The sequence below is a fragment of the Actinomycetospora sp. genome, from assembly GCF_036497585.1.
GTDB lineage: Bacteria > Actinomycetota > Actinomycetes > Mycobacteriales > Pseudonocardiaceae > Actinomycetospora.
The window spans coordinates 1-53,643 of the sequence record NZ_DASXJD010000092.1 but is presented as its reverse complement, the minus strand read 5'-3'; the positions used below and the strand labels follow the sequence as shown (position 1 = coordinate 53,643).

Here is a 53,643-nt window from a genome sequence, read left to right as displayed (position 1 = left end):
AACACGCGGCCGCTGGAGAGCGGGATCGTCCGGGACTTCACCGGAAACCTCTCGTACGGCCGCTACCTGCACCTCGACGAGCTGCTCACGGCCCAGCACCCGCTCTCACGTCCGGAGCACCACGACGAACTGCTGTTCGTCATCCAGCACCAGACCTCGGAGCTCTGGCTCAAGCTCGCGCTCCACGAGCTCACCACCGCCTGCGAGGACCTCGCCCGGGACGACCTCGCCCTCGCGCTCAAGCGGCTGGCGCGCGTGAAGCACGTCCAGCGCCAGCTCATCGAGCAGTGGTCGGTCCTCGCGACGCTCACCCCGAGCGAGTACGGCCAGTTCCGTGGGTTCCTCGGGACGTCGTCGGGCTTCCAGAGCTACCAGTACCGCGCGGTCGAGTTCCTGCTCGGGAACAAGAACGAGGCGATGCTCGAGCTGTTCGCCGACGACGAGCAGGCGACGGCGATCCTCACCGCGGCGCTCGACCGCCCGAGCCTCTACGACGAGTTCCTCCGCCTGCTCGCCCGCCGCGGCCACCCGGTGCCCGCGGAGACCCTCCACCGCGAGGTGCGGGCGGCCCACGTCGAGGACCCCGCGCTCGTCGAGGTGTTCCGGCAGATCTACGCCGACCCCGAGCGGTACTGGGACGTCTACGAGACCTGCGAGGAGCTCGTGGACATCGAGGAGAACGTCCAGCTCTGGCGGTTCCGGCATCTCAAGACCGTCGAGCGCACGATCGGGTTCCGCACCGGGACCGGCGGCTCGAGCGGTGCGGCGTTCCTGCGCCACGCCCTCGAGCTGACCTTCTTCCCGGAGCTCTATGCGGTGCGCACGGCGCTCTGACGCCGGCCCTCCTCGCGGTCCGACGCGCCCGGTGCGGGGAGTTCCTGACGGCGCCCGGCGGCGCTAGCGTCCGTTCTGACCAGCACGTTGACCCACACAGCGGGGAGGCAGGCACATGTCTGGCAAGTTCGAGGTCTACGAGGACCGCTCCGGGAAGTACCGGTTCCGGCTCAAGGCCAGCAACGGGCAGATCGTGGCCTCGGGGGAGGCCTACGAGACGAAGGCCGCGGCCAAGAAGGGCTGCGAGTCGGTCCAGAAGGCCGCCGAGGGCGCGCCGGTCGTCGACGCCTGAGTCGCGGGCCGACCCGGCGGGCCGGAGCGCCCGCCGGGTCGAGGCCCTTCCCGACGGGCGCCGATCGGAATCCCCGGCAGCCGTCCCGGGTTGTGCCCGGCAGCACACCCGACACCCGGGAGGACGCCCGATGACCGTCACCGAGGACCGCACCCTGCAGGCGGACTGGCAGCGCTGGCACGACGAGCGCGAGGCGACGCTGCGCGAGCCCCACGGCTGGCTCTCGCTGACCGCGCTCGAGTGGCTCGACGCCGGCGGGCGCACCATCGCCGACCTGCCGGGCACCTGGCGCGCCCCGGGCGACGGCACCGTCCAGATCACCGCGACCGTCGACGACGACGTCTCGGTCGACGGCGAGCCCGTCGACGGGACCCGCACGGTGACCCCGGTCGACGGCGCGCCCGGCGTCTTCGTCGCGGTGGGGGAGCGGAGGGTCGAGCTCGCCCGCCGCACCGATTCCTACGCGCTGCGCATCCGCGACCCGCACGCGGCGACCCGGGCCGCGTTCGACGGCGTGCCCCACTTCCCCGTCGATCCGCGCTGGGTGGTCACCGGCCGGTTCCAGGCCTACGACGCGCCGCGACGGATCACCGTCGGGGCCGTCGTCGACGGGTTGGCGCACTTCCCGACGGCGGTCGGCACCGTGACGTTCGAGCTCGACGGCCGCGAGCACCGCCTGGTCGCCCTCGCCGGGAAGGCCGGCGGGCTCTCGCTGCACTTCCGCGACGCCACCAGCGGCGGCACGACCTACGGCGGCGGCCGCATCCTGCGCACCGACGACCCCGCGCGCGACGGGTCGCTCGTCGTCGACCTCAACCGGACCGTCAACCTGCCGTGCGCCCTCACCGCGTACGCGACCTGCCCGCTCCCGCCGGCCGAGAACGTCCTCGACGTCGCGGTCGAGGCGGGCGAGCAGGTCCCCGGCGAACGCTGAGGGTCGGATGAGAGAACTCGGCGCGTGGTTGCGGCCCGGCGGCGCGCGTGCTGCGTGAGATCTCCCGTATCGGGTAAGAACTCCGGGACTCGTGATCGGAACGAGATTCGGAACGAGATACGGGGAGGACACATGACGCGAGGGACCGTGACCCGCACCGGGATGGTGATCGCCGCGGCGGCCCTGTCGGTCGGCGCGCTGTCGGCGTGTTCCAGCGCTGCGCAGGCGCCACCGCCGCCGCCGCCCTACGCGAGCACCGCCGGCACCAGCACGGCGGGCGCCAGTACCGCCGGCGCCAGCACCGCGGGCGCCAGCACCGCAGGGGCCAGCACCGCGGGGGCCAGCACTGCCGACACCAGCACGGCGGGCGCCAGCACCGCCGGCGGCGCGACGGCCGGCGGCAGCACCGCCGGTGGCAGCACGGCCGGTGGCAGCACGGCCGGTGGCAGCACGGCCGGCGGCGCGACGGCCGGCGGGAGCACCGCCGGTGGCAGCACCTCCGGCACGGGCAGCACGTCCGGCTCCACCGGCACCGGCGGCGCGCCCAGCCAGACCCCCTCGGGCGGCGTGCAGACCGGTGCGGGCAGCACGGCGGGTGTCGAGCACGGCGAGCTCCTCGGCCTCGGCGGCGCTGCGCTCGTGGCGGCCGGCGGCGTCGCGTTCGCCGCGACCCGTCGTCGTCGCACCCAGGACTGAGGACTGGGAACGCCCCCGGACGGCGCCGAGGCCCCGGCCCCGGCGCCGTCCGATCCTCCCCCCTCCGAGCATCCCCCCACCCTCCGACGGCGCCTGCTGCTCCTGGTCGCGGGCGTGCTGGCGCTCGCCGGCGTCGTCGCGATCGTGGTCGCCCTGCTCGGTCAGCAGCAGGCCCCCGACGAGCACGATGCCGGGGCCCTCCCCGCGCCACCGCCCGTCGCGAGCAGCGCGCGCCCGACGACCCCGCCCGGCCCGCCGCCCTCGCCCCCGGCGCGCATCGTCATCCCGAAGATCGGCGTGGACTCGCGGGTGGGTTCGGTCGGCCTGAACCCCGACCGCACCATGGAGGTCCCGGCGAAGGGCCCGCTCTACGACCTCGCCGCCTGGTACCGCTACTCGGTCACCCCCGGGCAGCAGGGCCCGTCGGTGATCATCGGGCACATCGACTCGGTCGAGCACGGGCCGTCCGTCTTCTTCCGGCTCGGCGCGCTCGCCCCCGGCGACACCGTCACCGTCACCCGCGACGACGGGCGCACGCTGCCTTTCACCGTCTACGCCACGCGCTCGTTCTCCAAGGACGCGTTCCCGACGGACGAGGTCTACACCGGCACCGCCGGCCCGGAGCTGCGCCTGATCACCTGCAGCGGATCGTTCGACGCGAGCGCGCGCTCCTACCGCGACAACACCGTCGTCTTCCTCCACGAGAGCGGCCCGCCCACGTGACGCCGGTTCACCGGTCGAGCGCGGCCAGCGCCCCGAGCGCGTCGCCGTCGACGCGGTGCGTGGTCCAGCCGTCCTGCGGACGCGAGGACAGCGTGGCGTAGAAGTCCAGCGCGGGGGTGTTCCAGTCGAGCACCGCCCACTCGAGGCGCGCCCAGCCGCGCTCGACGCACGTCGTGGCGAGCCGGGCCAGCAGCGCCCGGGCGAGCCCGAGCCTGCGGTGCGACGGCGAGACGTAGAGGTCCTCGAGGTGCATCCCGTGCACCCCGGTCCACGTGGAGAACGTGACGAACCACAGGGCGGTGCCCGCGACGGTTCCGTCGACCTCGGCGACGTGTCCGAACACCGCCGGGTGCTCGCCGAACAGCGCGGTGTGCAGCTGCTCCCCGGTGAGCAGGCAGGACTCGGGTTCGCGCTCGTAGTCGGCGAGCTCGTGGACGAAGCGGACGACGGTGGGGACGTCCTCGGGCCGGATGTCCCGGAGGGTCACGGTCTGGGTCGCGGCGGGTCGGGCAGGCACGGGACCATCATCGTCGTCGGGTCGACGACGGCGCGGAGGACCTCATGACGGCGCTGGTGACGGGCGGCGGGACGGGCATCGGGCGGGCGATCGCGGAGGCGCTCGCGGGGCTGGGTCACCCGGTGGCCCTCGTGTACAGCCGGTCGGCCGATGACGCGGACGCCACCGTCGAGGCCATCCGCGCCGCGGGCGGGACCGCGGAGGCGTTCCGGGCCGACGTCACCGACGACGACGCCGTCCGCGGCCTGGTCGGCGCCGTCCGCGCCGCCCTCGGACCGGTGTCGGTGCTGGTCAACAACGCCGGCGGCACCGAGCACATCGCGCTGGACGACCTCGAGGGCGCGACCGACGAGGTCTTCGAGCGGCTGTTCCGTCTCAACACGCTCTCGGCCTGGCACTGCGCCCGGGCGGCCGCGGCCGACCTGCGCGCCGCCGACGACGGGTGCGTGGTCAACGTGGGCAGCGCCTCGGTGGCGTCCGGGCGGGGCTCGTCGGTGCCCTACGTGGTCTCGAAGGCGGCGCTGTCCGGGCTCACCCGGGCGCTCGCGAACGCCCTCGCGCCCGCGCGGGTCAACGAGGTCTGGCCGGGCCTCGTCCTGACCCGCTGGTGGGCCGGCAAGGAGGAGCAGGGGCGCACGCTCGCCGCGCAGGCGATCGTGGGGCGGGAGACGACCGTCGAGGACGTGGCCGCGGCCGTCGTCGGGCTGGTGACCTCCCGGGCGATCACCGGGCAGACGATCACGATCGACGGTGGTCAGACGCTGTAGCGGCGGGGTCGAACGCGGGAGCGGGAAGATCACGCCTTCGGGTGGGGTCGACCGGGCGAGGGCTCGTCGCGCAGCGCGGTGGCCACGCGGCAGCGCTCGACCGTTCGGGGATGCAACGGCGGGCGCGACGGCGCGGCGGTGCGCAGCACCGGATCTGTCCGACCTGCGCGTCCTGACCGAGTCCCTCAGATCCAGGTCCTTCGGGAACGCGTGCTCCTCGATCGCGATGATCCGCACCCGATCACCCTGGACCCGTGTCAGACGAGCGGCATCCCGAGGAGGCGCCGGGCGCGGACGTCGGCGAGGAAAGCGTTGTAGGGGAAGCGGCGGACCGCGCCGGGCGTGCGGTTCAGCACCGCGCCGAGCCGGCGCATCGTCCTCTCGAAGCGCTCCTGGTCGGCGTCGGACCAGGCGAAGCCCATGAGCGAGCGGAACGGCTCGCGCAGGAACCCGGCGGTGAGGAACCGGCTCGACGGGGCGAGCAGGGGCCGTAGCGGGGCCGGGAGGAACTCCTGCTCGACGAGGCCCCACAGGTAGCCGCGCACGGTGTCGTCGAGGTGCACGTGCTCGAGCTGGGCGTCCCACCAGCGCTCGAACGCCGCGCGGTCGGCCGGCCACTGATGCGGTCGGACCTGCAGTCCGGTGCCCAGCGCGGCGCACTCGTGGTACACCTCGTCGGGCAGCCACGCGCCGGGTCGGCCGGCCAGCAGCGCCCAGGTGTCCTCGAAGGCGCGCACGAGGCAGCCGGCGACCCACATCTGCAGCTCGCGGTCGAACGCGTCGTAGGCGACCGGGCTGTCGTCGGTCGAGTGCACCTGCGCGTGCGAGCGGCCGACGGCGCGGCGGTAGCTCCGGACGTCGCGCTCGTCGCCGAGCATCGTCACCGACAGGTAGGTGCTCGTGGTCCGGAGCCGGTGCAGCGGGTGGAGCATCAGATTGCCGCGGTCGACGCGGCTCTCGACCACGCCGTACCCGACCGCCGGCCGGGCCAGCTGCATGATCACGTTCGCCGTGGCGCCGAGCACGACGGCCGCGCTGACGGTGTCGGCGGCCCGGCGGGGCCTCGCATCGGTCGACGGTTCGCTGAGCACGCACCGATCCTATATTCGATAGGATACGGTGGCGCCATGGTTGCCGGGACGGAACACGGAGCGCCGCCGCTCGGTGGAGGCCCGGCGCTCCCGGACCGGGTCGCCCTCCTGCTGCGCGACCGGATCCTCTCCGGCGAGCTCGCGCCGGGGACCTTCCTGCGGGTCGACCGGCTGGGCGAGGAGTTCGGCGTCAGCCAGACCCCGGTGCGCGAGGCGCTGCAGTCGCTGCGCGCCGACGACATGGTGCGCGCGCTGCCGCGCCGCGGCTACGTCGTCGCCGAGATGACCCGGGGCGACGTCGCGGACCTCTTCGCCGCGCAGGCGCACCTCACCGGCGAGCTCGCGGCGCGGGCCGCGGTCGCGGCGGGACCGGAGCAGCTGGACGCGCTGCGCGACCACGACGCCGAGGTCGCCCGGCTCGTCGCCGCGTGCGACGAGGGCCGCGACGGCGCGCCCGGGGCGGGCGGTCTCGAGGTGGGTCTCGCCCTCGCGCACGCCGAGCACGACTTCCACGTCGCGGTGAACCGCGCGGCCGGCTCCCGCAAGCTCGCCTGGCTCGCCGGGTGCGCCGAGCGCTACCTGCCGCCGCGCTTCTACACCGCCAGCGCCGCGTGGCGCTCGGCCACCCGGCGCTCCCACGCCGCCCTGCTCGTCGCCGTAGCGGCCGGGGACGGCGACGCCGCGCGCGAGGCCATGTCCCGCCACGTCCTCGACGGCCGGGACCTGCTGCTCGCCCACCTCGACAGCATCGGTTTCTTCGTCCCCACCAAGGAGTCCTGACATGCCCGTCACGCTCACCGAGGAGCAGGACGCCCTCGCCCTCGCCATCGCCGAGTTCGCCCGCCGCGAGATCCCGGACAAGGCCGCGCGCGACCGCCTCACCGCGAACGGCCCGCACAGTAACGAGATCTACCGCAAGATGGCCGGCCTCGGCTGGCTGGGCATCGCGCTGCCCGAGGCCTACGGCGGCGCCGACGGGTCCATGACCGACCTGCTGGTCTTCCTCGAGGAGACCGCCTACCAGCAGGCGCCGATCGGCGGCTCAGGCACGACGATCATCACGGCCGAGGCGATCAAGAAGTTCGGCTCCGAGGAGCAGAAGCAGGAGCTGCTCGGCGGGGTGGTCCGCGGCGACGTGCTGTCGATCTCGATGTCCGAGCCGGGCGCCGGCTCCGACGTCGGGGGTCTGACCTGCAAGGCGAGCAAGACCGAGGACGGCTGGGTGGTCGACGGCCAGAAGACGTGGTGCTCCAACGCCCACATCGCCTCCCACATCCTGCTGGTGGCGCGCACCTCCACCGCGGGTGGCAAGCACGACGGGCTGACGATGTTCGTCGTCCCCACCGACGTCGAGGGCCTCGCGATCCGCGGCATCGAGACGATGGGCGGCAAGGAGGTCAACGACCTCTACTTCACGAACTGCCATCTGCCCGCGGACGCCGTCGTCGGCACCGACGGCCAGGGCTGGCGCCAGCTCATGGCCGGGCTGAACCTGGAGCGGATGATCCTCGCCGGGCTGATGCTCGGCCTCGGGCGGCGCGCGTTCGACGACACGCTCGCCTACGTCAAGGAGCGCGAGCAGTTCGGGCGCCCGGTCGGGAGCTTCCAGGCGATGCGCCACCGGCTCGCCGACAACGCCACCGAGCTCGCGGCCACGAAGCTCCTCGTGCACGACACCGCGCACACCATCGACGCGAACCCGACGGCGCTGTTCCCGAAGGAGGCGTCGATGGCGAAGCTCAAGGCCACCGAGCTCGCCAAGCACCTCTCGCTGGAGGGCATGCAGATGCTCGGCGGCTACGGCTACGCCACCGAGTACGGGATGGAGCGGCTGCTGCGCCAGTCGGTCGTCTCGACGGTGTACGGCGGCACGAGCGAGATCCAGCGCGACATCATCGGGAAGACGTTGGGCCTGTAGGCCCTGTGCGTGTCCTATCGGCGTGCTGTGTCTCTGTCGTGCCCAGGCACGGAAACACACGCACAAGGGCGTCAGCCCGACGTCACGCCGTGGCGCCAGGCCCACGCCACCAGCGCGGGCCTGCCGTCCACGCCGAGCTTGGAGATCAGGTGGTTGACGTGGGTCTTCACGGTCGCCTCGCTGACGTAGAGCTTCGAGGCGACCTGCTGGTTGGACAGCCCCTCGGCGACCAGCCGCAAGGTGTCGACCTCGCGCGCGGTGAGCCCCTCGGGGACCTCGGGCTCGGCCGCCGGGGCGACGGCCGGTGACGGGGCCCCGACGAGGTCGACCAGGCGCCGCTGCACGGCGGCGTCGAGCACCGACCCGCCGGCCGCGACGGTCCGGATGGCGGACACCAGCGCCTCCCCGGTGGTGTCCTTGGTGAGGTAGCCCGCGGCGCCCGCGCGCAGGGCGGGCAGGACGGCGTCGTCGTCGGCGTAGGTGGTGAGGACGAGGACGCGGACCTCGGGAGCGTCCCGCCGGACCGCCGCGGTGACCTGGGCGCCGTCGAACCCGGGCATGCGCAGGTCGACCAGGGCCACGTCGGGGCGCTGCGCGAGGACGACCTCGACCGCGGCGATCCCGTCCGCGGCGGTGCCCACGACCTCGAGGTCGTCGGCCGCGGAGAGCAGCATCCCGAGGCCGTCGCGCACCACGGCCTGGTCGTCGGCGAGCACGAGGCGCACGGGCGCGGGCCCGGACCGGGAGGTCACGGCGCCACCCTGCCCGAGCTCCCGGCGCCGGCGGGCAGCGGGACGTGCAGGGACACGCGCCACCCCGCGTCGCACGGCCCGGTCTCGAGTGTGCCGCCGACGAGCGCCGCCCGTTCGCGCAGCCCGACGAGGCCCTGACCGCCGCCGACGTCGCCGCGGGCACCGGCCGGCTCGGCGTCCGGGCCGGGCCCGTCGTCGGTCACCCGGACGTCCACGGCGTCGGCGACGGTCACCGCGACGACGACCGCGGCCCCGGGCGCGTGCCGTCCGACGTTGGTCAGAGCCTCGCGCACCGTCGCGAAGACCGTCTCCCGGACCGTCGCGGGCAGCCCGTCGACGTCGCCCGCGACCGCGAGCTCGGCGCCGTGCTCCTCGGCGAGCGCGGTGAGCTCGGCGCCGCGGGGCGCGGGGTCCTCGCGCAGCGCGGCCACCGCCTGCTTGGCCTCGGCGAGCCCGGCGCGGGCGAGGTCGGCGGCGCGGTCGACCGAGGCGATCACCGGGTCGTCGGCGCCCAGCCGCTTCGCCGTGACGGCGCGGATGCCCTGCAGGTGCAGCGAGAGGCCCGAGAGGGTGTGGGCGAGCACGTCGTGCAGGTCGCGTGCGATGCGGGCGCGCTCCGCCCCGGCTGCCGCCGCGAGCTCGACCTCGCGCAGGGCGTCCCGCTCGGTGAGCAGCGCGAGGACGCGGGCGTGCTCGCGGTGCAGCCGGGCCCGGTCGAGCGAGCGGGAGGCCAGGGCGGGGACGCCGAGGCCGGTGAGCAGTGCCCAGGGCGACCCGGTGGCGGCGCTGAACGTCACCCCGACCGCGACCCCGGCCACCACGGAGAACCCCCAGATGAGGCGGGGGTCGATGACGATGCGGCCGATCAGGGCCCCGCCGACCAGCGCGGTGACGTAGCCGGAGCCCTGCGGCACCAGCACGGTCGCGACCAGCCCGGCCAGCGTGCAGATCGACAGCATGAGGGTCCGCCACCGCTCGCCCTCGCCGGTGACCGACGGGATGCGCGGGTCCCGCGCCGCGGCCACGGCGAACCCCGCCCCGACGAGGACGACCACGGCCGCGACGATCGCCCGGCCCGTCAGCGGCCAGACCGTGCCGGCAGCCACGAGGACCCAGAGGACGGGCCGGGCCGTGCGTCCGAGGCGGGCCAGGGGTGACGCCCCGCGGGGCGGCGGCCGCACCCCGGCGGTCTGGAAGGCGGGTCGGGGGGCCGGTTCGCGACGCCGGGTGCCGGGCCCGCCGGCGCCCGCACCCGCCGTCGGGACCCCGAGCTCCGTCGTGCCCGTCCCCGGGCCGGTCCGCACCGTCACGGGAGACGAGTCTGGACCCCCGCCCGCCGTCGCACACCCGTTCTCCACCCCACCTCCACCCGCGGGTGGACGCCCACCGGCCTGGCTCGCCGCGAACCTGATCACCACGTCCGGGCCGTACGGGCCCGGCGACGCGGGGAGGGCGAGATCGGATGAGCGGGCCGCTGCAGGTGATCATCGGCGTCGCGGTGCTGGGGTGGGTCGTCTGGAACCAGCTGCGGGTCCGGCAGTTCTCGCCGCGCCGGCTGCGGGTCGCGGCGGTCCTCGGGATCGTCGGCCTCGTCGAGGTCCTGTCCGCCGCCGGGCCGCACCCGGAGTCGGTCCTCGGGGTGACGCTGCTGGTGACCGGCCTGGTGATCGGCGCGGCGCTCGGCCTGCTGCGGGCCGCGACCGTGCAGCTGTGGGTGTGCGACGGCGTCCTCTACACCCAGGGCCACGCGATGACGGCGACGCTGTGGGCCGTCGGGATCGGGATCCACGTCGGCCTCGACCTGCTCGCCCGGGTGGTCGCGCCCTCCGCCGCGTCGCTGAACTCCTCGAGCATGCTGTTGTTCGTCGCGGTCAGCCTGGGCGTCCAGGGTCTGGTGACGCTCCGGCGGGCGCGGTCGCTGCCCGGGGCGCCGGTCCTCGCCATGGTGGCCCAGTGAGCGCTGGGGGAGTGGCGCTCGTCGCGCTCGCGGTGGTGTGGGTGCTCGGCGAGGTGGGGCTGCAGACGTGGCAGTGGAGCCGGGGCCGCGGCGGGGGCCGGTCGGAGCGGGCGAGTCTGGTGGTGCTGGTCGTCGCCGGGCTCGTGGGCGGGCTCGCGGCGACCCCGTTCCGCGGGCTGCTGGTCGTGCCGCCGGCGGTGGCGCTGTGGAGTGGGTTCGGGGTCGCGGCCGTCGGGGTGGCGTTCCGCTTCTGGTCGATCATGGTGCTGGGCCGGTTCTTCCGCGGGGTCGTGACGGTGCAGTCCGACCACGAGGTCGTCCGGCGCGGGCCGTACCGGTGGATCCGGCACCCGTCCTACCTCGGTGCCCTGCTCGGGGTGGTCGGCTTCGGGCTGACCGGGGGAGGCGTGGCGGCGGCGCTGGTGACGACCGCCGTGATCGGCATGGCGCTGGCCTACCGCATCGCGGTGGAGGAGCGGGCGCTGAGGGCCGGGCTCGGGGCCGCCTACGAGGAGTACGCGGCGACGACGGGCCGGCTGCTGCCGCGGTTGCGGAACCGGTCGGATTCGTCCAAGCCGGCCACTCCCTCCTGCAAGTGGCCGAACCCGCCGTCGACACCCCGTTCTGGACCGGCCTGCTCGGGCTGGAGACGGCGATGGACCAGGGCTGGGTGGTGAACCACCGGGCGGTCGGGGTGAGCATGCCGGTCCAGGTCCAGCTGATCTCCCGCGACGCGACCGCGCCCGTCGACGCCGCGGTGTCGGTGGAGGTCGACGCGTCGGACCGGGTCGACGAGCTGCACGCGCGGGCGGTCGGGGAGGGCCTGCGCGTCGAGCACCCGCCGACCGACGAGCCCTGGGGCGTGCGGCGGTTCCTCGTGCGGACGCCGGGCGGGGTCGTCGTGAACGTCCTGGCGCACCGGTGATCCGACCGTCGGTGATCTGATGGCCCGATGCGGACACTGATCACGGGGGCCAGCTCGGGGCTCGGCGCCGGCATGGCGCGGGAGCTCGCCGCGCGGGGGCACGACCTCGCGCTCGTCGCCCGGCGCACCGACCGCCTCGAGGCCCTCGCCGTGGAGCTGACCGCCCGCCCCGGAGCGCCCGTGGTGCACACGGCCGCCCTCGACGTCACCGACGACGAGGCCGTCGCCCGGGTGGTCCCCGCGATGCGCGACGAGCTCGGCGGGCTGGACCGCGTGGTCGTCAACGCGGGGATCGGCGGCGGGCGGCCGGTGGGCAGCGGACGACCGGGGGCGAACCTGCGGACCGCGCGGACCAACTTCGTCGCCGCGATCGCCCAGTGCGAGGCCGCCATGGAGATCTTCCGGGAGCAGGGGTCGGGGCACCTCGTGGTCGTGACCTCGGTGGCCGCCGACCGCGGCCTGCGCGGGGCCACGACCGTGTACGCCGCGACGAAGGCGGGCCTGCACACGTTCGTCGAGGGCCTGCGCGCCGACGTGGTGGGCCGCGGCATCGCCGTCACCGAGCTCGCGCCGGGCTTCATCCGGACCGACCTCAACGAGGGCATGCGGATGCCGTTCGCGGTCGACGCGGCCACGGGGACGCGGGCGATGGTGGCGGCGATGGAGCGCCGGCCCGCGCACGCCTACGTGCCGCGGTGGCCGTGGTCGGTGCTCGGCCCGGCGCTGCGGGTCATGCCGATGCCGCTGGTCCGCCGCCTGACCTAGGCTGGACGGCGTGCTCAAGGAGAGGCTGCGCAGCGACCTGACCGCCGCCATGAAGGCCCGCGACGAGGTCCGGGTCGCGACGCTGCGGATGGCGCTGACCGCGGTGTCCACGGCCGAGACCGCGGGCGAGTCCCACCAGGACCTCTCCGACGACGACGTCCTGGGCGTCCTCTCGCGCGAGACCAAGAAGCGCCGGGAGTCGGCCGAGGCGTTCGACGGGGCCGGGCGCACCGAGCTGGCCGAGCGGGAGCGGGCCGAGGAGCAGGTCCTCGCCGAGTACCTCCCGCAGCCGCTGACCGACGATGAGCTCACCGCGCTGGTGTCCGCGGCGATCGCCGAGACGGGGGCGGACTCGCCGCGCCAGATGGGGCAGGTCATGAAGGTGGTGCAGCCGCAGGTCGGCTCGCGCGCCGACGGCAAGCGGGTGTCGACCGAGGTGCGCCGGCAGCTGTCGGGGGCGTAGGCGTCGTCGCCGCGTCGGGTCCGGACCTCAGCCCCGGACGGCGTCGACGAACAGCACCACCGCGAGCACCAGCCCGGCCACGGCGATGCCGACGCGCAGCACGACCGGCGGGAGGCGCCGGGCGATCGCGGGCCCGGTGTAGTTCCCGACGAGCAGCCCGGCGGCCAGCGGGAGCGCCGCGCTCCACACCACGTGCCCGAGCACGATGAAGCCGATCGCGGCGACGGCGTTCGAGGCGCCGAGCAGCACGTTCTTCACCGCGTTGACCCGCACCAGGGTGTCGGCGAGCAGCCGCGAGAGCAGCGCCAGCATGAGCACCCCCGCGGCGGCGCCGAAGTAGCCGGAGTAGACGCCGATCGCGACGGCGCCGAGGGCGGTCGCGGGGCCCGGCCTCCCGTCGGCCGCGGCGGCGCCCGGCGGCACGGGACGCGGCGGGCGGAGCAGGACGAGCGAGGCGCCGCCGACGAGGAACGGCACGATGAGCGCGAACGTCTCCGACGGGGTCACCAGGACCAGGGCGCCCCCGATCACCCCGCCGAGCACGGTCAGCGGGAGCAGCCGCCGGACGCGGGCGCCCTGGCCGCGCAGCTCCGGGCGGGATCCGACGATCGAGCCGATGCTGGAGCTCGCGAGTGCGATCGTGTTGGTCTGATTCGCGACCGTCGGGGGCAGCCCGACCGCGAGCAGGGCGGGGTAGGAGAAGAGCGACGCGAGGCCGGCCATCGAGCCCGTGAGCCCGGCGCCGACGCCGGCGAGGACGAGCAGCAGGGGCGCCGGGAGCACGAGGCTCATCCGAGCAGACCGGACGGGGAGGATGCAGCGGTGGGTGCAGGGACGCCGATCCGGACGTCGACGTGGCCGGGACGATCCGGCTCGGCCAGTTCCTCAAGCTGTCGGGCCTGGTGGAGCACGGCGCCGACGCCAAGGACGTGGTCGCTGCGGGGGAGGTGGCCGTGAACGGGCGGGCCGAGACGCGGCGCGGCCGCCAGCTCGCGCCCGGCGACGTCGTGGCCCTCGGCGGGGAACGCGCGCGGGTGGTCGGCCCGTACGGCCCGAAACGGGCGACTCGTGAGCAGAAGCAACGAAACCCGGGGCGCCGTCCCGGCGGACCGGGTGGAACGACGACGACCCCGGGTTCCGCGGAGATGAGCCCTGCCGAGAGGTCAGAGGCAGAGCCACCATCAGCCTAGTCCGGCCCCCCGTGCCGCGGTGGCGCGAGCCACTCCGACCACCGGAACGGCGCACTCCCCGCGCCCTCCCCGGGTGGAGGGGCCGCAGAGAGACCCGGCCGCACGAGCAGGGTCGCCCGTTCGGCCCTGAATGATCCGAGAAGACGTGACCCCGCTCCACGGAGGGTGACGCACGCCGCGCCGAACCCGTACCGTGATCGGGCCCGTCTCTCCGGATGTCGGGTTTTCACCCGTAGTACGGAAGGTGAGCACGCGGCGTGACCGACGACCGGGCCGAGAGCGAGCGACGCTCCTGGCTGCGCCGCCGACAGGACGTCGGCCGGAGGGGCGCACGCTTTCCACGGCAGGCCGACGAGACGCATCCGGCCGCGGACGGGCCGGAGACGGCGCCGGAGGTGCCCGCGGCCCCGTCGGCCGATCCGCTCGTCGGGCGGACGGGTGCGCGGTTCGACGCCCGGGCCCGCCGGGCGCTCGCCGCCCCGCTCGCCGTGCCGTCGCGCCCGAGCGCGACGCGCGGCCCCACGGCCGACGTCCCGGCCCCCGACGCCGCGGATCCCGCGGACGCGCTCGTCGGGCGGACCGGTGCCCGGTTCGCCTCCCACGCCCGTCGCGCCCGCCGGGAGGCCGAGCACCAGGCCGTGCAGGACGCCGTCGTGCCCGCGCAGGCCGCCCCGGTGGTGCGACGCGGCCGGCCCGCCGCGGACTCCCGGGAGGCGCCGCGGCCGGCGCCGCACCACGACCCGGACGACGCCCCGACGGCCCCGCTGCACCTCGCCGAGCTGCGCAACCGCGCGGAGGGGATCGAGTCGCGGGTCTCGGTGCGGCCCTACGTGCGCACCCGCGGGCGGACCCACGCGCGAGCGGACCTGCGCATCGAGACGCTGGTGTCCATCCCCTCGCCGCGCCCGCCCCTGGAGGACCCGGAGCACCGCGCGATCAGCGACCTCTGCGACGGGCCCCGCTCGGTCGCCGAGCTCGCCGCGCTCCTGCGGGTGCCCCTCGGCGTCGCCCGCATCTTCATCGGCGACATGGCCGAGGACGGGAGCCTGACGGTCCACCCGACGGCTGACCGGCTCAGCGCGGGACGCGGCCCCGACCCCGCCGTGCTGGCGCGGGTGTTGCGGGGGCTGCACCGGCTGTAGACCGGGCGCAGGATGGTGCCCATGAGCACCGCGACCCCGACGCGTCTGACCGGGTACGCCCACGGCGGAGGATGCGCCTGCAAGATCCCGCCGGGCGAGCTCGAGTCGGTGGTGCGCGGGCTGGCGCCGACGCCGTCGACGCCGCGGACCGGTGAGCTCCTCGTCGGCCTCGAGGACGGCGACGACGCGGCCGCGGTGACGATCCGCGACGGGCTCGCGCTCATCGCCACCACCGACTTCTTCACCCCCGTGGTCGACGACCCCTACGACTGGGGCCGCATCGCCGCCGCCAACGCCCTCTCCGACGTCTACGCGATGGGCGGGCGGCCCGTCGTCGCGCTGAACCTGCTGTGCTGGCCGCGTGACCTGCTGCCCCTCGAGCTCGCCGGCGAGGTGCTCCGCGGCGGCCTCGACGTCGCCGACGCCGCCGGCTGCCACGTCGCGGGCGGGCACTCGGTGGACGACCCGGAGCCCAAGTACGGGATGGCAGTGACCGGGACGGCGGACCCCGAGAAGCTCATCCGCAACGACGCCGGCCGTGCGGGCCTGCCGCTCTCGCTCACCAAGCCGCTGGGCCTCGGCGTCCTCAACAACCGGCACAAGGTCACCGGCGAGGTCTTCGGCCACGCGGTCGAGACCATGGCGTCGCTCAACGCCGAGGCCTCGGTCGCCGCGGTGGCGGCCGGCATCGTCGCCGGCACCGACGTCACCGGGTTCGGGCTGCTCGGGCACGCCTACAAGCTCGCCCGCGCCTCGAGGGTGACCGCGGTGATCGACAGCGCGGCCGTGCCCTACCTCGACGGCGCCCGCGAGGCGGTCCGGGAGGGCTTCGTCTCCGGGGGGACGCGCCGCAACCTGGACTGGGTGGCCGACGCGACCGACTTCGGGTCGGTCGGCGAGGACGACCGGCTGTTGCTCGCCGACGCCCAGACCTCGGGGGGCCTGCTGCTCGTCGGGGAGATCCCCGGGGCGCCCGTGATCGGCGAGCTGGTACCGGCGGAAGGGAAGAGCCTCCGGCTCAGGTGAACGGATGTGGTCGCTCCGGCGACCAGATCCGTTCACATGGGCTGCGCCCAGAGGTCCAGCGCCGCCTCGCGGACGTCCTCGATCGGCACGTCGTGGGTCGCCGACGCCCCGTGCCCGCACCAGCCCTCGAGCACCCGCAGCCCGCACACCTGGCAGCCGCCGTGCCAGGAGACCAGGACCCGGTGCCACACGCGGGTGAGCGGGGCGACGTCGGCGAGGTTGGCATAGGTGAAGACCGCGACGGTCGGGGTGCCCACCGCGCCGGCGACGTGACGCGGCCCGGAGTCGTTGCCGATCACCAGGTCGGCCCGGGCGAGCAGCCCCACCAGCCCGGGCAGCGACAAGGTGCCGACGGCGGTCTCGGGGTCCCGCCCGGTCTCGCCCCGGTAGCCCGAGGCCACGCGGGCCACGCGGTCGGCCTCCGACGCCCCGCCCGCCACGACCACCCGAGCCCCGGGCAGGGCGGCCGCGACCGCCCCGAGCCGCTCCTCGGGGTAGCAGCGGCGGGCGTCGGTGGCCCCCGGGTGCACCACGACGAGCGGGTCGTCGGCGGCGGGTACGACGTCGAGCGAGGCGGCGAGGTCTTCGGCCGTCACCGCGAGCCGCGGCTCCACCCGGTCGGGGCGGGCGCCGACGGCCGCGGCGAGCTCGTTCCAGCGCAGCGTGTCGTGCTGGTACGGGGTGTAGGGGACCCAGCGGTCGGGTCGCGGGGCACCCGGGGCCGCAGTGCCCGCCGTGACCCGCGCGCCGAGCCGGTCGATCAGGCGGTTCGAGTTGCCGCCGCCGCCGTGCATCTGGATCGCGAGGTCGAAGCCGTACGCCCGCAGCGGCGCGACCCACTCCTCGAGCTCGTCCTCGGTGACGTCCGGGACGGAGTGCGGGTAGGCCCGGACCCCGTGCACCGGGGGCACGACGACGACCCGGTCCACCGGCGCCGGGCGACCCGCCAGCAGCGCCTCGTGGTGCGGGGCGCCGAGCAGGGTGATCTCCGCGTCGGGGTAGGCGTCGCGCACCGCCGAGAGCGCCGGCTCGGCGACCACCAGGTCGCCCAGCCCGTTCGCGCGCAGGACCGCCAGCCGCCGGACGTCGGGCACCGTCGGCACCGGATCGGCGGGCACGCCGAGCGCGGGGGCGTGGGTGCCGGGCGTGGGGCCCGGCGTGGAGGTGCCGGTCGCGGTCGTGGGCGGGGCGTTCACGTCGCGTGATGCTGGCAGCTCCTGCTCCGCCCCGCCGCACGGCGCCCTCCCGGCCGCACGGCGCCCTCCCGGTTGACGGTGCTCTTCCGCCCGGCGGCCCGGCCACCTACGGTCGGCGACCGTGAGTGAACGCGCCGCCATCGTCACCGGCTCCGCCAGCGGCATCGTCCGCGCCGTCGTCGAACGCCTCGTGGGGGACGGCTGGCAGGTGCTGGGCGTGGACCTCGAGGAGCCGGACCTCAAGGGAGCGGAGGGGCTCGGTGCCGACCTCACCACCCGCGAGGGCAACCGCGCCGCCGTCGACACCGCGCTCGAGCGCTTCGGGCGCATCGACCTGGTCGTCCCCAATGCCGGGTTCCAGTACGTCGCGCCCATCGACGAGTTCCCCGAGGACCGGTGGGACGCGCTGCTCGCGATCCTGCTGACCAGCCCGTTCCTGCTCGCGAAGTACTCCTGGGAGGCGCTGTGCGCGGCGCCCGAGGGTGGGCGGTTCATCCCGATCGCCTCCGCGCACGCGCTGGCCGCGAGCCCCTTCAAGGCCGGGTACGTCTCGGCCAAGCACGGCGTGCTGGGCCTGGTGAAGACCCTCGCCCTCGAGGGCGCGACCTACGGCGTCACGGCCGCGGCCGTCTGCCCGGGCTACGTGCGCACCCCGCTGGTGGAGAAGCAGATCGCCGACCAGGCCAAGGCGCACGGCATCAGCGAGGACCGGGTCATCGAGGAGGTCATCCTCACCCCGCACGCCCTCAAGCGGCTCATCGAGCCGAGCGACGTCGCCGACGTCGTCGCGTTCCTCACCACCCCGGCGGGCGGGACCTTCACCGGCGGTCCCGTGACGATGGACATGGGCTGGACCGCGCGCTGAGCGGGTGAGACGCGGCGCGGGGGTGCCACACTCCCCGCCGTGACGATCCGCGAGATCGCCGCCGAGCGGTGGCTGACGGTGCCCAACCTGCTGTCGGTGATCCGGCTGGCGGGCGTGCCGGTCTTCCTGTGGCTGCTGCTCGGCCCCCGGGCCGACGGGTGGGCGCTGATCGTGCTCGTGATCTCGGGGATCACCGACTGGCTCGACGGCAAGCTCGCCCGCTGGCTCGACCAGTACAGCAAGCTGGGCGAGGCGCTCGACCCCCTCGCCGACCGGCTCTACACGCTCGCCGCGCTGGTGGCCTTCGTCATCCGCGACATCGTGCCGTGGTGGGTGGTGGTGCTGATCGTGGGGCGCGACGTCGTGGTGTCCGCGGCGCTGCCGCTGCTGCGGCGCAAGGGCTACCTCGCCTTCCCGGTGCTCTACATCGGCAAGGCGGCCACGCTGTGCCTGCTCTACGCGTTCCCGCTGCTCCTGCTCGCCCAGATGGACTGGGCCGGCGCCGACGCGGCCCGGCCGTTCGCCTACGCGTTCACCGTCTGGGGCATCGCGCTGCACCTCTGGTCGGGCGCGCTGTACATCACCCAGCTCGTCCGCACGCCGGCGCGGGCACTCGATTGCCCCTCCTGAGCGGTCCCCTCTACGCTCGCCGCCGCCGTCGACGATGATCGTCCTCGGCGCATCCGACACAGGACGAGTGGAGTCGAGCGTGGTCCCCGAGGGTCTGCACTACACCGCCGAGCACGAGTGGGTCGCGACGGCGGAGGACGAGGGGACGGTGCGGGTCGGCATCACCGACTTCGCCCAGGAGCAGCTCGGCGACGTGGTGTTCGTCCAGCTGCCGACGGTCGGCGACCCGGTCTCGGCGGGCGACTCGATCGCCGAGGTGGAGTCCACCAAGTCGGTCTCGGAGATCTACGCGCCGCTGGCGGGGGAGATCACCGCGGTGAACGACTCGCTCGGCGACACCCCCGAGCAGCTCAACTCCGACCCGTACGGCTCGGGCTGGATGTTCGAGCTCCGCCTGTCCGACCCGGGCGCGCGCTCCGAGCTCCTCGACGCCTCGGCGTACCAGGCGATCATCGACGGCGAATGAACGCTCGACGGTCGGTGACCGGATCGGTCACGGGGCGTCGAGCAGGGCCCCGGCCTGGGCGGGAGCGGTGAGTCGGGACCGAGACACGGGCCGACGGTGACGCACGGTACCGTGACCACCACCTCGTCGCGGCGCCCCGAGCGGGCGTATCACGGGACGTGGGACCCACCCCCCGGGGCGTGGTGGGGCCCGAACGGCAGTGGCAGCAGGCGAGCATCGACGGAGGAGCACGGTGAGCACAGGCGGTCCGGTCCCCCCCGAGCGTCAGGGTGAGACGACGTCGGTCTTCCGGGCCGACTTCCTCGCCGAGTCCGATGCGGACACCCGTGGCGGCGGCGTCTCCGGCGTCGACTCGCTGCCCTCCGGGTCCGCGCTGCTGGTGGTCAAGCGTGGGCCGAACGCGGGATCGCGCTTCCTGCTCGACCGCGACACCACGAGCGCCGGGCGGCACCCCGACAGCGACATCTTCCTCGACGACGTGACCGTGTCGCGTCGCCACGCCGAGTTCCGGCGCGACGGAGCGGAGTTCGTCGTCGTCGACGTCGGTAGCCTCAACGGCACCTACGTCAACCGGGAGCCGGTGGACACCGCCGTGCTCGCCAACGGCGACGAGGTGCAGATCGGCAAGTTCCGCCTGGTCTTCCTGACCGGGCCGCGCGACGCCGGCTCCGCCGGTCAGGGGGCCGGACTGGAGTACTCGTGACGACGGCGGGGCTCCAGCACGGCGACCGTGCGGGTCGCGGTGCGCTGTCCATCGGCTCGGTCCTCGACGCGCTGCGCGAGGACTTCCCCGAGATCACGATCTCCAAGATCCGCTTCCTCGAGTCCGAGGGGCTGATCTCCCCGGCGCGGACGCCGTCGGGTTACCGGCAGTTCTCGCACGCCGACATCCGGCGGCTGCGGTTCGTGCTCTCGGCGCAGCGGGACCACTACCTCCCGCTCAAGGTCATCCGCGCGAAGCTCGACGCGTTCGACCGTGATCCCACCCCGGACGGCCCGGTGCTCACCGCGTCCGCCGAGCCGGTCACCCCGGCCGAGGCGCTCGTCGGTGCCGGGGAGACCGGCGGACCCGGCGGCGACGGCCCCGGCGGTGGGCGACCCGCCGAGCTCCGGGCGTCCCGGCCGCGCGGCCTCAGCGCCGTGGGCCCGGTCCCCGATCCGGCCGACGCCGCCGACGAGGACCCGGAGCGGGCCGTGCCGGCGGACGCCGGCGCCGGCCCGGACGACGTCGAGAGCGTCACTCGCGAGACGGTGCTCGCCGAGGACGGCGTCGACGAGGCGCTGCTGACCTCGCTGGAGCTCCACGGGATCCTGCGGCCCGACGTCACCGGGCGCTACGAGCCGGAGGCCCCGGTGATCGCGCGCACCGCCGCGGCGCTGGCCGTGCTCGGCGTCGAGCCCCGGCTGCTGCGCGGGCTGCGGGCGGGCGCCGACCGTGAGGTCGGGCTGCTCACCCAGCTCGTCACCCCGGTCGCGCGCGGCCGCGCGCCCGAGGCCTCGCGGCGGGCCCGCGAGCTCTCCGGGGAGCTGGCGAGCCTCTCGGGCCGGCTGCACGCCCTGCTCGTCGGAGCCGGGCTGCGACACGGTCTGCGCCGCTGAGAGTCCGGCTCGTCTCACCGCCCCTGGGCCCCGCCGACCGTGTAGCGTTCGCGGGGTCGACGGGGTCGCCCGATCCACCTCGTGGGGGCCGCCGGGCGCGACCGTCGTCCGACCGGTATCCGACGGCGCGATCACGCGCCACGTGGGAAACAGGGAGGCGACGCATGAGCGAGATGCGTGTCGTGGGGGTCCGGGTCGAACTGCCCGCGAACCAGCCGATCCTCCTGCTGCGGGAGTCCGACGGCGACCGCTACCTGCCGATCTGGATCGGGTCGGTCGAGGCGACCGCGATAGCGCTCGAGCAGCAGGGCGTGAAGCCGGCGCGGCCGCTCACCCACGACCTCCTCAAGGACGTCCTCGGCGCCCTCGACCGGCGTCTCGAGCAGGTGCGGATCACCGACCTGCAGGAGGGGACGTTCTACGCGGAGCTCGTCTTCGACGGCGACGTCCGGGTCTCCGCCCGCCCCAGCGACTCGGTGGCGCTCGCGCTGCGCGTCGGGGTGCCGATCCACGCCGAGGAGGGCGTCCTCTCCGAGGCCGGTCTGGTCATCCCGGACGAGCAGGAGGACGAGGTCGAGAAGTTCCGCGAGTTCCTCGACACGGTCTCCCCGGAGGACTTCGCGGGGACGTGAGGGGCGCCCCCTACGGTCCAACCCTGAAGTCAAGGTGCAGAGTTGGCCGCGCGTCGCGTTGACCCCCGTGGACACCCCTCGTACGGTCGTCTGACCAGGGCCCGAGCCGGGCCCTGACGGTGCGAGGAGGCAGGTGTGGCGGGAGCCGGAGAGCGGCCCGGGGCCGGGAGGACGCCCGGCGCCGAGGTTCCGTCGAGCCAGGCTCCGTCGGTACCGGCGTCCCCGGGGCTCCAGCCGCTCGGGCCGGCGGGGGAGCAGGGGTCGCTGTTCCCCGACGAGCTGTTCGGGGAGAGCCCCAACGACGAGGTCCTGGGCTACCGCGGGCCGGCGGCCTGCCAGATCGTCGGGATCACCTACCGCCAGCTGGACTACTGGGCCCGGACCAAGCTCGTCGTCCCCAGCATCCGGACGGCCACCGGGTCGGGCTCACAGCGGCTGTACTCGTTCAAGGACCTCGCGGTGCTCAAGGTGGTGAAGAACCTCCTCGACACCGGGGTGTCGCTGAACAACATCCGCACCGCGGTGGAGCAGCTGCGCCGTCACGGGGTGCGTGACCTCGCGAGGATCACGCTGTTCTCCGACGGCGTGACGGTCTACGAGTGCACGTCGCCGGAGGAGGTCGTCGACCTGCTCCAGGGCGGGCAGGGCGTCTTCGGCATCGCGGTCGGCGGCGCGATGCGCGAGCTGTCGGGCTCCATCGCGCACTTCCCGGCCGAGCGGGCCGGGGCGGGCGCCGCGGTGCTGGAGCACGCCCCCGAGGACGAGCTCGCCACCCGCCGGCACCGCGGAGCGCGCTCCGCGGGATGACACGCGGTGATCGTCCCGGTATCGTGCGCGGTGTCGGTCAACGACTCCACGCGGGAGAGACCTGCAGTCAGAAGCCTCTGGACGCAGGCGCCGAAGGAGCAACTCCTCCCCGGAATCTCTCAGGCATCGGGTACCGCGTGGGCGAGACGACCTCTGGAAAGCGGTGCGATCCCTCCGGGGTGACCACCCGCCGATGGTGCAAGCCGGACCGAGCAGTCGGGGTTGAGGTCCGGTGAAGCTCTCAGGCGCCCGTGCGAGCGGCGGGCAGCGGCAGAGGGGGAGGGACCCGGCGCGTCCGTCGAGGAACGCGTCGGGGTGACCCTGACCGAGTCCGGTCGCGCCGGCGTACCCCGGCCCACCGGCAGCCACCGGGAGGCCCCGCGTGAGCTCCACAGACCGTCATTCGCTGGCCGCGCTCGAGCACGGCACGCCCTTCACCGAGCGCCACATCGGCCCGGACGCCGGTGAGTTGGCCCGGATGCTGGAGACGATCGGCGTCGGCTCGCTCGACGAGCTCGCCGACCGGGCGATGCCGACCTCGATCCGCTCCGACCCCGCCGACTGGGAGACTGACTCGGATCCCTGCCGGGCTGGCCACCGCGACCAGGCGCCGCCGCCAGCGGCGACCGAGACGCAGGTCCTCGACGAGCTCCGCGCCCTCGCCGGGGCCAACACCGTGCTCACCCCGATGCTGGGGCTGGGCTACCACGGCACGGTCACCCCGCCGGTGATCCGGCGCAACGTGCTCGAGGACCCGGCCTGGTACACCGCCTACACGCCCTACCAGCCCGAGATCTCCCAGGGCCGGCTCGAGGCGCTGCTGAACTTCCAGACGGTGATCACCGACCTCACCGGCCTCGACATCGCCGGTGCCTCCATGCTCGACGAGTCGACCGCGGCCGCCGAGGCCATGCTGCTGCTGCGCCGGGTCGACAAGTCGAAGTCCGACACGTTCCTCGTCGACGAGGACACCCTCCCGCAGACCATCGCGGTGCTGCGCACCCGGGCGGAGTCGCTGAACATCCGCGTCGAGCTGATCGACGTCACTGCCGGGGCGAGCGGAGCGACGGGGGAAGGTGGGGCGCTGCCCGAGGAGGACTTCTTCGGGCTCCTGCTCGCTGCGCCCGGCGCCTCCGGGGCGTTGCGCGACCACACCGCGCTCATCGCCGCCGCGCACGAGCGCGGGTCGAAGGTCGTCGTCGCGTGCGACCTGCTCGCGGCCGCCGTCGTCACCCCGCCCGGGGAGCAGGGCGCCGACGTCGCCGTCGGGTCCACCCAGCGCTTCGGCGTCCCGCTGGGCTTCGGCGGGCCGCACGCGGGGTTCCTCGCGGTACGTCAGCCGCTCGCCCGCCAACTGCCGGGGCGCCTGGTCGGCACCTCGGTCGACGCCGACGGCGACCCCGCCCACCGGCTCGCGCTGCAGACCCGCGAGCAGCACATCCGCCGCGACAAGGCCACCAGCAACATCTGCACCGCGCAGGTGCTGCTCGCCGTCATCGCCTCGATGTACGCCGTGTACCACGGCCCGGCGGGTCTGGCCGTGATCGCGCAGCGCACCCACCGGATGGCCGCCGTGCTCGCCGCCGGACTGGTCAAGGGTGGCGTCGAGGTCGTCCACGGCGAGTTCTTCGACACCGTGCTCGCCCGCGTGCCGGACGGTGCGGCCGACGTCGTCGCGCGGTGCCGCGAGGAGGGCCTGCTCGCCCGCGAGGTCGACGGCGACCACGTCGGCCTGTCGTGCTCCGAGGTCACCACCCGCGAGCACCTCTCCGCGGTCTGGCGCGCGTTCGGCATCGAGGGGCTCGGCATCGAGGACCTCGACGCGGCCACCGAGGACGCCGTCCCCGCCGGGCTGGCCCGCACCTCGCGCTACCTGACCAACCCGGTCTTCCACCGGCACCGCAGCGAGACCGGGCTGCTGCGCTACCTGCGCACGCTCTCCGACAAGGACGTGGCGCTGGACCGGAGCATGATCCCGCTGGGGTCCTGCACGATGAAGCTCAACGCCACCGCCGAGATGGAGCCGATCACCTACCCCGGCTTCGCGGAGCTGCACCCGTTCGCGCCGGAGTCCGACGCGCCCGGGATGCTGCGGGTGATCCGGGACCTCGAGGCCTGGCTGGTCCACCTCACCGGCTACCACGCGGTGTCGCTGCAGCCCAACGCCGGCTCGCAGGGGGAGCTGGCCGGGCTGCTCGCGATCCGGGCCTACCACCGCTCGCGCGGGGACACCCACCGCGACGTCTGCGTCATCCCGTCCTCGGCGCACGGCACCAACGCCGCGTCGGCGATCTCGGCGGGCATGCGGGTCAAGGTCGTGAAGACGACCGAGCGCGGCGACGTCGACCTCGAGGACCTGCAGCGCGTCATCGGCGACGTCGGCGACGCGCTCTCGGCCATCATGATCACCTACCCGTCCACGCACGGGGTGTACGAGCCGAACGTGCGCAAGGTGCTCGCCGCGGTCCACGACGCCGGCGGGCAGGTGTACGTCGACGGCGCCAACCTCAACGCGCTCGTCGGGCTCGCCCGCCCGGGCCGGTTCGGCGCCGACGTCAGCCACCTGAACCTGCACAAGACTTTCTGCATCCCGCACGGCGGCGGCGGGCCCGGCGTCGGGCCGATCGGCGTCGCCGAGCACCTCGCGCCGTTCCTGCCCAACCACCCCGCGCAGCCCTCGGCCGGGCCGTCGACGGGGGTCGGGCCGGTGGCCGGCGCCCCGTGGGGCTCGGCGTCGATCCTGCCGATCTCGTGGGCCTACGTCCGGCTCATGGGCGTCGACGGGTTGCGGCGGGCGACGCTGACCGCGGTCGCGGCGGCGAACTACGTGGCGGCGCGGCTGCGCTCGTCGTACCCGGTGCTCTACACCGGCGCGAGCGGGCTCGTCGCCCACGAGTGCATCCTCGATCTGCGGCCGCTGACGAAGACCTCGGGCATCACCGTCGATGACGTCGCCAAGCGCCTGGCCGACTACGGCTTCCACGCGCCGACGATGTCGTTCCCGGTGGCCGGGACGCTCATGGTCGAGCCGACCGAGTCCGAGGGCCTCGCCGAGATCGACCGCTTCTGCGACGCGATGATCGCCATCCGCGCCGAGGCGGCGAAGGTCGAGGCGGGGGAGTGGCCCGCCGACGACAACCCGCTGGTGCACGCCCCGTTCACGGCGCGCTCGGTGATGGTGGGGCAGTGGGACCACGCCTACTCCCGCGAGGAGGCGGCGTTCCCCGCGGCCGGGCGCCCGGAGAAGATCTGGGTGCCGGTGCGGCGCATCGACTCCGCGCACGGCGACCGCCACCTGGTCTGCTCCTGCCCGCCGTTGGAGGAGCTGGCCGAGGCGTAGCCGTGCTACCCGGCCCGTACTGAGCGAAGGGCACCTTCGGTCGATATAGTCGACCGAAGGTGCCCTTCGCCGGTGCGGGCCGTTCCGGCGGTGGGCGCCCCTGGCCGATCTAGTCGACCGAAGGTGCCCTTCGCTCGGAATCCCCGACCGCGCGGAACCGCCGGGGTCACGCCTGCACGATCACCGCCGGGACCGGGGCCGCCTGCAGGATCGCCCCGACCCGATCGCCGAGGAAGAAGCGGGTCGCCGCTCCGGGCGAGCCACCGACGACGAGCAGGTCACCCGGGCCCCAGCCGGCGGCGTGCACCGCCTCGTCCCACGTCGCGCCCGCATGGACACCGGTCTCGGCCTCCCGCCCCGTCCCGGTGGGCCCCCGCGCCGCGAGCTCCTCGGCCTGCGCCGCGGCGATCTGCTCCGACCAGCTCGCCACCATCGAGGCCCCGGCCTCCGGGGGCCCGGGCCGCCGGACCGCGAACGAGGCGACCCGCAGCGTCGCCGACGAGCGGTCCGCCAGCGACGCGGCCGCGGCCAGCACGCCCGCCGAGGCGGCGGTCCCGTCGAACGCGCAGGTCACCCGGGTCACCGGCTGGCCCGGCATCGACCCGGCGCCGCGGGCGAGCACCACCGGCACCGGGGAGCTGCGGGCCACCCGCACCGCGATCCGCCCCGAGCGGTCCGCGTCGGTGCCCAGCACGACCGCGGTGATCCCGGCAGCCCCCGCGGCCTCCAGCAGCGCCTCCGCGACCGACCGGCCCCCGACGGTCTCCCAGTGCGCGGTCAGCCCGGCCTCGGACAGCACGCCCTCGACGGCCGCCCGCGCGGCGGCCCCGTCGGGATCCCGGGATCCGGGGGTCACGACGACCGCGACCCGCACGTCCTCGCCCCAGGCCACCGCCAGGCGGGCCGCGAGCCCGACGGCGCCGCCCGCGTCGTCCCGGGCGTCGGGCGAGAGCCCCACGAGCAGCGTCACGGCCGCACCCTAACGGGGCACCGGCCCTGCGCTCAGCAGCTGACGCGCGCCGCGAGGGCGCGGCCGAGCAGGGTCCCCGAGCGCCAGGCCGTCTCCACCTTCGGGCTGCCCCAGGCGTCGCCGACGACGGCGAGCAGGTCGTCGTCGAGGTGGTAGGGCGTGTCGTGGGGATGTGCCGGGCTCGCGTAGGTCCAGCGGTGCGCATGGGTCCACGTCGGTCGGCGGTCGAGCTCGAGGAGGGCGGTGACGGCGTCGACGACCGTCGGGACGGCGCGCTCGGGATCGTGGAGGTGGCGGCGGGCGAGCTCGCCGGTGGTGTGTGCGACGAGGACCGGCGCGCCGTCGCCGCGACGCGCCCCGTCGTCGGCGATGAGGGACAGGTCGGGGTGGTCGTTGACGAAGGCGGCGGTGAGGTCGTCGGACCAGCGGCGCTCGTCGTAGCCCAGCGCCACCGCGATCACCGGCTGCCACTCCTGGTCCGCGAGCACCTCCGCCGCGCGCAGCGGCGGGCCCACCAGCCGCGCGGCCTGGGGCTCGGGCATCGCGAGCACCACCGCGCACGCCGCCTCGCCGTCCACGGCCGGACCGGGGGTGACCTCGGCGACGGTCCGGTGGGTCTCCACCCGCAGGCCCCGCGCGAGGTCGGTCACCAGGGAGCGCAGGCCACCCGGCGCCGCCCAGCGCTGCGGGCCCGGCTTCGGCTCCCAGGTGCCGCCCCCGTCGCGGGCGGCGAGCGTGTCGGTCCAGGGCGCCGCGAGGCCGCGCTCGTCCCACTCGGCGACGAGCGCCGCGAAGTCGGCCGCGCCCGGCTCGTCGGAGCCCGAGACGGTGAAGTAGGCGGCGCCGAGGTCGACCGGGCGGGCGGGCCCGGCCCCCTCACCGCGCGGCAGGTCGGGGCTGGCGAGCCGCCCGCCCACGTGGCCGGCCCGTTCGAGGACGCGGACGGGCACACCGGCCCCGTCGAGCGCCCGGGCGCAGGCGATACCGCTGATCCCGGCGCCCACCACGAGGACGTCGGTGCGGGGAGGAGCAGCGGACCTGCCCGAGTCGGCCATGTCCGACAGGTCCCCCCGGCCGGTGGATTCCATGCCGCGCCCCGGGGTCCGGTGACGTCAGACCGCGCCCCGCGAGCGCGCCACGTGGGTGCTGTCGCGGACCGTCCCGACGTACTCCTCGACGACGTCCTCCAGCGCGACGACGCCGACCGTGGCGCCGTCCCCGTCGACCGCCCGGGCGAGGTGGGAGCCCTCGCGGCGCATGGTCGCGAGGGCCTCGTCGACCGGAGCGTCCACCGAGAGCTGCGGCAGCGCCCGCACCCGCTCGGCGGGCACCACCTCGTCCGGGTCGCCGTCGAGGTCGAGGACGTCCTTGATGTGCAGGTAGCCGTCGAGCTCGACGCTGGGCGCGACCCCGGTGCGGTGCGGCAGGAGGGGGTCGGTGCCCGGCTCCAGCGGGTCGGTGTCGAGGCGGGGGTGGGCGTCCGGGGCCTCGGGCGCCTGCACCGGGTAGCGGGAGAACCCGGTGCGGGCCACCGCCTCCTCGAGCGCGCCCACGGTGGGGTGCGCGGGCAGCACCGTCAGCCGCTCGCGCGGGATGAGCACGTCGGCCACGGTGCGCTCCGCGGTGTGCAGGGCCTGGGTGAGACGGCGGGTCTGGGAGGCGTCGAGCAGGCCCTCGCGCCGGGACTCCGAGAGCATCTCGGCGAGCTCGGAGGGGGTGTAGGCCGACTCCTTCTCGTCCTTGGGCTCGACGCCGAGGAGCTTGAGCACGTGGTTCGCGATCCAGTTGAGCATCGCGATCACCGGGCGGGCGATCTTGGCGAACCACACCAGCGGCGGGACGAGCCACACCGCGGTGCGCTCGGGCCCGGCGATCGCGATGTTCTTCGGGACCATCTCGCCGATGACGATGTGCAGGACGGTGACGGCGAGCAGCGCGACGACGAAGGCGATCGGGTGCACGACGGCGTCCGGGACGCCCAGCGGGTCGAGCACCTCCGCGAGCAGGTGGGCCACGGCAGGCTCGCCCAGCGCGCCGAGCGCCAGCGAGCAGATGGTGATCCCCAGTTGCGCGGCCGCGAGCATCATCGAGAGGTGCTCGCTGGCCCGCAGCACCGTGCCCGCCCCGGAGGTGCCGGCATCGACCATCGTCTCCAGCCGGTCGCGCCGCGCGGAGATCAGCGCGAACTCGCCGCCGACGAAGAACGCGTTGAGCAGCAGCAGCCCGACCATCGCGAGCAGGGCGACCCCGTCGTTCACGGCGTCACCCCGGTGGGCTCGGCTGCCGGCGCGTCCGCCGGGTCTGGCGCGGTGATCCGCACGTCGGCGATCCGGCGCCGGTCCATCCGGGAGACGACCAGGGTGCGGCCGTCGTGGGTCACGCGGTCGCCGACCGAGGGGATCCGCCCCAGCTCGGCGAGCAGGAACCCGGCGAGGGTCTCGTAGACCTCGGAGTCGGGGAACGACCAGCCGACCAGCTCGTCGAGCTCGTCGGGGCGCAGTGTCCCGGAGACCACCCAGCTGTCCGGCCCGGCGTCGCGGAACGGCTCGGCCTCGCCGCGGTCGTGCTCGTCGCGGACGTCGCCGACGATCTCCTCGACGAGGTCCTCGAGCGTGACGATCCCGGCCGTGCCGCCGTACTCGTCGACGACGACGGCCATCTGGAAGCCGGCGCCGCGCAGCCGGTCGAGCAGTTCGTCGCCGTCGAGGGAGTCCGGCACGGTGGTGGGGGTGCGCATGAGGTTGCGCACGAGCGTGCTCCCGCGCCGCGACCGCGGCTCGGCGAACGCCTGCTTGACGTGGACCACGCCCCGGACGTCGTCGAGGTCGCCCTCCACCACCGGGAACCGGGAGTGCCCGGTGCGCACGGCGGCGGCGAGCAGGTCGTCCACCGTGTCGTCGATGGCGAGGGTCTCCACCCGCACCCGCGGGGTCATGAGCTCGTCGGCGGTGCGCTCGCCGACGCGCAGCGAGCGGGTGAGGACGGCGGCGGTGCCCTCGTCGATCGTGCCCTGCTCGGCGCTGGTGGCCACCAGCGAGCCCAGCTCCTGCGGGGAGCGCGCGGAGCGCAGCTCCTCGGCGGGCTCCACCCCGAGCCGGCGCACGATCCAGTTCGCGGCGCCGTTGAGCCCGGAGATGAACCAGGCCAGCACGCGGGAGAACCCCGCCTGGAACCCGGCGACGGCGCGCGCGGTGCGCAGCGGCACGGCGATCGCCAGGTTCTTCGGCACCAGCTCGCCGAACACCATCGACAGCGCCGTCGCGAGGACCAGCGCGATCACCGCCGCCGTTCCGGCGGCGGCGCCCTCGGAGAGGCCCAGGTCGGCCAGGACCGGCGAGATCAGCGTCGCGATCGCGGGCTGCGCCAGGTACCCGGTGACCAGCGTGGTGATGGTGATGCCGAGCTGGGCCCCGGAGAGCTCGAAGGAGAGGTTGCGGTGGGCCTTCGCGACGGCCCGGGCCCGGCGGTCGCCGACCTCGGCGACGTGGTGGTCGACCTGGCTGCGCTCGAGCGTGGTCAGCGAGAACTCGGCCGCGACGAACACCGCCGTGCCGAGCGTGACCGCGACGACCCCGACGAGGCCGAGCACGGAGAGCAGGACGTCCACCTCGCGCTACCCGCGCCCCTCAGTCGCGCTGCAGGCGCGCCGGGAAGCCGCCGGTCGCGATCGGCCCCCAGCGCTCGATGCTCAGCCGGACGAGGCTCTTGCCCTGCTTCGCCATCGCCTCCTTGTACTCGTCCCAGTCCGGGTGCTCGCCGGAGATGGAGCGGAAGTACTCGCACAGCGGGTCCAGCGCCTCGGGGAGGTCGAGGACCTCGGCGGTGCCCTCGACGTGCACCCACGGACCGTCGAAGTCGTCGGAGAGCACGCACATCGCGACCGCGGGATCGCGCCGGATGTTGTGGACCTTGGCGCGCTCGGGGTAGGTGGAGACCAGCAGCCGGCCCTGCGCGTCGATCCCCAGCGTCACCGGGGAGGTCTGCTCGCCGCCGTCCTTGCGCCGGGTCACCACGATCGCGTGGTGCCGGGTCCGTAGGAACTCCGTGAGCTCCTCGCGCCCGACCCGGTCGTTCGTCGCCGTCTTCGCCACGCGCCCCAGGGTACGGGGCGGGTACGACGGTCCTCGCGATGATCACTTCGGTTGTGATCACTACGGTGGTGGGGTGACCAGCGAGGGAGCCGGTGGTGTGCTCGCGGGGCGGGCGGTGCTCGTCGTCGGAGCCTCGTCGGGAATCGGCGCCGCCACCGCGCACGCGGCCGCGGCGGCCGGGGCCCGCGTCGGGGTGATCGCCCGGCGCGCCGACCGGCTCGACGACCTCGTCGGCGCCCTGCCCGGCACCGGGCACGCCGCCGCGCCGGCCGACGTCACCGACCCCGCCGCGCTCGGCGGCGCGGTGGAGTCCCTGGTCGTCCGGCTCGGCGTCCCGCTCGCCGGCGTGGTCGCCGCGGCGGGGGTGATGTCCCTGGGGTCGGTGGCCGACACCGACCCGGCCCGCTGGCGGGAGATCCTCGAGGTCAACGTGACCGGCCTCCTGACGACCGCCCGCGCCGCGCTGCCCCACCTGCATGCGGGCGCGACGCTCGTCGTCGTGTCCTCGATGTCGGGACGGCGGGTCGCCTCCGCGGCCGGCGGGGTCTACGCCGCGAGCAAGCACGCCGCGCACGCCGTCGCCGAGACGCTGCGGCTGGAGGCCGGACCGCGCGGGGTCCGGGTCACGACGCTGTCCCCGGGCTTCGTCGCGACCGACCTGGTCGCCGGGGACGCCGCCGCCGACGACGACACCGCCGCGTTCGCCGAGCGCATGCACGACCAGGGCCTGGACCCCTCCGACGTCGCCGCCGCCGTGGTGCACGTCCTGGGGCTGCCCCCGCACGTGCTCGTCGTGGAATACGCCGTGCAATCGGTTCGACAGCTCGGGCACCGGTGACCTGTGCGCCTCGTGGACGTGACCCCGCAGACAGCCGGTGGCGGGCCCCGGGGTGGGCGTGACCAGAATGGCACCTCATGAGCGGGTCCCCGTTCGTCGACTTCGACCGTTCCTCGTGGGCAGCGCTGCGGGACGCGTCCGGCGACCTCCCCCTGACCGCGGGTGAGCTGGAGGAGCTGCGCTCCCTCGGCGACCCGGTGGACCTCGACGAGGTCCGCGACGTCTACCTGCCGCTCTCGCGGCTGCTGGACCTGCACGTCCGCGCGAACCACGGGCTGCTCGAGGCCTATCGCACCTTCCTGCGCCAGGACGAGGAGCGCACGCCGTTCGTCGTCGGGATCGCCGGGTCGGTGTCGGTGGGCAAGTCGACCACCGCCCGGCTGCTGCGCCTGCTGCTCGCGCGCTGGCAGGACCACCCGAACGTCGCGCTGGTGACCACCGACGGCTTCCTCTACCCCAACGCCGAGCTCGAGCGGCGGGGGATCATGACGCGGAAGGGGTTCCCGGAGTCCTACGACCGCCGGGCGCTGCTGCGGTTCGTCTCCGACGTCAAGGCGGGCAAGCCCGAGGTCCCGGCGCCGGTGTACTCCCACCTGGTCTACGACGTCCTCGACGAGCAGCGCTCGGTCGCGCGGCCGGACATCCTCGTGCTCGAGGGGCTCAACGTGCTCCAGCCGGCCCCCCAGACCGGGGAGCGGGCGAGCGCGCTCGCGGTCAGCGACCTCATCGACTTCTCGATCTACGTCGACGCGCACCCGGCCGACGTGCGCCGCTGGTACATCGAGCGGTTCCTGGCGCTGCGCGAGACCGCGTTCCGCGACCCGGCGTCGTACTTCCGCCGCTACGCCGAGATGGACACCGAGGCGGCCCGCGCCCGGGCCGCACAGCTGTGGGACGAGATCAACGGGCCGAACCTGCGGGAGAACATCGCGCCCACCCGGTCCCGCGCCGGGCTCGTGCTCACCAAGGGTCCCGATCACTCCGTGCGACGGATCCGGCTCCGCAAGCTCTGAGTCTGCCCCGGACGGCGGTATCGGAGACCGGGAATCGGGACGAAAGCGGCGCGGAACACCTGCCCGGTGGTATGTGCGAAGCCTAAGTAGTGCGACGATGAGGTATGGCTGCCTCATCGCCCGCCGCCACGTCCGTGTCCGACCCCGTCGGGGCGGGCCCGCCGGCCATCGACGACCCGATGCTCCCGGCCCGCCTGCGCCTGGCGGTCGGCCGGCTCAACCGCCGCATCCGCGTGGACGCCGCCGCCGTGCTGCCCCCGCTGCAGACCTCGGTGCTGGTCACCCTCGAGGAGCACGAGCCGCTCCGCCTCTCGGAGCTGGCGCGCCGCGAGGCCGTCACGCCCCCCACCATGAGCCGGGTGCTGGCCGCGCTCGACGACGCCGGACTCCTGGTGCGCACCCCCGACCCGCAGGACGCCCGGTCGGCGCTGGTGGAGCTCTCGGCCGAGGGCCGCAGCATGATCGAGCGGCTGCGCACCGAGCGGACCGCGGTGCTCGCCGAGCGCCTCGAACGGCTCGCCCCGGAGCACCGCGAGGCCCTCGCCGCGGCCGTGCCCGCCCTCGAGGCGCTGGTCGCGATGCCCTCGGACTGACACCGGGCACGACGTCCCACCCCCGCGGTGACTTGTCGCGGGCGGAGCCGGGAAGGCATGCTGCTGCGTTGCCCCCTGGGTCGGGCGCCCCGCGGGGGCGGCGCCGTGGCCCGCCACGCCCGACCCCGGGACGAGAGTGACCTTCGACGAGCAGGACGCCACCGACGCCGCCGCGGGCGGCGTGACCGGTCCCGTGGCCTTCCGCGCCCCCGTCCGGCGCCGCCAGCCCCCAGAGGTCGCGGACGAGCGCGAGGCCCTCGAGGGCTGGCTGGACTACTTCCGCACCCAGGTGATCCTGGCGCTCGACGGGCTGCCGCCCGACGCGCTGCGCCGCCGCATCCCCGAGACCGGAGCCAGCCTGACCGGCATCGTCCGGCACCTCACCGACCTCGAGCGGACCTGGCTGGTCGAGCGCTGGGGTGAGCGCGGCGGCCGGGCGGTGTACGCGATCAGCTACGTCGACGACTCCGACGAGGCCTTCCGCGTCAGCGACCTCGACGACCCGGACACCCTCGTGGGCGACTACCAGGAGGTCTGTGAGAAGGGCCGCGACGCGCTGGCGGGCGCGGAGTCGCTCGACGACGCCGTCCGCGACGACCGCCGCGGCCACATCGAGCTGCGCTGGATCCTGCTGAACCTCATCACGGAGACGGCACGGCGTGCGGGTCAGGCGCAGGCGCTGCGCGAGGTGCTGCTGGCCGCGGCCGAGTGAGCCCGGGGACCCGTTGGAGGGCAGCCAGTGGGCGAGCCCGCCGCCGGCCACCACGAGCACCCGCATGGCCTGCGGGGCGCCCACGGCACCAAGATCATCCCGTTCTCGCTGCACAACGTCGACGAGGTGCTCGGCGACGTCGGGCTGCAGATCCCGGCGCGGGTCCGGGCGCGGCAGTGGCGGAACCCGATCGATCCCGCGGCCTACCGGGACGTCACGCCACGGCTACTCCGCACTCTCGGCTCGCCGTGACGGCACGTGTCAGCTCGCCGTCGCGCACTGGCCGCGGTCGACGACGGTGGGCCCGTCACCGTTCGGCCGGATGTCGAAGTCGAAGATCCCGGTGGGGACGTAGAGCGAGCAGCAGGCGTTGGGAATGTCGACGATTCCGCTCACCCGGCCCTCGATCGGGGACGCGCAGAGGATGAGGTAGGCCTGCTCGCCGGTGTAGCCGAACTGCGTGAGGTAGTCGATCGCGTGCAGGCAGGCCTGCTTGTAGGCGATCGTGGCGTTCATGTAGTGCTGGTCGCCGCCCTCGTCGACCGAGATGCCGATGAAGGAGACGAACTCGTCGTAGCGCGGCTCGTGCCGGCCGGGCTGGAAGATGGGCATCGTCGCCTTGTACTTGTCGACGCCGCCCTTGATGAGGTCGACGTGGACGTCGACGTAGCCGCCCATCTCCACCGCGCCGCAGAAGCTGATCTCGCCGTCGCCCTGGGCGAAGTGCAGGTCCCCGATGGAGAACTTCGCGCCGGGCACGTAGACGGGGTAGAGCACCCGCGACCCGATCGACAGGTTCTTGATGTCGACGTTGCCGCCGTGCTCGCGCGGGGGCACCGTCCGGGCCGCCTCGCGCGCGGCGCTCCGGGCGTCGGACCCGCCCATGGTTCCGAGGAGGGCGTGGTCGGGCAGCGGCGGCAGGGCCAGCGGCGGCACCCGCTGCGGGTCGGTGTCGATGAGGGCCTGCTCGCGGCGGTTCCACACGGCCAGGAGGTCCGCCGACGGGGCGCAACCCGCGAGCCCCGCATGGACGTTGGAGGCGATCCGCACCCCCGGCAGGTGACGCGACGTCGCGTACTTGCCCTGGAAGTCCCAGATCGCCTTGCCGGGGTCGGGGAAGTGGTCGGTGAGGAACCCGCCGCCGTTGTTCTGCGCGAAGATGCCGGTGTAGCCCCAGCCCTGGCCGGCCTCGCTGCCGACGGCGGGCGCTCCGCCGTGCGCGGGACCGAGGTCGAGGTAGTCGACCACCAGCAGGTCGCCCGGCTCGGCCCCCTCGACGTGGATCGGGCCGGAGAGCATGTGGTTGTGGTCGAGGACCATGTCCCGGATGTCGTTCGCCGAGTCGTCGTTGCGGACCTGGCCGTCGGTCCAGTCCTTGCACTCGATGCGGAAGACGTCACCCGGGCGGACCGACGCCGCGGCGGGGATCTCGGGGTGCCACCGGTTGTGCCCGGGGACGTCCTGGTCCCGCATCGACTTGGACTGGTCCACGCGGAACACGACCTCGGGCATGGGTGCCTCCAGGAGTAGCTGTTCTCATATGAGAATACTGCTTCGAGGCCCTGTCAAGGCCCACGCGTCAGAGGCACGCGAGGACGTCGAAGTCCACGCCGTCGGCGACCGCGAGGTGGACGCGCTGGCGGGCCGTCCGCCCGCGGAACTCGACGGTCCCGCGCGGACCTTCGTAGGCGGTGCCGTCGGTGGCGGCGTCCCAGGCTCGGAGCTGGTCCGTCCCGGCCCGGCGGGCCAGCGCGGCCAGGGTGTGCAGACCCTCGTGACAGCTCTCGGCCGCGCTGCTCAGGGCCGGAGCGTGCGTCCCGTGGAGGCGCAGGTACCGGTCGAGCAGGTCCATCGCGGCGCCGGTGGCCATCGAGCGGAAGTAGGACGAGGCCACGAAGAGGTTCGCCGTGCTGTCGGCCCCGCTGGCCAACAGCATGTTCTCCTCCATCAGGGGACTGAAGCGCGCCACGCGCTCCGCCAGCCCGCGCCGGGAGAACGCCCGATTGAACTCCACGGCGTCCTGACCGACGAGCAGCATCAGCACCCCGTCGCAGGACGTGCGCTCGATCCGCGTCACCACCCGGTCGACGTCCGCCGCGCCCAGCTCGACGAAGTCCTGGCCGACCAGGTCGAGGCCGAGGTCGTGGGCGTAGCCGCGGACCGCCCCCGCGGAGGCCCGGGGCCAGACGTAGTCGTCGCCGACGACGAACCACCGGCGCAGCCCGAGCTGGTCGCGCAGCCACCGCAGTGCCGGGGCGATCTGGACGTCGGGCGTCTCGCCGCAGCAGAAGACGCCGGGGCGGGTCTCCCCGCCCTCGTACAGCGAGGGGTAGGCGTAGGGGACGCGGCCGGCCAGGACGGGGACCAGCGCCTCGCGGACCGAGGAGATGTGCCATCCGCTCACCGCGTCGAGCGCCCCGTCAACGAGGCGCGCCCGGACGCGCTCGGCGACCTCGTGGGGCTCCCCGCCCCCGTCGAGGACCTCCGTGACGACTTCCCGCCCCAGGATGCCGCCCCGGGCGTTGATCTCGTCGACGGCGACGTCGATGACCGCTTCGCAGGACGGCGCGAAGAGCCCCGCGGGTCCGCGCAGGGGCACGACCATCGCGACCCGCCACTCCTGGCGACCCGCCCCGCCTGAGGTGTCCGACACCATCGGCGACTCCGGGGAGGATTGACGAGCGGGGCCCCAGACCACACCATGCGGGAAATTCCCACAACCCGGTGTTCGTGTCCAGGGAGGACGCTCGTGGCGGTGCCCGAGACGCGCCCGCTCCGGCCGTCGCTCGTCGTCGCGCTCACCCAGGCCCTGGACGAGGTCACGCGTCGGGTCGGGGAGATCACGGCGACGGAGGGCCTCGGCGTGGAGCAGTGGCTCGTCGTCCGTCGCCTCGCCGAGCACGGTGACCAGGCCATGCGGGACCTCGTCGCCGGCACCCGCCTCAACGATTCGACACTGACCCGCGTGGTGGACCGGCTCGCCGCGGTCGGCGCGCTCTACCGCGAGACCGACCCCACCGATCGACGACGGGTCCGCGTGGCCCTCAGTGCCCGGGGCCGAGCCGTCCACGAGCGACTGGCCGCGCCGGTCGAGGACGCCGAGGGCCGGCTCCTCGACGGGCTCGACGCCCCCGAGGTCGTCGCGGCGCTGGATCGGCTCGGCCGTCCCGTCGCGGGCGGCTGACCACCGTCAGCTCGCCGCGACCGAGACCGTGAAGTCGTCGGTGAAGCAGACCTTGCCCGCGATGCCCCGCGACTCGTCCCGCGGCGCCTCGTAGGACCAGGCGCCGTCGACCACCTCGGTCGAGCCCGCCTGCACCGCCCAGTAGCTCGCGACACCCTTGTAGGGGCACACCGTGGTCGTGCCGCTGGGCCGCAGCTCGGCGTGGACGTCGGCGCGGTCGACGTAGAACCGGACGTCGAGGCCGGTCTCGTCGAGCAGGACCGCGCTCGTCGTCCGCGCGACGACGGTGCCGTCGGGGGCGGTGACGGTGACCTCACGGCTGGTCGGGCGCAGGTCGACGCGGTGGTAGGGGTCGGTGAGGTGGCCGAGCACGTCCTCGTCCTCGTCGAGCCAGCGGTCGGCGGCGCTCATCGGCAGCGCGACGAGGCCGGCCAGCCACGCGGCGTCGGGCTTCGGGTCGGGGTAGGACCAGACGGCGTTCTCGATCGTGCGGTTGCCCACCGTCAGGTGCTGGTAGCTCGCGTCGCCCTTGAACGGGCAGTGCGTCGAGTGCTCGCTGGGGGACAGCAGCTCGGGCCGCACGTCCTCGGCCGGCAGGTAGAACTGCGGGCCGAGGCCGGTCTCGTGGAGCAGGGCGCCGCGGACGGTGTCGAGGACGACGACCTCGTGGCCCTCGCCATCCTCCACCAGCGCCCGCACCCGACGCCGGAACGGCTCGAGGAGCAGCGAATGCGCCGGGCCCTCGACCGTGAACGTCCGGGTCTCGGGCAGGGATCGGGACAGCGGGCCGCCGAAGCGCGTCAGTGCCATATCGGCGGAGCGCTCCCCGGACGGGCGCTATTCCGCCCTCGCGGCGCTGACCCCGAACACCGGGTCCCCGGCGGAGGGGCGGATCTCGATCACGGGCTCCTCGAACGCCCCGGACGCCCGGAAGTACGCGGCGACGATCTCCTGGTGGCCGGCGTCGTCGGCGGCGAGCCAACCGCGCACGGCCTTCGTCGGGAAGCAGCGGTTCGAGAACGTCACCGCGAACCGGCCGCCCGGGCGGAGCACCCGCCCGATGTCGCGGAAGACGGCGACCGGGCTCGTCAGGTAGTCCACCGACACGGTGCAGACCACGGTGTCGAAGGAGGCGTCGGCGAAGGGCAGGCGGGGGTCGGCGTTGAGGTCGTGGACGACGCGCTCGTGCGCCCAGGTGTTCGCGCCCAGCTCGGCGGCGTTCATCCCGAGCACCGTGAGGTGGCGCGGTGGGGTCGAGAGGTGGGAGACCCAGGACGACATGAGGTCGAGGACGTCGCCGTCGACGCCGACCTCGTCGTAGTAGGCGGACACGGTCGCGACGGCCGCGTCGTCGATGTGCTGCACGAGCCGGGGCGGGCCGTAGAAGGCGGCGTCGTCGCGCTCGTCCGAACGGTCGAAGAAGCCGGGCGGGAAGGTCACGGCCGCGTCGGGGCCGGCGATGTCGGACACGCGACGGGGTTCCCGCGCGTGCGGTCGCGCACGCGGGGGCACGCCCCCGGGGTGAGCACCGCAGCGCCGGCCGTCGAGCCCGTCACCGTCCACGCGCCCGAGTACTCCGGGCCGACGATGATGACGCAGTCGTGGCGGGACGCCGGGTTCCTGCACTGGGCGGTCGACCCCGACGAGGTGGCGCCGATGCTGCCGCGCGGGGTGCACCCCGACGTCGTCGGCGGCGTGACCTACGTGGGGCTCGTGCCGTTCCGCATGGTCGGGGCGGGGGTGGCCCGCGGGCCGGCCGTGCCGTGGTTCGGCACGTTCCTGGAGACCAACGTCCGGCTCTACACCGTCGACGACACCGGCCGGCGCGGCATCGTCTTCCGCAGCCTGGACGCCTCGCGGCTGGCGGTGGTCCTCGGGGCGCAGGCCGCGTTCGGGCTGCCCTACCGGTGGGCGCGGATGGCGTTCCGCCACGTCGACGGCGAGGCCGTCTACCGGACGGTGACCCGCACCGGAGGGCACCGCAGCGTCGTCGCGGTGCGGCCGGGGGAGCCGGTCGAGGGGGACCCGCTGGCGGACTTCCTCACCGCCCGGTGGGGGCTGCACGAGGACCACGCGGGCGTGACCTGGTACGTCCCGAACGCCCACGGGCCCTGGCCGCTGCGCCGCGCCGAGCTCCTGACCTGCGACGACGAGCTGGTGGCGGCGGCGGGCTTCCCGGCGCTCGCCGGGCGGCCGCCGGACCTCGTGCACTTCTCGACGGGCGTGACGGTGCGGTTCGGGTTCCCGCGCCCGGCGCTGCGCTGACGCGGGTCCGCGCTCAGGCCTGCGCGAGCCAGGACGACCACTGCGCCGCCATCCGCTCCGCGATCGGGCCGGCGTCGTCGCCGTGGAGGACCGCGCGGACCTCGTGGACGGGGTCGGCGCCGGTCGTGGCGAGGGTGGCGACGCCGGGGGCGGGCCCGTCGAGCAGGAGCAGGCCGGCGCTGTGGTGGTGGCCGGCCCGCCGCTCCAGGCACGTGCCCGCAAGCGGCGGGACGCCCCGGAAGATCGTGACCGGTTGGCGCGGCACGAGGACCCCGACCTGGGCGAGGAACCGGGCGTGGGCCCGCTCGTGCCCGCTGTCGGCGGAGCGCCCGCGCGAGGGGCCCCAGGCGTGGACCGCGGCGCCCGTCCCGGCGAGGTCGGGGAAGTGCTCCAGGTGCACCGCGAGCGCGGCGAGCGCGGTCGCCGCGCGTTCCCGCGCCGCGGTGCCCGGCTCCGCGGCGGCCGCGGCGCCGAGACCCGTCGTCGTCACCCGGACCGCGGTGGCGCCGGCTCCGTGCGGCGCGATCGTCCAGGTGGTGGTGAGCACGGCGTCCTCGCCGGCGACGACCGCGTCGGCCTCGGTGACGAGCAGGTGCGGGCGCTCCTGCGCGACGGTCCGCGCGGTGTCGGCGGCACCGGTGGCGACGGCGATCGTGCCGTCGGCCCGCGACTCGACGTGCGCGGGCTCCAGCCAGGCCCGGACGTCGGGGAGCCCGACGACGGCGTCCCACGCCTGCTCGACCGACGCCTCGACCGCGACGCCGAGCTCGATGGCGTCCTGGTCGGTGCCGGTCATCACCCGACGGCCGTGCCGACGAGGTGGCCGATGCCGTAGGTGACCGCGAGGCCGAGGGCGCCGCCGACGACCACGCGCAGCACGGCCTTGCGCACCGAGCTGCCGCCGAGGTTCGCCGAGATCCACCCGGCGAGCCCGAGGGCGATGAGCACGGCCACGAACGTCACCGGGACCCGCCAGGCCGCGGGCGGGAGCAGGATCGCGAGCATCGGGAGGATGCCGCCCAGGGAGAAGGCGAGCGCCGAGGCCCCGGCCGCCTGCCCGGGGCTCGAGAGCTCCTCGGGGTCGAGGCCGAGCTCGGCCTCGACGTGGGCGGCGAACGCGTCGTGCTCGGTGAGCTCGCGGGCGACCTGGTCGGCGGTCTCGCGGGAGAGGCCCTTGCCCTCGTAGATCGCGGCCAGCTCGGCGAGCTCGTCCTCGGGGTCCTCGGCGAGCTCCCGGCGCTCCTTCGCGAGCATCGAGCGCTGCGAGTCCCGCTGGCTGGACACCGAGACGTACTCACCGAGCGCCATCGAGACGGCACCGGCGACGAGCCCGGCGACGCCGGCGGTGAGGATCGGGGCGCGCTCGGCGGTCGCGCCGGCCACGCCGAGCACGATGCCCGCGACGGACACGATGCCGTCGTTGGCGCCGAGCACGCCCGCACGCAGCCAGTTGAGTCGGGCGTCGCTGGCCTCGGCGTGCGGCTCGTCCTCGTGGGTCGGCAGCACCGCGCTGTCGTCGGTCACGATCGGCAAGCAGACCACGACCCGGGCCCGACGACCACCCGCGGCCAGGCGGGCATCACCGTCGCCGTCGCGAGGCCAGGCTGTCCTCTCCGGGCGGGTGGGCGCGTGGCGCGACCTGGTCGGACGCCGTCGGGACCGCGTCGTGACGGCGCAGTGAGGTTCGCCTGCCCTGGCCACGGCGACGGCCCGCCGAGACGGACACCACTCCCTCGGAGCAGGCCGACCGGAGGGCAGGCTCAGTCGCGACGGAAGCTGATCGCGAGCAGCGTGGTGCGCTCGGCCGGCGACGACGCGCCGCAGCCGGGACGGTCGCCGTCCCCCGAGGAGCAGGAGCCGCAGCCGCCGCCGGGACAGGCGGTCCCGAGGTCGTCGACCGCGAGCCGGCCCTTGCGGACCCAGTGGTCGACCATCGCCGAGGCCTCGTCGCGCGAGACGCCGACGTGCTCGGCGAGCTGCGTGAGGCTCGTGGCGGTGCCGGCCCGGACCTCGGCGAGCACCTGGCGCAGCGGGCTCGCGGTCACAGCAGCAGCGCCCCGATCTGGAACACGGCCACCGCGAGCACCCAGGCGACGAGCAGCTGCATCCCGATCCCGACGAGGGTGGCGCGGGTGCCGATCTCCGCCCGTTGGGCGGCCACCGTGGTCATGCACGGGGTGTAGGCCAGCAGGAAGACCATGAAGGCGAGCACCGCGGCGATGGTGTGGCCGCCCGAGGTGCGGTCGAACGTCTCGCGCAGCGCCGGGCCGAGGGCGCCGGCCTCGTGGACGTCCGCGGGCTCCTCGGCCGAGTACGTCTGCGCGGTCGTCGCCACGACGGCCTCCTTGGCGACGAACCCGGTGACGAGGGCCGCCGAGGCGTGCCAGTCGTCGAACCCGGCGGGCGCGAATACCGGCGCGATGCCCCGGGAGACGCCGCCGAACACGCTCTCGGCCGGCGCGACGTGACCGAAGGAGGCCGGCTGCGCAGTCGTGGCCTCGGCGCCGGGCATCGGGATCGAGGAGAGCAGCCACACCGCGGTGACGGTGGCGACGATGATCCCGCTCGCCGTCCGCAGGAACGCCTGCAGCTTCTGCCAGGTCTGCACGCCCACGACCCGGGCGGTCGGCCGCCGGTAGGGCGGGAGCTCGAGCAGCAGCGGGTCGTCGGTGAGGTCGCGGAACGCCACGCGGCGCAGCAGCCACCCCATGCCCACGACCAGCACGATCGAGAGCACGTACATGGCGAAGACCATCGTCCCGGCCTGGCTGCCGAAGAAGATGCCCGCGAGCAGCACGTACACCGTCAGGCGGGCGCTGCACGAGACGAACGGGATCAGCAGGCCCAGCAGCAGCCGCTGGCGCGGGTTGCGCAGGATGCGGGTCCCCGCCAGGGCGGGCACGTTGCAGCCGAAGCCGACGATGATCGGCAGGAAGGCCTTGCCGGGCAGGCCGATGACGCGCATCAGCCGGTCCACCACGAACGCCGCCCGGGCCATGTACCCGGAGTCCTCGAGCAGCGCGAGCAGCACGAACATGATCGCCATGAGGGGCGCGAAGCTCAGTAGCTGCCCGACGCCTGAGATCAGTCCGTCCTGCACCAGCCCGGTCAGCCACTCCGGCGCCCGGACGGCGTCGAGGACCCACCCGAACCCGGCGGCGACGGGGCCGTCGAAGAGCGCCTGGACCGCCTCCTGGAGCGGGGCCGCCACGGCGGTGGTCGCCTCGAACACACCCCACATCACCGCGAGGAAGATCGGGAGGCCGAGCCAGCGCGAGGTGAGCACCCGGTCGGCGCGGTCGGACCAGGTGACCCGCGGTCCGCGTCGCGTGACGACCGCGCCGAGCACCTCGTGGGCCCAGGCGTAGCGGTCCTCGGCGACGCGCAGCTCGACCTCGTCCGCCGGGTCGTCGTCCCCGCCCGTCTCCTCGGCGAGCGACGCGGCGGCGCGGCGGGCGATCGCGACGACCTCGGCCGGCGCGTCGTCCCCGCCCTCGAGGAGCGCGAGCGAGCGCCACCGCAGGGCCGGGCCGTCGTCGTCGGCGGCGACCAGCGCGGTCGAGACCGTGGTGATCGCGTCCTCGAGCTCCACGCCCAGCCGCGCGGGGGTGGCGGACGCCGGGTCGACGAGGGCGCGGGACAGCGCGGCCGCGAGCACGTCGACGCCCTGGCCGCTGCGGGGCACGACGGGGACCACCGGGACGCCGAGGGCACGTCCGAGCGCCTCGTCGTCGACGTCGAGGCCCCGGGACCGCGCCACGTCGACCATCGTCAGGGCCACGACGACCGGGATCCCGGTGTCGGCGAGCTGCGCGGCGAGGTAGAGGTTCCGGGTCAGGTTGGAGGCGTCGAGCGTGGCGACGACGAGGTCGGGCCGCTCGCCGGGAGGGGCGTCGACGAGCAGCTCGCGGGTGAGCTCCTCGTCGGGGGAGTCCGGGACGAGGCTGTAGGTGCCGGGCAGGTCGACGACGCCGACCTCGCCGCCGCCGTCGGGCCGCCACGTGCCACGGGCGACCGCCACCGTCTTGCCCGGCCAGTTACCCACGTGCTGGCGCGCGCCGGTGAGCATGTTGAACAGCGTCGACTTGCCGACGTTCGGGTTGCCGACGAGGACGACCCGGGCCGCCCCGGCGTCCGCGGGGCCGGTGTCCTCCCCGTCGGAGCAGCAGGGCTTCTCGAGCAGGACCGGACGGACCCGACGACCCGTGAGGAGACCCTCAGCCACGGTGGCCGTCCCCGACCCACAGGTCGCGGGCTCCGGCGGCGTCGACGGCGACCCGGGTGTCGGCGTTGACGGCGAGCAGGAAGCCGTCCACCCCGCCGCGACCGAGCACCTCGATCACCGCGCCGGGGACGAACCCCAGCTCGGCGAGCCGTCGGCGCCGCACGCGCCCGGCGTCCACCCGGCGCAGCACCGAGACCGAACCCACCGGTCGCTCGACCAACGGGCACTCCGACGTGGCACCGATCCCGGGACTGGACATCGGCAGGGAGGTTAGCCTCACCTTCGCCCTGTCTTCAACGGGCACCGCGGGAACCGCCGCATCGAGGGCCGGAACTCAGGCGCCCGGCGCGAAGAAGCGGTACTCGGCCGTGTAACCCACGGCCTGGTGCGCGCCGTCGGCGCACGCGCCCGAGGGCGAGGCGCCGCCGCGGACGTCGAGACGCTGCACGAAGTCGACCGTGCCCATCACGCCCTGGCCGGCGTGCCCGCTCGCCCGGAGCAGGAGGTCGGGAGCCGCGCCCGGGACCGGCGCCGCCGCCACCTGCGCCCCGGTCACCGAGCTGCCGTCCGTGGTCGCGGTCCACCGGGGTCCCGCGTCGTGCAGGACGTCCGTGGTCGGCGCCGTCAGCACCGCGGCGGGTGCCTCGAGCGCCCACGCGCCGCCGCGGCAGGCGTAGACCTGCGAGCCCCGCTCGACGGTCGCCGTCAGCGCCAGGTGCTGCCCGGCCGGCACGGCGAGCTGTGCCGGCACGGCCGGCGCGGTGCTCGGGGCGGCGGGCGCGTCCGGGGCGGGGGAGGAGCCGCACGCGGTGAGGACGATGGCCAGCGCCGCCACCGCGAGGGCGGCGGCGTCGTGCCGCGTCGAGGGGGTCACATCGGTCCCTTCGGGTCAGGGGTGCGAGGTCGTCTATTTCCGACGGTTCAGGGCGGCCAGGGCGACTCCCACCCCGGACCACTCCTCGTCGGCGGCCGATCTGAGCAGGCTGTTACTACGACAAAGTAGTAAGAAGGCGTAGCCACCGCGCGCTGACGGGCGCACTCATGCGTCCCGGGTCGGCGGGGGGCCCGGGATGACCTCGCCGGGTCGGCGGGGAAGGGCCGGGTGCAGGAGCCCCTCCCGGCGGGCCCGGGCGACGAGGCGACCGGCGGCGGTGCGGTCGACCCCGAAGGCCCGCGCCACGGCCGCCGTCGGCGCCAGCCGGGACCGCGCGTCGGCGCTGGCCAGCGCCTCGCGGTAGGTACGCGCCACCCGGTCCAGGTCCTCGGCGTCGGCCGCGCCGGACGACGGCGCATCAGGGGTGCGGACGCGCGGGCCGCTGGTGCGGAGCTGGTTCGTCGCGAGGACGAGGTAGCGCGCCAGGGGGAGCGCCCGCACCGTCTCCGGGTCCAGGGCGGCCCCGTCGGGCCGCGCGTGCACCTCGACCGACGTGAGCCGGGGCTCCGAGGAACCGAGCAGGAGGCCGAGCAGCACCCAGCACCCGAGCTCGGGGTCGTCCACCTCGACCCGGGCGTCCACGGCGTCTCCGGCCCGACCGGACGTCTCCGGGGCGACGATCCGCGTCGACACGGAGCCGCGCGAGGATCTTCCTGGCACTCCGCCCTCCCCCCGTCCCGCCGGTACTACGCCACCGTAGTAGTGCGGCGGCGGGGCCGGTCGGGCACCGACGCCCTCACGCGGACGGGACCAAGGACCCGCCCCGGGTGTGTCGACGTGCTCTCGCCCGGCCCGCTGCCGCGCACGAGGGTCGCCCACGTCACCGACGAGCGAAGACGAGAGAAGGAACCCACCATGACCTCGATGCGGCCCTGGAACGCCACCCTCACCGCCCGCGTGTCCCGCGCCCGCGATCTCGAGAACACCGAGATCGTCGAGTACGGGCACGGGATGTTCACGCGCCGGCTGCTCGGGCCCGGCGGACCGCTCGCCAACCCGATCGAGGTCCTGGACGAGCAGGCCTGCCGGGATCTGCTCGAGGAGCTGTGCGGCGAGCTCGACGGGCTGCCGGCCGACCTCGACCGTGACGACGTCACCGCCTTCGCGCGGCTGCTCGAGGGCTCGCTCGCGATGGCCCCCGCCGCCTGAGGTGGTCGGCCCGGGCCTCGTCGCCCGCTGCGTGGCCGCGGTGGAGGTGCGCTGCGGCCACCCGGCGTGGGCGTTGCGCGACGTGGTCCTGGGCCGGGGTGCGGGCGAGCTCGTCGTCCCGGGCGGGCACGACGACCTGGTGGCCGACCTGGTCCGCCGGCTCCCGGTGCCCGTTACCTCGGCCGCCGTGACGGTGCCGGCATGAGCTCCGCGCCCGCGCCCGCCGCCGCGCCGCTGTGGTGGACCTGGTTCGCCTCGGTCACCGTCGCCGAGGTCGTCGGCTTCTGCGTGCCGCTCGCCGTTGGCGCGCTCACGGCGGACGCCGGCCCGGCGGACGCCGGCCCGGCGGTCGCCGTCCCCGCCCTCCTGGCGGCGGGCGCGGTCGAGGGCGCGGTGCTCGGCGCCGGCCAGGCCGTCGTCCTCTCCCGCGTCCTCCCACGACTGCGCGCCCGCGACTGGGTGCTGGCCACCGCCGCGGCGGCGGTCCTCTGCTACGCGCTCGGGCTGCTGCCCTCGGTGGCCGCCGGGACCTGGGCGTCCTGGCCGCCGGCCCTCCTCGTCGTCGTGACCGTCGCGCTCGGGGCGGCGCTGTTCGCGACGATGGGGACCGCGCAGTGGTGGGTCCTGCGCCACCACGTGGCCCGGGCGGCGCTGTGGATCCCGGTCACCGCCGTGGCCTGGCTCGTCGGGCTCGGGGCGTTCCTCGGCCTCGCCATGCCGTGGTGGAACCCGGGGCAGCCGACGACGGAGGTGCTCGCCATCGGGCTCGTCGCGGCCGTGGTCATGGCCGCGACCGTGGCCGCGATCACCGGGTGGGCAGTGGTCCGGCTTCTCGCCAGGCGTCCGGTCGAGGTGTCCGCTCCGCGGTGATCGCGGACGGGGGCCGCTGGTCCCGCCCGCCCCGGTCCGCTGGTCTCTTCCGCAGCCCCCGGGCGGCCGTCACGCTGGACCGGCCGGCGTCGCCGGGACGTCCGGGTACGCCCCGAGGAGGTGGATCATGCTCGTCGAGCTGACCGAGGCCCAGGTGGGCGCGGTGTCGGTGTTCCTGGCCGAGCACCTCGGCGACCTCTCGAGCGAGATCGCCGCGACCGACAACCCCGCCTACCGGCGGGGGCTGATCGAGCGCCGCGAGCTGCTGCGCGGGGTCCTGTCCGCGCTGTCGCACCGGACGGCGTCGCCGCCCCGCAGCGGCGAGGTCCCGGTCTGAGGAGTCCCCACCTCTGGCGCTACGCGCTCATCCTCGGCGCCATCACGCTCCTGGCCTGGGGCGCGCGCGGCCTGCTGCGCGTCCCCGCCGGGACCGTCGCGCCCGCGGTCTCCGCGGGGTGGGTGCTGCTCGCCGCGGTGCTGGGTCCGTCGGCGGTGCCGGCGTACGGCGAGCTGCACCGCCAGGTCCTGCGCGACGCCGGGTCGTCGCTGGCCACCGTGGTGGTCCAGGCGGTCACCGTCGCCGGCAACGCGATGGCCGTGACGCTGCCCGCGGGCGGCTCGGCGGGTGCGGTGGTCTGGTCGGCGCGCACCCTCGCCCGGCGCGGCGTCCCGTGGGCGGCCGCCACCGTCACCGTCGCGACGGCGGGCGCGGTCAGCACGGTGGTCCTGGTCTGGCTCGTCCCGGTGCTGCTGACGGGCGGCGGGGGTGGTCGCGGTCCCGCTCGGGGTCGGGCTCGGCGCGGCGGTCGTCGCGGTCGTCCTGGCCGGTGGGGCCGCCGCGCGGTCGCCCACGGCGCTGGCGAGCGCGCTGGGCCGGCTCCTGCCCGTCGCGGCCCGCGTGTCCTGGCCCCGGCTGCGTCGACGCCTCGGCGCCGACCCCGCCGCGACCGGCCGGGACTGGGCGGCCCAGCTGCGTCCCCTCGTGCCCGGGCCCGCGGCGGGCGTCCTGCTGTTCGTCACCGCGCTGGGGATGTACTTCCTGGACGCCGGCGCGCTGGCCGCCGCCGCCCGCTCGGTCCTGCCCGTGCTCCCGTGGGCCGCCCTGGCGCTGGGCTGGGTCGCGGGCCAGGTCGGGATGGCGCTGCAGCTCACCCCCGGAGGCCTGGGCCTGGTGGAGACGAGCCTCGGGGGCGCGCTGCTCGGCGCGGGCCTCACGGTGCCCCAGGCGGCGGTGGTCGTCGCGGTGTACCGGGGGGCGAACTGGCTCCTGCCGGCCCTGCTCGGGTGGGCGGTGTACCTGCTCCTCGCGCCGGGGGCGCGCCGGGACCTTCCCCGCCCGCACGAGTGACCTCCGGTCCTGCCGCCCTGTCCGACCGCCGTGGCTCACTCGGACGCCGCCGTGGGAGACGGAGGACCGATGGCCGCGCAGGGACCCGACGGCACCGCGACTCGACTGCCGCGTGGCACCGTCCCGCTCGTCCGCCTCGCCGGGGTCCCGGTCGGCGCCCACTGGAGCGTGCTCGGCATCGTCGCCCTGCTCGCGGTGGCGATGGCCCGCGTCGAGCTCCCGCTGCTGAGCCCCGGGCACGGCGGCCGGGCCTACGCCGTGGCGGGCCTCGGCGCCGCCGTGCTGGTGGTGGCGTCGCTGCTCGCGCACGAGGCCGCGCACGCGGTGGTGGCGCGCCGCCTCGGGCTGCGCGTGGAGGGGGTCACCCTCTGGATCCTCGGCGGCGCCACGCTGCTGCGCGGGGAGCCCGACCGCCCGGGCGTGGAGCTGCGGATGGCGGTCGCGGGGCCGCTGACCAGCGGCCTGCTCGGCGGCGTCTTCCTGGGCGCCGCGGACCTGCTCCCGCCGAGCCTGGTCACCGCGGTGCTGCTCGAGCTCGCCTGGGTCAACCTGGTGCTCGCCGTGTTCAACCTGCTCCCGGCGGCGCCGCTCGACGGCGGCCGGGTGCTGCACGCCCTGCTCTGGGCCCGCCGCGGCGATCGGTGGAGCGCGGCGGGGGCCTCGGCCGCGGCGGGCCGCGTCCTGGCCTGGACCCTGGTGCTGGGCGGGATCGCCCTGACCGTCGCCGCCGGCTTCGCCGGCCTCTGGTTCGTCGTCGTGGGGTGGTGGATCGCCGCCAGCGCGGAGCAGGAGGGCCGGCGTGCCCGCCTCGGGCGCACCCTCGACGGGCTCACCGTCGGGCAGGTGGCGCGGCCGGCCCCTCAGGTGGTGTGCCCGCCCCGGGCCATCGACGCCGCGGCGGTGCACGACCCCGCGGCCCGCGCGGGCGGGCTGCTGCTGCGCGAGACCGACGGCAGGCTCGCCGGGTTCGTCACCCCCGAGCACCTGCCGGGCGCGGGGCCCCTCGTCCCGCCGGACCGGCTGAGCCCCGTCCACTCCGGGGACCTGCTCGTCGACGTGCTCGGCGGGCTCGCCCGGCCCGACGCCCGCCTCGTGGTCCTCGACGCCCACGACCGCCCGGTCGGCACCGTCGCCGCCCCGGACGTGCTGCGCCTGGCCGCGGGGACCCCGATGGCGACGCCGGGCCCCGAACCGGGCGCGCCGCCGCCCGCCGGGTGGTGGTGGCCCGGCGGCGGGCCCGTCCCGGGACCGACCCCCTCCGTGACCGCGTCCGTGCCCCCCGAGCGGAGTGACCGATGACCGACCGCGCGACCGACGACGCTCCCTGCCGCCTCGAGCTCCACGGGCACGTCGACGAGCCCGGGGTGGCGTGGGCGCGGGACGCGCTGCGCGCCGACCGCGGCCCGTGGGTGCTCGACCTGGCGCGGACCCGGTCCTGGGACCGCGACGCGGTGACCGCGATGACGGCCGTCCTCGACCGACCGCGCCCCGGGCTCGTCGTGGTGGCGCCCCGGGCGTCCTCGTTCCTGACGGTGCTCCACGAGGCCGGCCTGCGACAGGTCTGGACGGTCTACGACGAGGTGCGCCGACTGCGCCTGGCGGCGGAGCGCCGAGTCCCGCGTCCGGCGGCCTCGGCGGGTGCCGAGCACCCGGTGTGACCGGGGGTCCGCGTCCTCGGGCCCGCCGACTCCACGCGCCGGGACCTTCGGACCTCGCCGTCGGCACGGGCTCTGGCCACGCTGACGGTCACCGACAGACCGTCGACCGGGGAGGAACCCATGACGGAGCACAGCACCGAACAGCGCGGTGACACGACGGCCCGGAGCCGTCCACCGGGCACGACGACGCCGGCGATGACCGGCCCGGCCCCGATGAGCGGCTGGGTGAGCTTCGCGGGGATCATCATGGTCGTCGTCGGCCTCTTCGGCGTCATCGAGGGGCTCTTCGCACTCCTGACCCCCACCTACTACCTGACCGGCAACGGCGTCGTGGTGGCGGTCGGGCTCGGCACCTGGGCCTGGGTCCACCTCATCGTGGGCGCGATCGTGGCCCTGACCGGCGCCGGTCTGCTGAGCGGGGACCAGCCCTGGGCCCGCGCCATGGCGATGGTGATCGTCGGCATCAGCGTGCTCGTGCAGCTCGTGTGGCTGCCCGCGGCGCCGCTGTGGTCGATCCTCGTCATCGCCCTCGACATCACGATCCTCGTCGCCCTGGCGGGCGCCTCCTCGGGGGACCGCCAGCGGGCCTGATCCGTCCCCACCCGATCGACGAGCGTCCCGGCCGGCTCCGCACCGCGCGGAGCCGGCCGGGTCTGCGAGAGGGAGCGACCCCCATGACCACCGCAGCGGGCGACCCGCGCACCCGGACCCCCGACATCCCGACGTCGGCCGCGGTGCGTCGGGCGGTACGCATGCCGGACTACGCGGCGGCCCGGCGCACCTTCTCGTGGGCCGCCGCCGCGGCCCGGCTGGACGGGCTGCCCGGGGGGCGGGGCCTCAACATCGCCCACGAGGCCGTCGACCGTCACGTCGCCGCGGGCCGCGGAGACCGGCACGCGCTGCGCCTCCTCGACACGGACGGCCACGGCCACCCCGTCACCTACGCCGAGCTCCGCCGCCGGACCAACCGGTTCGCGCAGGCCCTGGAGCGCGTCGGCGTCCGACCGGGGGAGCGGGTCTTCACCCTCCTGCCCCGGCGCGAGGAGCTCTGGATCGCGGTGCTGGGCGCGCTCAAGGCGCGCTGCGTCGTCAGCCCGCTGTTCTCGGCGTTCGGACCGGAGCCCGTCGCGCAGCGCCTGCGCCTGGGCCGGGGCGCCGTGCTGGTGACCACGCCGCGGCTGTACGCCCGCAGCGTCGCCGACGCCTGCGACGCGCTCCCGGCGCTGCGCCACGTCCTCGTCACCGGGGACGGGGCCGCCCCACCGGGGACCTCGTCGCTCGAGGAGCAGCTCGCCGGGGAGGACGGGGAGTTCGTGATCGGCCCGACCCGGCCCGAGGACCCCGCGCTCCTGCACTACACGAGCGGGACGACGGGGACGCCCAAGGGCGCCCTGCACGTGCACCGCGCCGTGGTCGCCCACCACGCCACCGCGGAGTCGGCGCTGGACCTGGGCGCCGACGACGTCTTCTGGTGCACCGCGGACCCGGGCTGGGTCACCGGCGCCTCCTACGGGATCGTCGCCCCGCTCGCCCACGGGGCGACCGCGGTCGTCGACCCCGGGGACTTCGACGCGCAGCGCTGGTACCGCGTGCTGGCCGAGCAACGCGTCACGGTCTGGTACACCGCCCCGACCACGCTGCGGATGCTCGCCCGCCACGGCGCCCCGCCCCCGGGGTGCGACCTCGGGGCGCTGCGCCACGTCGCCAGCGTCGGCGAGCCGCTCGACGCCGCCACCGTGCGCTGGAGCGACGCCGCGCTCGGCACCCCGGCCCACGACACCTGGTGGCAGGCCGAGACCGGCGCGATCATGATCGCGAACTACGCCGCGGACCCCGTCCGCCCCGGGGCGATGGGACGCCCGGTGCCCGGGATCGAGGCCACGGTGCTGCAGCGCGACGCCGAGGGCCGCGTCCGGCGCGACGACGGCCACGTGCACGAGGTCGACGCCCCCGGGACGGAGGGCGAGCTCGCGCTGCGCACCGGCTGGCCCTCGATGTTCCGGGGCTACCTCGACGCCCCCGAGCGGGAGGCCGCCGTCTTCGCCGACGGCTGGTACCTCACCGGGGACGTGGTCCGGCGCGACGCCGACGGCTGGTACTGGTTCGTCGGCCGCTCCGACGACGTGATCAAGACCGCGGGCCAACTCGTCGGCCCCTTCGAGGTCGAGGGCGTCGTGATGGCCCATCCGGCGGCCGCCCGGAATCGCCGCCGTCGACGCCCCGCGGACCGGCTCAGCGAGCTGACCCGGCCGCCTGCGGGTGGGGGAACGGCCAGTGGCGCGCCGCCAGGTAGAGGGCGGTGAGCCCCACGGCGGCGGGGACGTCGACGATCCCGGTGAGCACCAGCCCGGTCGCCCCGACGACGACCGGCCAGCTGTGCCGGGGCAGCTCGTCGCGGACCGCCTCGAGCACCCGGGCGGTCTCGTGGACCGCCGTCACGACGGCGTTGTCGCCCTGCCCGCCGTCGTGGGGCGCGTTCGTCGTGACCGCGACGGGACGGCCCTGACCGCCCTGGCGTGTCGCCGTGTTCGGGGTCCCTGACGTCGTGGCCATGTCGTCTCCTCCGTCTCGTCGGTCCTTCCAGGGTGCGGCGCGGGTGGGGCACCCGGCAGCGGCGAGCGGACCTACCCGGCCGGGACCTGCGGCCCTGCCCGGCGACCGCGGGCCGCGTGAACGTCGGCCCCGGGAGGTGGTCACATGACCGAGAAGACGGCGGTCGGGAAGACCGCGAAGGCCGAGGACGCGGGCACGACGCGGGTGCGCGTCGCCCGGGAGGACGACCCGGAGCCGGCGCCGCAGGACGGGCCCGCGGAGGACGTGGGCGCGGAGGACGTGGGCGCGGAGGACGTGGGCGCCGAGGCCGCGGCGCCGGGGATCCTGGCCCAGGCCGAGGAGACGTTGGAGAGCTGGGCCGGGCAGCTCCTGCCGCGGTCCTGGGGCGGCCGGGCGCGCCGCGCGCCCGCGACGATCTACGTCGACGAGTACCGCGACGGCGGGGACTGGGTCGTGGAGGCCGAGCTGCCCGGCGTCGACCCGGACCGGGACGTCACCCTCCACCTGGACCGCCACCAGCTCCGGCTGCAGGCCGACCGCGCCTCGGCGGCGGCCCAGCGCGCCGCGAGCGACCGGCGGGAGCTGCGGGCGGGCCGCATGGTGCGCACCCTGCCGGTGCCCCGCGGCGTCGATCCGGGCCGGGCGAGCGCGGTGTACCGGGACGGGATCGTCACCATCCGCGTCCCGCTCGCACCCGAGGACGAGGAGGTGCCGCGGGAGCTGACCGTCACCCGCGGCTGAGGCAAGGGCGGCGCCGGGGGACCAAGGGCCCGCCGGCGCGGCCCCACCGGCCGCTGCCGGGGCGGCCCCACGGGCGACACGCTGCCGGGCATGATGGTGTGCGCCCGCGAGATCATGACCCGCGCGGTGGTCACGGTGACACCGGAGACCCCGCTCGAGGCGGCCCGGTCGCTGCTGACCTCGCACCACGTCAGCGCTCTGCCCGTCGTCGACGAGGCGCACCACCTCGTCGGGATCGTCACCACCTGGGACCTGTTGCGGGCCCGGTCGAACGACCCGGCGGCCCGGACCGTCGGCGCCGTCATGACCTCCGGTCCGCTCTGGATGAGCGCCGGGGCCGATGTCCGCGTCGTCGCCCGCCGGCTGCGCCACTACGGCCCGTGGCGCGCGATGCCGATAGTCGAGCACGGCGTGCTCGTCGGGATCGTGACGCGCGGCGACCTGGTGCGCCGCCCGGTCCGGGGCGGCCTGCTCGCCCGGGTGCGCCACCTGTTCGACCGGACCCCGCCCGAGCGCGACGACCGGGAACCTCGCCGCCGCGCCGACCGGTACGGGGACGACGAGCCGCGCCGCGGCACCCGGGTCGCCGAGGTGATGACGCCGCGGGACGACCTGGTCGTCGCCCGCGAGCACACCTCTGCCGACGAGGTGCGCCCGCTGCTCGCCGACAACCGGCTCACCGCCGTGCCGGTGATCGACGACGACGACCACGTGGTCGGGATGATCGGCGAGGCCGACCTCGTCCCCACTGGGCTCAGCGGCCGGCGCGAGCCGCACCCGCGCACCGTCGGCGACGCCATGACCGTCGGCGCGATCGCGGTGCGCGACGAGGTCGAGCTGGAGAAGGCGGCCCGGGCGATGGTCGAGCAGCGGTTGCGGCTGCTCCCCGTCGTCGACCACGACGACCGTCTCGCCGGCGTGGTGAGCCGGGGCGACCTGCTGCGCGCGCTCCCGGCGGCGGAGCCCGCGACC

General features: G+C 75.3%; 67 protein-coding genes and 1 riboswitch (1 of these 68 only partly in view). Of the genes, 42 read left to right on the top strand and 25 right to left on the bottom strand.

Features of this window, described 5'->3' with window-relative positions; genetic code table 11:
• The 3 genes from VGH76_RS08655 to VGH76_RS08645 form a co-directional block, all read left to right on the top strand.
• Positions 1 to 834, top strand: partial view of a tryptophan 2,3-dioxygenase gene (locus VGH76_RS08655; protein WP_331556239.1) — the 3' portion only. The gene continues 15 nt to the left of window position 1, outside the view; 834 of the gene's 849 nt are visible here — the last part of the coding sequence; its start codon lies off the left edge, out of view; it ends in the stop codon at positions 832 to 834.
• Between the two features lie 115 nt (positions 835 to 949).
• A complete protein-coding gene (locus tag VGH76_RS08650) occupies positions 950 to 1,126 on the top strand; it encodes a YegP family protein (protein ID WP_331556238.1) in 177 nt (58 codons plus the stop codon).
• A 130-nt stretch (positions 1,127 to 1,256) separates the two neighbouring features.
• Positions 1,257 to 2,060 carry a DUF1684 domain-containing protein gene (locus tag VGH76_RS08645; RefSeq protein ID WP_331556237.1) on the top strand — a complete coding sequence of 268 codons (804 nt, stop codon included), beginning with the start codon at positions 1,257 to 1,259 and terminating at the stop codon, positions 2,058 to 2,060.
• Between the two features lie 245 nt (positions 2,061 to 2,305).
• Here the strand turns inward: VGH76_RS08645 and VGH76_RS08640 are convergent, their stop codons facing one another.
• Positions 2,306 to 2,575, bottom strand: a complete 270-nt coding sequence (locus VGH76_RS08640; protein ID WP_331556236.1) for a hypothetical protein — start codon at positions 2,573 to 2,575, stop codon at positions 2,306 to 2,308.
• Positions 2,576 to 2,627: 52 nt separating this feature from the next.
• Between VGH76_RS08640 and VGH76_RS08635 the strand changes: the two genes are divergently transcribed.
• Positions 2,628 to 2,756: a hypothetical protein gene (locus tag VGH76_RS08635; RefSeq protein WP_331556235.1), complete on the top strand. Its 129-nt coding sequence runs from the start codon at positions 2,628 to 2,630 to the stop codon at positions 2,754 to 2,756.
• Between the two features lie 114 nt (positions 2,757 to 2,870).
• A complete protein-coding gene (locus tag VGH76_RS08630) occupies positions 2,871 to 3,479 on the top strand; it encodes a class F sortase (protein ID WP_331556233.1) in 609 nt (202 codons plus the stop codon).
• Positions 3,480 to 3,486: 7 nt separating this feature from the next.
• Here the strand turns inward: VGH76_RS08630 and VGH76_RS08625 are convergent, their stop codons facing one another.
• Positions 3,487 to 3,996, bottom strand: coding sequence for a GNAT family N-acetyltransferase (locus VGH76_RS08625; protein ID WP_331556231.1), 510 nt, complete (start codon positions 3,994 to 3,996; stop codon positions 3,487 to 3,489).
• Positions 3,997 to 4,040: 44 nt separating this feature from the next.
• On the opposite strand from VGH76_RS08625, the gene VGH76_RS08620 reads away from it, so the two are divergent.
• Positions 4,041 to 4,763: an SDR family NAD(P)-dependent oxidoreductase gene (locus VGH76_RS08620; protein ID WP_331556230.1), complete on the top strand. Its 723-nt coding sequence runs from the start codon at positions 4,041 to 4,043 to the stop codon at positions 4,761 to 4,763.
• Positions 4,764 to 5,020: 257 nt separating this feature from the next.
• Here the strand turns inward: VGH76_RS08620 and VGH76_RS08615 are convergent, their stop codons facing one another.
• A complete protein-coding gene (locus VGH76_RS08615; protein ID WP_331556229.1) occupies positions 5,021 to 5,854 on the bottom strand; it encodes an oxygenase MpaB family protein in 834 nt (277 codons plus the stop codon).
• A 36-nt stretch (positions 5,855 to 5,890) separates the two neighbouring features.
• Between VGH76_RS08615 and VGH76_RS08610 the strand changes: the two genes are divergently transcribed.
• The gene (locus tag VGH76_RS08610) at positions 5,891 to 6,634 is read left to right on the top strand and encodes a GntR family transcriptional regulator (RefSeq protein ID WP_331556228.1); all 744 of its coding nucleotides are present in this window, start codon (positions 5,891 to 5,893) and stop codon (positions 6,632 to 6,634) included.
• Position 6,635: 1 nt separating this feature from the next.
• Positions 6,636 to 7,772, top strand: a complete 1,137-nt coding sequence (locus VGH76_RS08605; RefSeq protein WP_331556227.1) for an acyl-CoA dehydrogenase family protein — start codon at positions 6,636 to 6,638, stop codon at positions 7,770 to 7,772.
• 71 nt (positions 7,773 to 7,843) lie between these two features.
• On the opposite strand, the gene VGH76_RS08600 is transcribed toward VGH76_RS08605, so the two are convergent.
• Both VGH76_RS08600 and VGH76_RS08595 read right to left on the bottom strand, forming a co-directional pair.
• The gene (locus tag VGH76_RS08600) at positions 7,844 to 8,524 is read right to left on the bottom strand and encodes a response regulator transcription factor (RefSeq protein WP_331556226.1); all 681 of its coding nucleotides are present in this window, start codon (positions 8,522 to 8,524) and stop codon (positions 7,844 to 7,846) included.
• A complete protein-coding gene (locus VGH76_RS08595) occupies positions 8,521 to 9,834 on the bottom strand; it encodes a sensor histidine kinase (protein ID WP_331556225.1) in 1,314 nt (437 codons plus the stop codon). Before VGH76_RS08595 ends, VGH76_RS08600 begins: the two co-directional genes overlap by 4 nt.
• A 152-nt stretch (positions 9,835 to 9,986) precedes the next feature.
• Between VGH76_RS08595 and VGH76_RS08590 the strand changes: the two genes are divergently transcribed.
• Genes VGH76_RS08590 through VGH76_RS08570 form a run of 5 tightly spaced genes read left to right on the top strand, consistent with a single transcriptional unit; the run spans position 9,987 to position 12,634 of the window.
• Positions 9,987 to 10,481, top strand: coding sequence for a hypothetical protein (locus VGH76_RS08590; RefSeq protein WP_331556224.1), 495 nt, complete (start codon positions 9,987 to 9,989; stop codon positions 10,479 to 10,481).
• A complete protein-coding gene (locus VGH76_RS08585; RefSeq protein ID WP_331556223.1) occupies positions 10,478 to 11,158 on the top strand; it encodes an isoprenylcysteine carboxylmethyltransferase family protein in 681 nt (226 codons plus the stop codon). Before VGH76_RS08590 ends, VGH76_RS08585 begins: the two co-directional genes overlap by 4 nt.
• Positions 11,077 to 11,406 (top strand): VOC family protein, encoded by a 330-nt coding sequence (locus VGH76_RS08580; protein WP_331556222.1) that lies wholly within the window; start codon positions 11,077 to 11,079, stop codon positions 11,404 to 11,406. Before VGH76_RS08585 ends, VGH76_RS08580 begins: the two co-directional genes overlap by 82 nt.
• 27 nt (positions 11,407 to 11,433) lie before the next feature.
• Entirely contained in the window at positions 11,434 to 12,171 is a 738-nt protein-coding gene (locus VGH76_RS08575) for an SDR family oxidoreductase (RefSeq protein ID WP_331556221.1), read from the top strand.
• Between the two features lie 10 nt (positions 12,172 to 12,181).
• Positions 12,182 to 12,634: a GatB/YqeY domain-containing protein gene (locus VGH76_RS08570; RefSeq protein WP_331556220.1), complete on the top strand. Its 453-nt coding sequence runs from the start codon at positions 12,182 to 12,184 to the stop codon at positions 12,632 to 12,634.
• 27 nt (positions 12,635 to 12,661) lie between these two features.
• Here VGH76_RS08570 and VGH76_RS08565 read toward each other — a convergent pair whose 3' ends face one another.
• Positions 12,662 to 13,426, bottom strand: coding sequence for a sulfite exporter TauE/SafE family protein (locus VGH76_RS08565; protein ID WP_331556219.1), 765 nt, complete (start codon positions 13,424 to 13,426; stop codon positions 12,662 to 12,664).
• A 62-nt stretch (positions 13,427 to 13,488) separates the two neighbouring features.
• Between VGH76_RS08565 and VGH76_RS08560 the strand changes: the two genes are divergently transcribed.
• The 3 genes from VGH76_RS08560 (at position 13,489) to selD (ending at position 15,992) form a co-directional block, all read left to right on the top strand.
• Positions 13,489 to 13,824, top strand: coding sequence for an RNA-binding S4 domain-containing protein (locus VGH76_RS08560; protein WP_331556218.1), 336 nt, complete (start codon positions 13,489 to 13,491; stop codon positions 13,822 to 13,824).
• A gap of 257 nt (positions 13,825 to 14,081) precedes the next feature.
• Positions 14,082 to 14,966, top strand: coding sequence for a DUF742 domain-containing protein (locus tag VGH76_RS08555; RefSeq protein ID WP_331556216.1), 885 nt, complete (start codon positions 14,082 to 14,084; stop codon positions 14,964 to 14,966).
• A 21-nt stretch (positions 14,967 to 14,987) separates the two neighbouring features.
• Complete coding sequence (gene selD / locus VGH76_RS08550) at positions 14,988 to 15,992, top strand: selenide, water dikinase SelD (RefSeq protein WP_414637696.1); 1,005 nt, start codon at positions 14,988 to 14,990, stop codon at positions 15,990 to 15,992.
• A 32-nt stretch (positions 15,993 to 16,024) separates the two neighbouring features.
• On the opposite strand, the gene VGH76_RS08545 is transcribed toward selD, so the two are convergent.
• On the bottom strand, positions 16,025 to 17,188 hold the full coding sequence (locus VGH76_RS08545; RefSeq protein ID WP_331556214.1) for a glycosyltransferase family 9 protein: 1,164 nt from the start codon (positions 17,186 to 17,188) through the stop codon (positions 16,025 to 16,027).
• Between the two features lie 121 nt (positions 17,189 to 17,309).
• Between VGH76_RS08545 and VGH76_RS08540 the strand changes: the two genes are divergently transcribed.
• The 8 genes from VGH76_RS08540 (at position 17,310) to gcvP (ending at position 25,527) form a co-directional block, all read left to right on the top strand.
• On the top strand, positions 17,310 to 18,053 hold the full coding sequence (locus VGH76_RS08540) for an SDR family NAD(P)-dependent oxidoreductase (protein ID WP_331556212.1): 744 nt from the start codon (positions 17,310 to 17,312) through the stop codon (positions 18,051 to 18,053).
• 39 nt (positions 18,054 to 18,092) lie between these two features.
• Positions 18,093 to 18,683 (top strand): CDP-alcohol phosphatidyltransferase family protein, encoded by a 591-nt coding sequence (locus tag VGH76_RS08535; protein WP_331556210.1) that lies wholly within the window; start codon positions 18,093 to 18,095, stop codon positions 18,681 to 18,683.
• A 79-nt stretch (positions 18,684 to 18,762) separates the two neighbouring features.
• The gene (gene gcvH / locus VGH76_RS08530) at positions 18,763 to 19,149 is read left to right on the top strand and encodes a glycine cleavage system protein GcvH (RefSeq protein ID WP_331556209.1); all 387 of its coding nucleotides are present in this window, start codon (positions 18,763 to 18,765) and stop codon (positions 19,147 to 19,149) included.
• A gap of 232 nt (positions 19,150 to 19,381) precedes the next feature.
• Positions 19,382 to 19,852 carry a glycogen accumulation regulator GarA gene (gene garA, locus VGH76_RS08525; RefSeq protein WP_331556208.1) on the top strand — a complete coding sequence of 157 codons (471 nt, stop codon included), beginning with the start codon at positions 19,382 to 19,384 and terminating at the stop codon, positions 19,850 to 19,852.
• Positions 19,849 to 20,748, top strand: a complete 900-nt coding sequence (locus VGH76_RS08520) for a MerR family transcriptional regulator (protein ID WP_331556207.1) — start codon at positions 19,849 to 19,851, stop codon at positions 20,746 to 20,748. Before garA ends, VGH76_RS08520 begins: the two co-directional genes overlap by 4 nt.
• A 164-nt stretch (positions 20,749 to 20,912) precedes the next feature.
• Positions 20,913 to 21,380 (top strand): bifunctional nuclease family protein, encoded by a 468-nt coding sequence (locus VGH76_RS08515; RefSeq protein WP_026204493.1) that lies wholly within the window; start codon positions 20,913 to 20,915, stop codon positions 21,378 to 21,380.
• Positions 21,381 to 21,644: 264 nt separating this feature from the next.
• A complete protein-coding gene (locus tag VGH76_RS08510; RefSeq protein WP_331556261.1) occupies positions 21,645 to 22,187 on the top strand; it encodes a MerR family transcriptional regulator in 543 nt (180 codons plus the stop codon).
• A 41-nt stretch (positions 22,188 to 22,228) separates the two neighbouring features.
• Positions 22,229 to 22,333: riboswitch (glycine riboswitch) on the top strand.
• Positions 22,334 to 22,569: 236 nt separating this feature from the next.
• Positions 22,570 to 25,527 (top strand): aminomethyl-transferring glycine dehydrogenase, encoded by a 2,958-nt coding sequence (gene gcvP / locus VGH76_RS08505; protein WP_331556206.1) that lies wholly within the window; start codon positions 22,570 to 22,572, stop codon positions 25,525 to 25,527.
• Between the two features lie 166 nt (positions 25,528 to 25,693).
• On the opposite strand, the gene VGH76_RS08500 is transcribed toward gcvP, so the two are convergent.
• Genes VGH76_RS08500 through VGH76_RS08480 form a run of 5 tightly spaced genes read right to left on the bottom strand, consistent with a single transcriptional unit; the run spans position 25,694 to position 30,588 of the window.
• Entirely contained in the window at positions 25,694 to 26,497 is an 804-nt protein-coding gene (locus tag VGH76_RS08500; RefSeq protein WP_331556205.1) for a universal stress protein, read from the bottom strand.
• A gap of 32 nt (positions 26,498 to 26,529) precedes the next feature.
• Positions 26,530 to 27,552, bottom strand: coding sequence for an NAD(P)/FAD-dependent oxidoreductase (locus VGH76_RS08495; RefSeq protein ID WP_331556204.1), 1,023 nt, complete (start codon positions 27,550 to 27,552; stop codon positions 26,530 to 26,532).
• 57 nt (positions 27,553 to 27,609) lie between these two features.
• A complete protein-coding gene (locus VGH76_RS08490) occupies positions 27,610 to 28,755 on the bottom strand; it encodes a hemolysin family protein (RefSeq protein WP_331556203.1) in 1,146 nt (381 codons plus the stop codon).
• The gene (locus tag VGH76_RS08485) at positions 28,752 to 30,104 is read right to left on the bottom strand and encodes a hemolysin family protein (RefSeq protein ID WP_331556202.1); all 1,353 of its coding nucleotides are present in this window, start codon (positions 30,102 to 30,104) and stop codon (positions 28,752 to 28,754) included. Before VGH76_RS08485 ends, VGH76_RS08490 begins: the two co-directional genes overlap by 4 nt.
• A gap of 19 nt (positions 30,105 to 30,123) precedes the next feature.
• Positions 30,124 to 30,588 (bottom strand): PPOX class F420-dependent oxidoreductase, encoded by a 465-nt coding sequence (locus tag VGH76_RS08480; protein ID WP_331556200.1) that lies wholly within the window; start codon positions 30,586 to 30,588, stop codon positions 30,124 to 30,126.
• A 73-nt stretch (positions 30,589 to 30,661) separates the two neighbouring features.
• Here VGH76_RS08480 and VGH76_RS08475 point away from each other — a divergent pair, with 73 nt between their 5' ends.
• The 5 genes from VGH76_RS08475 to VGH76_RS08455 all read left to right on the top strand — a co-directional run bounded on the left by VGH76_RS08475 (position 30,662) and on the right by VGH76_RS08455 (position 33,996).
• A complete protein-coding gene (locus VGH76_RS08475) occupies positions 30,662 to 31,426 on the top strand; it encodes an SDR family oxidoreductase (protein WP_331556198.1) in 765 nt (254 codons plus the stop codon).
• Positions 31,427 to 31,503: 77 nt separating this feature from the next.
• Entirely contained in the window at positions 31,504 to 32,439 is a 936-nt protein-coding gene (gene coaA / locus VGH76_RS08470; protein WP_331556197.1) for a type I pantothenate kinase, read from the top strand.
• A gap of 104 nt (positions 32,440 to 32,543) precedes the next feature.
• Complete coding sequence (locus VGH76_RS08465) at positions 32,544 to 33,032, top strand: MarR family transcriptional regulator (protein ID WP_331556196.1); 489 nt, start codon at positions 32,544 to 32,546, stop codon at positions 33,030 to 33,032.
• Between the two features lie 136 nt (positions 33,033 to 33,168).
• Complete coding sequence (locus VGH76_RS08460) at positions 33,169 to 33,744, top strand: DUF664 domain-containing protein (protein ID WP_331556195.1); 576 nt, start codon at positions 33,169 to 33,171, stop codon at positions 33,742 to 33,744.
• Between the two features lie 27 nt (positions 33,745 to 33,771).
• A complete protein-coding gene (locus tag VGH76_RS08455) occupies positions 33,772 to 33,996 on the top strand; it encodes a hypothetical protein (protein ID WP_331556194.1) in 225 nt (74 codons plus the stop codon).
• 9 nt (positions 33,997 to 34,005) lie between these two features.
• Here the strand turns inward: VGH76_RS08455 and fmdA are convergent, their stop codons facing one another.
• Positions 34,006 to 35,256: a formamidase gene (fmdA, locus tag VGH76_RS08450; RefSeq protein WP_331556192.1), complete on the bottom strand. Its 1,251-nt coding sequence runs from the start codon at positions 35,254 to 35,256 to the stop codon at positions 34,006 to 34,008.
• Between the two features lie 67 nt (positions 35,257 to 35,323).
• On the bottom strand, positions 35,324 to 36,400 hold the full coding sequence (locus VGH76_RS08445) for a substrate-binding domain-containing protein (RefSeq protein WP_331556191.1): 1,077 nt from the start codon (positions 36,398 to 36,400) through the stop codon (positions 35,324 to 35,326).
• A gap of 99 nt (positions 36,401 to 36,499) precedes the next feature.
• On the opposite strand from VGH76_RS08445, the gene VGH76_RS08440 reads away from it, so the two are divergent.
• Complete coding sequence (locus tag VGH76_RS08440) at positions 36,500 to 36,928, top strand: MarR family transcriptional regulator (protein WP_331556190.1); 429 nt, start codon at positions 36,500 to 36,502, stop codon at positions 36,926 to 36,928.
• 6 nt (positions 36,929 to 36,934) lie between these two features.
• Here VGH76_RS08440 and VGH76_RS08435 read toward each other — a convergent pair whose 3' ends face one another.
• Together VGH76_RS08435 and VGH76_RS08430 are read right to left on the bottom strand one after the other, a co-directional pair.
• Positions 36,935 to 37,738: a DUF427 domain-containing protein gene (locus VGH76_RS08435; protein ID WP_331556189.1), complete on the bottom strand. Its 804-nt coding sequence runs from the start codon at positions 37,736 to 37,738 to the stop codon at positions 36,935 to 36,937.
• A gap of 27 nt (positions 37,739 to 37,765) precedes the next feature.
• A complete protein-coding gene (locus tag VGH76_RS08430; protein WP_331556188.1) occupies positions 37,766 to 38,398 on the bottom strand; it encodes a methyltransferase domain-containing protein in 633 nt (210 codons plus the stop codon).
• 51 nt (positions 38,399 to 38,449) lie between these two features.
• Between VGH76_RS08430 and VGH76_RS08425 the strand changes: the two genes are divergently transcribed.
• Complete coding sequence (locus tag VGH76_RS08425; protein ID WP_331556187.1) at positions 38,450 to 39,193, top strand: DUF2071 domain-containing protein; 744 nt, start codon at positions 38,450 to 38,452, stop codon at positions 39,191 to 39,193.
• Positions 39,194 to 39,206: 13 nt separating this feature from the next.
• Here VGH76_RS08425 and VGH76_RS08420 read toward each other — a convergent pair whose 3' ends face one another.
• The 7 genes from VGH76_RS08420 to VGH76_RS08390 all read right to left on the bottom strand — a co-directional run bounded on the left by VGH76_RS08420 (position 39,207) and on the right by VGH76_RS08390 (position 44,934).
• Entirely contained in the window at positions 39,207 to 39,989 is a 783-nt protein-coding gene (locus tag VGH76_RS08420; protein WP_331556186.1) for an SRPBCC domain-containing protein, read from the bottom strand.
• Entirely contained in the window at positions 39,989 to 40,717 is a 729-nt protein-coding gene (locus VGH76_RS08415) for a VIT1/CCC1 transporter family protein (RefSeq protein ID WP_414637695.1), read from the bottom strand. Before VGH76_RS08415 ends, VGH76_RS08420 begins: the two co-directional genes overlap by 1 nt.
• A 236-nt stretch (positions 40,718 to 40,953) precedes the next feature.
• Positions 40,954 to 41,238, bottom strand: coding sequence for a FeoC-like transcriptional regulator (locus tag VGH76_RS08410; protein ID WP_331556185.1), 285 nt, complete (start codon positions 41,236 to 41,238; stop codon positions 40,954 to 40,956).
• Entirely contained in the window at positions 41,235 to 43,418 is a 2,184-nt protein-coding gene (feoB, locus tag VGH76_RS08405; protein WP_331556184.1) for a ferrous iron transport protein B, read from the bottom strand. The genes VGH76_RS08410 and feoB overlap by 4 nt, the downstream gene beginning before the upstream one ends.
• Positions 43,411 to 43,677, bottom strand: a complete 267-nt coding sequence (locus VGH76_RS08400; RefSeq protein ID WP_331556183.1) for a FeoA family protein — start codon at positions 43,675 to 43,677, stop codon at positions 43,411 to 43,413. Before VGH76_RS08400 ends, feoB begins: the two co-directional genes overlap by 8 nt.
• A 75-nt stretch (positions 43,678 to 43,752) precedes the next feature.
• Positions 43,753 to 44,292, bottom strand: a complete 540-nt coding sequence (locus tag VGH76_RS08395) for a DUF3455 domain-containing protein (protein ID WP_331556182.1) — start codon at positions 44,290 to 44,292, stop codon at positions 43,753 to 43,755.
• Between the two features lie 165 nt (positions 44,293 to 44,457).
• Positions 44,458 to 44,934: a hypothetical protein gene (locus VGH76_RS08390; protein WP_331556181.1), complete on the bottom strand. Its 477-nt coding sequence runs from the start codon at positions 44,932 to 44,934 to the stop codon at positions 44,458 to 44,460.
• Positions 44,935 to 45,207: 273 nt separating this feature from the next.
• Here VGH76_RS08390 and VGH76_RS08385 point away from each other — a divergent pair, with 273 nt between their 5' ends.
• From VGH76_RS08385 to VGH76_RS08370, 4 genes are all read left to right on the top strand, one after another.
• On the top strand, positions 45,208 to 45,501 hold the full coding sequence (locus VGH76_RS08385) for a hypothetical protein (protein ID WP_331556180.1): 294 nt from the start codon (positions 45,208 to 45,210) through the stop codon (positions 45,499 to 45,501).
• Between the two features lies 1 nt (position 45,502).
• Positions 45,503 to 45,706, top strand: a complete 204-nt coding sequence (locus VGH76_RS08380) for a hypothetical protein (RefSeq protein ID WP_331556178.1) — start codon at positions 45,503 to 45,505, stop codon at positions 45,704 to 45,706.
• A complete protein-coding gene (locus tag VGH76_RS08375; RefSeq protein ID WP_331556177.1) occupies positions 45,703 to 46,371 on the top strand; it encodes a hypothetical protein in 669 nt (222 codons plus the stop codon). The genes VGH76_RS08380 and VGH76_RS08375 overlap by 4 nt, the downstream gene beginning before the upstream one ends.
• 127 nt (positions 46,372 to 46,498) lie before the next feature.
• Positions 46,499 to 46,708 carry a hypothetical protein gene (locus VGH76_RS08370; RefSeq protein WP_331556176.1) on the top strand — a complete coding sequence of 70 codons (210 nt, stop codon included), beginning with the start codon at positions 46,499 to 46,501 and terminating at the stop codon, positions 46,706 to 46,708.
• Between the two features lie 19 nt (positions 46,709 to 46,727).
• On the opposite strand, the gene VGH76_RS08365 is transcribed toward VGH76_RS08370, so the two are convergent.
• Complete coding sequence (locus VGH76_RS08365; protein WP_331556175.1) at positions 46,728 to 47,090, bottom strand: hypothetical protein; 363 nt, start codon at positions 47,088 to 47,090, stop codon at positions 46,728 to 46,730.
• 47 nt (positions 47,091 to 47,137) lie between these two features.
• Between VGH76_RS08365 and VGH76_RS08360 the strand changes: the two genes are divergently transcribed.
• The 5 genes from VGH76_RS08360 to VGH76_RS08340 all read left to right on the top strand — a co-directional run bounded on the left by VGH76_RS08360 (position 47,138) and on the right by VGH76_RS08340 (position 51,680).
• Entirely contained in the window at positions 47,138 to 47,719 is a 582-nt protein-coding gene (locus tag VGH76_RS08360) for a lysylphosphatidylglycerol synthase domain-containing protein (protein ID WP_331556174.1), read from the top strand.
• Between the two features lie 69 nt (positions 47,720 to 47,788).
• On the top strand, positions 47,789 to 49,018 hold the full coding sequence (locus VGH76_RS08355; protein ID WP_331556173.1) for a site-2 protease family protein: 1,230 nt from the start codon (positions 47,789 to 47,791) through the stop codon (positions 49,016 to 49,018).
• Positions 49,015 to 49,377 (top strand): hypothetical protein, encoded by a 363-nt coding sequence (locus VGH76_RS08350; RefSeq protein ID WP_331556172.1) that lies wholly within the window; start codon positions 49,015 to 49,017, stop codon positions 49,375 to 49,377. The genes VGH76_RS08355 and VGH76_RS08350 overlap by 4 nt, the downstream gene beginning before the upstream one ends.
• Before the next feature lie 120 nt (positions 49,378 to 49,497).
• Complete coding sequence (locus VGH76_RS08345; RefSeq protein ID WP_331556171.1) at positions 49,498 to 49,968, top strand: DUF7144 family membrane protein; 471 nt, start codon at positions 49,498 to 49,500, stop codon at positions 49,966 to 49,968.
• 83 nt (positions 49,969 to 50,051) lie between these two features.
• Positions 50,052 to 51,680 (top strand): AMP-binding protein, encoded by a 1,629-nt coding sequence (locus tag VGH76_RS08340; protein WP_331556170.1) that lies wholly within the window; start codon positions 50,052 to 50,054, stop codon positions 51,678 to 51,680.
• On the opposite strand, the gene VGH76_RS08335 is transcribed toward VGH76_RS08340, so the two are convergent.
• Positions 51,610 to 51,930 carry a hypothetical protein gene (locus VGH76_RS08335; RefSeq protein WP_331556169.1) on the bottom strand — a complete coding sequence of 107 codons (321 nt, stop codon included), beginning with the start codon at positions 51,928 to 51,930 and terminating at the stop codon, positions 51,610 to 51,612. The two genes, VGH76_RS08340 and VGH76_RS08335, sit on opposite strands and share 71 nt — an antisense overlap.
• Before the next feature lie 144 nt (positions 51,931 to 52,074).
• Here VGH76_RS08335 and VGH76_RS08330 point away from each other — a divergent pair, with 144 nt between their 5' ends.
• Together VGH76_RS08330 and VGH76_RS08325 are read left to right on the top strand one after the other, a co-directional pair.
• The gene (locus tag VGH76_RS08330; RefSeq protein ID WP_331556168.1) at positions 52,075 to 52,671 is read left to right on the top strand and encodes an Hsp20/alpha crystallin family protein; all 597 of its coding nucleotides are present in this window, start codon (positions 52,075 to 52,077) and stop codon (positions 52,669 to 52,671) included.
• A 90-nt stretch (positions 52,672 to 52,761) separates the two neighbouring features.
• Positions 52,762 to 53,643, top strand: an 882-nt coding sequence (locus tag VGH76_RS08325) for an HPP family protein (protein ID WP_331556167.1), incomplete at its 3' end; no start/stop codon positions are given.

What these genes read in the sequence shown, in the direction of transcription:
- VGH76_RS08590 (WP_331556224.1), top strand. Translation starts at nt 9,987, where the DNA reads ATGAGCGGGCCGCTGCAGGTGATCATCGGCGTCGCGGTGCTGGGGTGG.
- VGH76_RS08515 (WP_026204493.1), top strand. Translation starts at nt 20,913, where the DNA reads ATGAGCGAGATGCGTGTCGTGGGGGTCCGGGTCGAACTGCCCGCGAAC.
- VGH76_RS08375 (WP_331556177.1), top strand. Translation starts at nt 45,703, where the DNA reads ATGAGCTCCGCGCCCGCGCCCGCCGCCGCGCCGCTGTGGTGGACCTGG.
- VGH76_RS08330 (WP_331556168.1), top strand. Translation starts at nt 52,075, where the DNA reads ATGACCGAGAAGACGGCGGTCGGGAAGACCGCGAAGGCCGAGGACGCG.
- coaA (WP_331556197.1), top strand. Translation starts at nt 31,504, where the DNA reads ATGAGCGGGTCCCCGTTCGTCGACTTCGACCGTTCCTCGTGGGCAGCG.
- selD (WP_414637696.1), top strand. Translation starts at nt 14,988, where the DNA reads ATGAGCACCGCGACCCCGACGCGTCTGACCGGGTACGCCCACGGCGGA.
- VGH76_RS08495 (WP_331556204.1), bottom strand. Translation starts at nt 27,552, where the DNA reads ATGGCCGACTCGGGCAGGTCCGCTGCTCCTCCCCGCACCGACGTCCTC.
- VGH76_RS08355 (WP_331556173.1), top strand. Translation starts at nt 47,789, where the DNA reads ATGGCCGCGCAGGGACCCGACGGCACCGCGACTCGACTGCCGCGTGGC.
- fmdA (WP_331556192.1), bottom strand. Translation starts at nt 35,256, where the DNA reads ATGCCCGAGGTCGTGTTCCGCGTGGACCAGTCCAAGTCGATGCGGGAC.
- VGH76_RS08445 (WP_331556191.1), bottom strand. Translation starts at nt 36,400, where the DNA reads ATGGTGTCGGACACCTCAGGCGGGGCGGGTCGCCAGGAGTGGCGGGTC.
- VGH76_RS08565 (WP_331556219.1), bottom strand. Translation starts at nt 13,426, where the DNA reads ATGAGCCTCGTGCTCCCGGCGCCCCTGCTGCTCGTCCTCGCCGGCGTC.
- VGH76_RS08650 (WP_331556238.1), top strand. Translation starts at nt 950, where the DNA reads ATGTCTGGCAAGTTCGAGGTCTACGAGGACCGCTCCGGGAAGTACCGG.
- VGH76_RS08610 (WP_331556228.1), top strand. Translation starts at nt 5,891, where the DNA reads ATGGTTGCCGGGACGGAACACGGAGCGCCGCCGCTCGGTGGAGGCCCG.
- VGH76_RS08575 (WP_331556221.1), top strand. Translation starts at nt 11,434, where the DNA reads ATGCGGACACTGATCACGGGGGCCAGCTCGGGGCTCGGCGCCGGCATG.
- VGH76_RS08620 (WP_331556230.1), top strand. Translation starts at nt 4,041, where the DNA reads ATGACGGCGCTGGTGACGGGCGGCGGGACGGGCATCGGGCGGGCGATC.
- VGH76_RS08350 (WP_331556172.1), top strand. Translation starts at nt 49,015, where the DNA reads ATGACCGACCGCGCGACCGACGACGCTCCCTGCCGCCTCGAGCTCCAC.
- VGH76_RS08420 (WP_331556186.1), bottom strand. Translation starts at nt 39,989, where the DNA reads ATGACCGGCACCGACCAGGACGCCATCGAGCTCGGCGTCGCGGTCGAG.
- VGH76_RS08370 (WP_331556176.1), top strand. Translation starts at nt 46,499, where the DNA reads ATGCTCGTCGAGCTGACCGAGGCCCAGGTGGGCGCGGTGTCGGTGTTC.
- VGH76_RS08345 (WP_331556171.1), top strand. Translation starts at nt 49,498, where the DNA reads ATGACGGAGCACAGCACCGAACAGCGCGGTGACACGACGGCCCGGAGC.
- VGH76_RS08400 (WP_331556183.1), bottom strand. Translation starts at nt 43,677, where the DNA reads ATGTCCAGTCCCGGGATCGGTGCCACGTCGGAGTGCCCGTTGGTCGAG.
- VGH76_RS08435 (WP_331556189.1), bottom strand. Translation starts at nt 37,738, where the DNA reads ATGGCACTGACGCGCTTCGGCGGCCCGCTGTCCCGATCCCTGCCCGAG.
- VGH76_RS08605 (WP_331556227.1), top strand. Translation starts at nt 6,636, where the DNA reads ATGCCCGTCACGCTCACCGAGGAGCAGGACGCCCTCGCCCTCGCCATC.
- VGH76_RS08645 (WP_331556237.1), top strand. Translation starts at nt 1,257, where the DNA reads ATGACCGTCACCGAGGACCGCACCCTGCAGGCGGACTGGCAGCGCTGG.
- VGH76_RS08465 (WP_331556196.1), top strand. Translation starts at nt 32,544, where the DNA reads ATGGCTGCCTCATCGCCCGCCGCCACGTCCGTGTCCGACCCCGTCGGG.
- VGH76_RS08385 (WP_331556180.1), top strand. Translation starts at nt 45,208, where the DNA reads ATGACCTCGATGCGGCCCTGGAACGCCACCCTCACCGCCCGCGTGTCC.
- VGH76_RS08340 (WP_331556170.1), top strand. Translation starts at nt 50,052, where the DNA reads ATGACCACCGCAGCGGGCGACCCGCGCACCCGGACCCCCGACATCCCG.
- VGH76_RS08335 (WP_331556169.1), bottom strand. Translation starts at nt 51,930, where the DNA reads ATGGCCACGACGTCAGGGACCCCGAACACGGCGACACGCCAGGGCGGT.